Here is a 56674-nt window from a genome sequence, read left to right on the forward strand (position 1 = left end):
GTTATCGACGGCCGACCGGCAGTATGGACCTGTGAGTACCGATATCCCCGCAGGCGAGCCAGGCGAGGTGTTGTTCGCCGAACCGGGCGCGCGGTGGCGAACTCTGCTGTGGGGACCGGTGTTCTGTATCGCCGTCCTCGTCGTGGAACTGTTGACCGGTCCGGTCCTGCACTGGTTCGCGCTCGGGCTGTTCGCGGTGCTCCTGGTCGGGTTCACCTACGTACAGATCTCGGCCGCGCGCAGGCACGTCAGCGTGCAGCTGACTCCGTCCGCGCTGCGGCAAGGTACCGAAGTGCTCGATATCGCGGACATCGGTGCGATCCTGCCGCCCGCGGACTACTCGGACGGGGACTACGAACCGAAGAAGTGGGAGACCGCGCGGGTGCTCGGGGAGCTGCACGGAGTTCCGCGTCGCCGACACCCCATCGGGATCGAGCTGGTCGGCGGCGCCCTCGTACAGGCGTGGGCAAAGGACGACGACGGGCTTCGCGCGGCGCTCGAACATGCGAAAGGGGAGTACTCGTGAGCAAGACAGCCGCTGCCGAAGTTCTCGGCGCTGTGGTCGCGGTGATCCTCGCGGTCGCCTGTTGGAACGCAGGTGTCGAGGTACATCGCTTCGCTGCGGTCGCCGACGGCGCACCGGAGTTCGAGTCCGCCAGTTACTCGGGTTCGTGGATTGCCGGGGCGACGGTGTTGGTCGTGGTTGCGGGCGTGCTCGCCGTCGACGCGGCGCGTAGATCGCTGCTCATACGTTCCCATACCCGGTAGGGGTATTGTGTCGGGTATGAGCAGTTACTCGGCCGAGCAGGACGACTTGCTGAAGAGGTTGCGCCGCATCGAGGGGCAGATAGCCGGTATCTCGCGCATGGTCGCGGAGGATCGCTACTGCATCGACGTCCTCACGCAGGTCTCTGCCGCCACCAAGGCGTTGCAGTCGGTCTCGCTCAAACTGCTCGACGCGCACCTTGCCGGTTGCGTCGTCGAGGCTGCCCGCAAAGGCGGTCCCGATGCCGACGCCAAGGTGAAAGAGGCCTCGGACGCCATTGCTCGTCTCGTCCGATCCTGACGCCACCCGCACACAACCGGAGAGAAGGATTCTCGTGGTCGAAAGCAGCTACACCGTCGAAGGAATGACCTGCCAACATTGCGCCGCGTCGGTGTCCGAGGAGATATCCGAACTCGGGGGAGTGACCGAGGTGAAGGTCGACGTGGCATCGGGCACGGTCGTGGTGTTCAGCGACAACACGATCGAGCACGCGGCCGTGGAAGCAGCCGTCACCGAAGCCGGGTATCGACTCGCGTCGTGAGCAGGCGTCTGACCGGTACCGGGGTCCTCACCGCCGGCATGTGCCTCGTGCTCGGCTGTTCGTCCGGAACGAGCGAGCAGCCGGATGCAGGGTTGGCGGACACAGGGTTGGCGGACCTGCGGGTGACCACGGAGATCGACGGGCTGAACAAGCCGTGGGACGTGGTCGCCGCACCCGACGGAACCGTCCTCACCGGTGAACGCAGCGGCCGATTCGTCGTGCGGCGCCCCGATGGGACCACCTCGGACCTGATTGCCGATCAGACCGACCTCTACGCCGAGGGCGAGACCGGGCTGATGGGAATGGAACTGGCCCAGGATTTCTCGACATCCCGAGCGCTCTACACGTGTCAGGGGGTCACCGGCGGCGAGGGAGAGAACCGCATTGCCGTGTTCCGCTGGACCGTCGACCCGGACTGGACCACCCTGACCCGGACGGCCACCGTGCTCGACGGCATCCCCGTCGCATCGAACGGGCGCCACGGTGGGTGCAGAATTCTGGCGGCGCCCGACGGTTCGCTGTTCGTCGGTACCGGTGACACGGCGTCGCCGACGGTGCCGCAGGATCCGGAGTCGTTGGGCGGCAAAGTGCTTCACATCGAGGCGGACGGCTCGGCCGCGGCCGACGCGCCGGGACGTGTCTACACACTCGGCCATCGCAACGTCCAAGGTCTGGCGTTCGCGCCCGGCACCGATCGGCTGTACGAGGTCGAGCAGGGCACGAGCCGCGACGACGAACTCAATCTGCTGGTCCCGGGTGGCAACTACGGCTACAAGCCGGATCTGTTGCCGGGTGTCTACGACGAATCGGTACCCATGACCGACCCTGAGCGAGTGCCGGGAGCGCTCGGTGCAGTCTGGAGTTCGGGTGAGCCGACCATTGCCACTCCGGGTCTGACATTCGTCGACGGTGCCGCGTGGGGTGAATGGTCCGGTGCCGCAGTCATATCCAGTCAGCAGGGGGAGAAGCTGGTGTTCCTGAAGCTGAGCGAGGACGGCAGCAGCGTGTCGAGGGAGGCTGTCGCGTTGGAGAACGAATACGGTCGACTGCGTTCGCTCACCAGCCTCCCCGACGGGTCGTTCCTGATGACAACCGACAACGGATCGGACGACCGAGTGCTGCGCGTGACGCCGTGACCCGCCCGTGCGCGCGCAGTTACGCCCTACGGTAACTGCGCGCGTACGCGTCAGGCTTTGCTCGGGTGCGCCGCATCCTCCTCGTCGCTACCGGCCTGCGGGTGACCGAGCATCGCGGCACCGAGCAGCTGGTCGGGGACGCCGAATGCTTCGACCAATTCGAGTGCGTGCGGACGAAGTGCCCTGCACCGCTCGTTGATCCCGCGGGTGACGGCCTTCGATCGCTCCGTGGACAGGTAACGGTGCTCGATGAACCACGCCTTGTCCTCCTCGATGACCGACAGGGCGTACAGGTCGCACACCTGCCCGAGCAGTTCTTTCGCCTTCTCGTCCTCGCACGAGGAGATGCCGGCCACGAACGCCTCGAGGACGATCCGATCGATGTGCGCACTCGCAGCGTGCAGCACGTGATCCTGGACCGCGTTGAACGCGTCGAACGCGCCCATCTCCTTCGACTTGCTCTGCAGTCGCCGGGCAACGGTGGAGAGCAGGTAGTCCTCGCGGTCCTCGAACATCGTGAGCTGGGTACCGCGGTTGAACAGCGATCCTTCCTCCTCGTTGTCCTGGCGGGTATCGAGGATGGTCTGGATGATCGTCTGTGCCGCAGTGCGTTTGATGACTCGATCGCCCGCGTACTCGGCGGCGAACCTGACCCATTCGACCGGGCTCATGCTCTTGACGTCGTCGGCGTACGAGGTGAGCAGTTCCTTCGCGACCAACTGTGTCAGTACGTGGTTGTCGCCCTCGAACGTGGTGAACACATCGGTGTCCGCCTTGAGTGATATCAGCCGGTTCTCGGCGAGATATCCTGCGCCGCCGCATGCTTCACGGGCTTCCTGGATCGCACGGGTGGCGTGCCAGGTGTTCGCGGCTTTGAGCCCGGCGGCACGGGATTCGAGTTCGCGCTGCTCCTCGGCGTCCGGGTTGTCCGATGTCTGCAACTCGTGCAGTTTGGCGACCAGTTCGTTCTGCGCGAACTGCAGCGCATACGACCTGGCGATGAGCGGGAACAGGCGACGCTGGTGGACGAGGTAGTCCATGATCAGCACCTCGTCCTCGGACTTCGGGGCCGAGAACTGCCTGCGCTGCAACGCATATCGGGTGGCGATGTCGAGGGCGACCCTGGCCGCAGCTGCTGCGCTGCCCCCGACGGTGACGCGGCCGCGGATGAGCGTGCCGAGCATCGTGAAGAACCGTCGACCGGCGTTCTCGATGGGTGAGGAGTAACTACCGTCGGCTGCGACGTCGGCGTACTTGTTGAGCAGGTTGTCGCGCGGAATGCGTACGTGGTCGAACATGATTCGGCCGTTGTCCACGCCGGGGAGTCCGCCCTTGTACTGGCAGTCCGACGTGGTGACTCCGGGGAGGTCGTCGCCGTTCTCGTCGCGGAGCGGGACGAAGAAACAGTGGACACCGTGGCCTTCCGGCTCTTCACCGGGACCCGCGGTGATCAACTGCGCGAACACTGCAGCGACCGTTGCTGTTTCGGCGGCGCCGCCGATGTAGTCCTTGCGAGAGGACGGCGTCGGCGAATGCACGACGAACTCGCCGGTGGCGGCGTCGTAGGTCGCGGTGGTCTCGAGGGATTGAACATCGCTGCCGTGGCCGGTCTCGGTCATCGCGAAGCAGCCGAGAAGGTCGAGATCGATGATGCGCCGAACGTAGGCCTCGTGGTGGCGTTCGGTGCCGAGATTTTCGATGGCGCCGCCGAACAGGCCCCACTGCACGCCTGCCTTGACCATCAGCGACAGGTCCGACATCGCGAGCATCTCGATCATCGTGACCGCAGCGCCGACGTCACCGGTGCCGCCGTGTTCCTTCTTGAAACCGTCGTCTGCTGCGCCGTGCTGCGCCAGCAGCTTCAACTGTTCGAGCGCCTTGGTACGCGCGATGACGGTGTTGGGGGTGTAGTGCGGACGGAACTCGTCACGGACGAGTTGGGCGCGTGCCTCGTTCTTCGTCTCGCGCCAGCGACCGTCCAACGTGTTGCGTAGATGCTCCGAAGTGGTTGCCATACTCGACGGTAACCTGTCGCGCCCCGAGGCAGGTCAGGTTGGCCAGAGATACTCGCGGCCGATGGACCTGACCCGAGACCAGAACTTGCTGCGTTTGTACGGGCCGTCGTGGAAGAGCGACGCTCCGTTGTCCTCCAGCGCGCGGGTGACGAGTGGGCTGAAGCCGTCGAATTCGCTGATCAGGTGCTCCCGGAAGCCGTCAGGCCAGGAGTACCGCGCTGGTTCGTGTTGTGCCTCCACGACCGCCAGTGTAATCCAGAAGTAACACGGGCGTTACATGATCGGAGGGTGGCAGTCTAGGGTCGGTGGCCATCGACACATCACGGATCTTGCAGATCGACGCCGAGCACGTGTGGCATCCCTACGGCGGCTTTCCGGCGTCGACGCGACCACTCGTCGTCGAGAGTGCCGAGGGCGTCCGGCTACGGCTGTCCGACGGTACGGAGCTCATCGACGGGATGAGCTCGTGGTGGGCGGCCGTGCACGGCTACCGCCATCCGGTTCTCGACGCGGCCGCCCGCGACCAGCTGGGCCGGATGAGCCACGTCATGTTCGGCGGTCTGACGCACGAACCCGCAGCGCGGCTGGCCGAACTGCTCGTCGCGATCACCCCGGACGGTTTGGAGAAGGTGTTCTTCGCGGACTCCGGCTCGGTGTCGGTGGAAGTGGCCGTCAAGATGTGCATCCAGTACTGGCGTGGACGCGGGCGGCCCGGTAGGAACAGGCTGCTGACCTGGCGCGGCGGTTACCACGGTGACACGTTCGCGCCGATGAGCATCTGCGACCCCGACGGCGGCATGCACTCGCTGTGGACGAACGTCATCACGCAGCAGGTCTTCGCACCAGCCCCGCCTGCCGAATTCGACGAGGAGTTTCTCGCGGAGTTCGAACGCATCCTCCGGCAGCACTCCGAGGAGGTTGCTGCGATCGTCGTCGAACCCGTCGTGCAGGGGGCGGGCGGGATGCGGTTCCACGATCCGCGCTACCTCATCGAACTGCGACGTATGGCCGACGAGCACGGCGTTCTGCTCGTGTTCGACGAGATCGCGACGGGATTCGGCCGCACCGGCACATTGTTCGCCGCCGATCATGTCGGTGTGACGCCGGACGTCATGTGTGTGGGCAAGGCGCTGACGGGCGGCTACATGAGCCTGGCAGCGACGCTGTGTACCGCCGAAGTTGCAGGCGTGATCAGCGGCGGCGAGGCGGGCGGGTTGATGCACGGCCCGACGTTCATGGGCAATCCGCTCGCGTGTGCCGTGGCGGTCGCGGCGGTCGAACTTCTGCTGCAGCGTGATTGGCGCTCGGAGGTGACCGGCATCGAGCAGGGATTGCTCGACGGGCTGACGGGATTGCGCGAAGTCCCCGGCGTGGCGGACGTGCGCGTTCTCGGTGCCATCGGCGTCGTCGAGATGAAGGAGCCGGTCGACATGCAGCGAGCTACCGACGCCGCAGTCGGCGAGGGAGTGTGGCTTCGGCCGTTCGGAAAGCTGGTCTACACGATGCCGCCGTACATCGCAGCGCCCGCCGACGTCGACGCCATCACACGGGCCGTGAGAGCGGTCGCCTCCACAACTTGAACACCGTTCAAGTATGGTCGTCTCTCGTGGCGACACTCGACTGGCTGACAGCTGCTGCGCACGACCGAATGGCGCGCGGCCTGCACCGCACGCTCCATGCACGTCCTGCCGCACAGCAGGTCGTGGACCTCGCCTCCAACGACTACCTCGGACTGGTGAACCACCCGGACGTCGTCGATGCAGCCTGCGCGGCGGTCCGAGCATTCGGAACAGGGTCGACGGGATCGCGGCTGGTCACCGGTACCACGACGCTGCACCACCAGCTCGAGACCGAACTTGCCGAGTTCACCGGCGCGGAGTCCGCCTTGGTCTTCTCCTCCGGATACACCGCCAACTTGTCCGCGGTTGCGGCCCTGTCCGGCCGAGGATCCCTCGTGGTGTCGGATTCGAAATCGCACGCATCCCTCGTCGACGCCTGCAGGCTGTCGCGAGGCCGCGTCGAGATCTACCACCGCGACGACCTCGCCCATGTCGAATGGCTCCTTGCCTCCCGGTCCGAGGAACGTGCCCTGCTCGTCACGGACTCGGTCTTCAGCGCGGACGGTGACCTCGCGCCCCTGACCCAGCTGCATGCGCTCTGCAGGAAGTACTCGGCTCTGCTCGTGGTCGACGAGGCGCACGGCATCGGCGTCCGCGGAACGGGCGGGCGTGGTCTGGTGCAGGAACTGGGGCTGGACGGTGCCCCCGACATCGTCGTCACGGCAACACTGTCGAAATCACTGGCGTCGCAGGGAGGCGTCGTCCTCGGTCCCGAGGCGGTACGCGATCATCTGATCGACGTCGCGCGGCCCTTCATCTTCGACACCGGGCTCGCCCCCGCTGCCGTGGCAGCGGCGTCGGCAGCGCTGGCAGTACTGCGAGACGAGCCAGGGCGGGCGCTGGCGGTACGTGAGCGCGCCGATCGACTGGCCGCGATGGTCGGCGTCGACGCATCCGAATCGGCGGTCGTATCGGTGGTGCTCGGCGATGCCGAGACCGCTGTTCGTGCCGCCCGGGCTGCCCGCGAGCAGGGAGTACACGTCGGATGCTTCAGGCCGCCGTCGGTACCCGAGGGCACATCACGGCTCCGGCTGACCGCAAGAGCAACCTTGACCGACGAGGAACTGACGCGGGTCGACGAGGTCCTCGCGTCGATTCTCGCCACCACTGCGTCATGACGGTGCTGCTGGTCACCGGGACCTCGACGGACGTCGGCAAGACGGTGGTGACCGCGGCTCTCGCAGCCACCTACAGGGCGTCGGGCATATCGGTTGCGGTGTGCAAACCCGCTCAGACCGGTGTACTGCCAGGTGAGCCGGGTGACGTGGCCGAGATCGCACGCCTGACCGGGGTCGGTGACCTGCACGAATATGCGCGCTACCCGGATCCGCTTGCCCCGAATGTGGCGGCCCGCCGATCCGGGCTTCCCGAACTCGTGCTCGACGACGTCGTCGCATCGATTCACAGCATCGACGCCGACGTGGTGTTGGTCGAGGGTGCGGGAGGGCTGCTCGTGCGGTTCGGCGACTTCACCCTTGTGGACCTTGCGCAGCGCCTGGACGCACCTGTGCTGCTGGTGTGCAGCGCTGGACTCGGCACGCTGAACCACTCGGAGTTGACGACGTCGGCGCTCGCGGTCGCGGGCGTGCACTGTGCGGGCCTGGTCATCGGATCGTGGCCCGCCGAGCCGGACCTGGCTGCACGCACCAACGTCGACGAGTTGCCCGCTGTCACCGGAGTCCCACTTCTCGGTCGAGTACCCGAGGGTGCCGGAGCGTGGACGCGTGCGGATTTCACCACTGCCGCCGGGTCCTGGTTCGAGGCGAGTTTGCCGGGCGCCGCGCCGGGTACCCGACCCCCAACTACCAAGTTGGGGAGATGAACGAAAATGAGTACTGCAGTATGGATCGTCATCGCAGTCGTCGTCGTGCTGCTCGTCGTCGGGCTCGCGCTCGCGTTGTCGCGTAAACAGCAGGCAGGCAGACGCGCAGAAGCCGGTCGGATCCGCGAGAAGGCAGCGGAGCGAACCAGCGAGGTCGAGGAACGGCAGGCGATCGCGGACGAAAGTGCAGCGAAGGCCAGGCGAGCGCAGGCCGACGCCGAAGCGAAGTCCGCCGAAGCACGTCGGCTCTCGTTGCAGGCAGAAACCCACCAGGGTGACGCCGCGACCTCACGCGACGAGCTGGACAACGAGTTCGCTCGTGCGAACAAGATCGATCCCGACGTGAAAACCGGGCGCGAGCAGGGGACCGTGAATCAGACGAACGCGGATCAGACGAACGCAGATCAGACGAACGCAGCAGACAGGGTCGTGCCGCCGCACACGGACCCGACTCACGCGGACCGCAACCACACCGGCGAGCACCGGGCCCACTGATTCACCGGACCCACTGATTCCGGGCTAGAGGCCGCGGCGTCGTAGTTGATTGCCGACCCGCCGGAGTTCGTTCTCGATGACGAGGACGTTCTCGGCGGGCGCGTCTGTTTGAATAGCTTGTCTACGTTGGCCTTTCAATCGCTCGTACAAACTGCACAAACTCTCCGAGCTCAGCTCTGTAATTGAATGCTGTGTTACCGAATGCTCCGATGTAGTCACTTCGACTACCCTCCCGACATGCTCACGTTCATCCACGCCTGGATCTCGGGCGCCGATAGTCTCAAATTACTCTTCGTGAGCACAGGTAGCCATAGCTGAGCAGGGGGTTCGCATGGGCACATTCGTTCTGATTCCAGGCGCGGGTGGTGACGGGTGGTATTGGCACCTCGTCGAAGCCGAACTACGTAGGCGCGGTAACGACGTTGTGGCCGTGACACTTCCGGCCGGTGCCGATCTGCCTCGGTATGTCGATGTCGTCGTCGATGCGATCGGCGAGCGCACCGATGCCATTCTCGTTGCCCAGTCCTTCGGCGGCTTCACCGCACCGCTGGTCGCGGTACGTACCGATGTCGCGATGATCGTGATGCTCAATGCGATGATTCCGAAGCCGGGGGAGTCCGCGGACCAGTGGTGGGGCGCGACTGGATTCGACGAGGCTCGCACCGAGCAAGCGCGACGCGACGGCCGGGATCTGGAGACGGAGGACCTCGTCGCGGATGCCTTCTTCCACGACGTGCCGCCCGAGGTGACGAGGGAAGCGATGTCCCGTGAGTCTCTCGGTGAGTCCGACGCCGCTTTTGCGCTGCCGTTTCCTCTCGACTCCTGGCCGGAGGTTCCGACGCGTGTGCTGCAGGGCGTCGACGACCGCTTCATCCCCATCGAATTGCAGCGTCGGGTCGCAGAGGAGAGGCTCGGACTCAGGGTGGATGCGATGCCGGGCGGTCATCTGCTGGCCCTGTCTCGACCGGTGGAACTGGTGAACCGGCTCGAGGCGTACAGAGCTGATTATTACGCCCTGTAGTTGGCGAAATCGGCGAACCTGGGACACTGGGGGTCGTGACTGTTTCCACCGGCGACGATGCGCCCATTTCAGCCAAGCTGTTCGAGCGCGCGAGCGCCGTCATCCCGGGCGGTGTCAACTCCCCGGTGCGGGCGTTCCACTCGGTCGGAGGAACGCCTCGGTTCATCACCGAGGCCAGCGGATACACCATGATCGACGCCGACGGGAACAGCTACGTCGATCTCATCTCCTCGTGGGGTCCGATGATCCACGGCCATGCTCATCCGGCAGTCGTCGAGGCCGTCCAGAAGGCGGCGTCGACCGGTCTGTCGTTCGGTGCGCCGACCGAGCGCGAGATCGCTCTCGCCGAAGAAATCGTGCGCCGGGTCGGCCCCGTCGACCAGGTTCGTCTTGTGAATTCCGGCACAGAAGCGACGATGAGCGCGGTCCGCCTCGCTCGCGGATTCACCGGCCGCACCAAGATCGTCAAGTTCTCCGGTTGTTATCACGGGCACGTCGACGCTCTTCTCGCCGACGCCGGATCCGGCCTCGCGACGTTCGGACTTCCGACTTCGCCCGGTGTGACGGGCGCGCAGGCAGCCGACACCATCGTCGTTCCCTACAACGACCTCGCTGCCGTCGAAGCGGTGTTCGCCGAGAATCCGGAACAGATCGCCTGCATCATCACCGAGGCCGCCGCGGGCAACATGGGTGCGATCCCGCCCGTCCCCGGCTTCAACGAGGGGCTTCGGCGCCTCGCCACCGACAACGGGGCGCTGCTCATCATGGACGAGGTGATGACGGGCTTCCGCGTCAGCGCGGCCGGTTGGTACGGCATCGACGGCGTCGCAGGCGACCTCTACACCTTCGGCAAGGTCATGAGCGGTGGCCTTCCCGCGGCCGCGTTCGGTGGCCGTGCAGACATCATGGCCTACCTGGCTCCTGCCGGGCCCGTCTATCAGGCAGGCACACTGTCCGGTAATCCCGTCGCCGTGGCGGCCGGTCTCGCGAGCCTGCAACTGGCCGACGCCGCCGTGTACGAGAAGCTGCAGAGGAACTCCGAACGCCTCGGCGGACTGCTCGGAGATGCTCTCACCGAGGCGGGCGTTCGTCATCACGTGCAGTTCGCAGGCACTATGGTGAGCGTGTTCTTCTCCGACGGCCCGGTCACCGACTATGCGGGTGCCAAAGCGGCCGAGACCTGGCGCTACCCCGCCTTCTTCCACGGTCTGCTCTCCCGCGGGGTGTACCCACCGCCGAGCGCGTTCGAGGCATGGTTCGTCTCGGCAGCCCTCGACGACTCGGCGTTCGAGATCATCGCCGATGCACTTCCAGAAGCCGCGCGCGCAGCGGCCCGAGCAGAAGCAGGTAGCTGAACAGTGACGAGCAATGCAGTGACGGGCCGGGCCGATGTGCACCCGCACCAGACGACCCGGACCATCGTCCACGTACTGCGTCACGGCGAAGTGCACAACCCGAAGGGCATCCTGTACGGGCGACTGCCAGGATTCCGGTTGTCCGTGACCGGCCGATCCCAGGCGACTGCCGTCGCGAATGCTCTTGCCGGGCATGACATCACGCATGTCGTCGCGTCACCGCTTCAGCGTGCGCAGGAGACAGCGGCGCCGATCGCCGACGCACACGGCCTCACGATCGCCGTCGACGACAATCTCATCGAGGCAGGAAACGACTTCGAGGGCCTGCGTGTGGCCGTCGGCGACGGAGCATTGCGCAGGCCACGGCACTGGTGGAAGCTCCGCGATCCGTTCACCCCGTCGTGGGGCGAGCCGTACCTTCAGATCGCGCACCGCATGCTCGCTGCCGTCAACGCGGCCCGCGTTGCAGCCGTCGGGCACGAGGTGGTTCTGGTCAGCCATCAGCTGCCGGTGTGGACGCTGCGCAGATTCCTGCAGGGCGATCGTCTGTGGCACGACCCGCGTCACCGCCAGTGCGGTCTCGCCTCGCTCACCTCGCTGGTCTACGAGGGCGACACACTCGTCGACATCGTCTACTCCGAGCCCGCTGGAGCCAGTGATCCCAGAGTGTCCGGTGCGTAAGCTTCTTCTGTCGCTTTCGGCTGCCGCACTGGTCCTGTCCGGGTGTGCGACGGGTACCGACGCCGTGGCCACCGGAGGAACGTTCGATTTCGTCTCGCCCGGCGGCCAGACCGAGATCTACTACGACCCTCCGTCCGAACGTGGCACGCTCGCCGAGTTGTCCGGGCCGGACCTGATGACGGAGGGCAAGACCACCTCGCTCGACGACTTCGAAGGCAAGGCCGTCGTACTCAACGTGTGGGGCCAGTGGTGTGGCCCGTGCCGCGGTGAGGCCGACGACCTCGAAGAGGTCTACGAGAACACGAAGGATCTCGGCGTCGAATTCCTCGGAATCAATGTTCGTGACAACGCCAAGGACAAGGCGCAGGACTTCGTCATCGACAACAAGGTGAGCTACCCGTCGATCTACGACCCGCCGATGCGCACGCTCGCCGCGCTCGGTGGCATCCCGACGTCGGTCGTCCCGACGACCATCGTGCTGGACAAGCAGCACCGTGTTGCCGCGGTGTTCCTGCGTGAGCTACTCACCGAGGATCTGCAACCCGTCGTCGAGCGGATCGCGGGCGAGGAGTCGGATCAGCAGTGAACACGGTCCACCTCGCAGGCATCGGCGAGACGTTTCAGACGACGGCAGCCACGGGTCCGCTGATTCTGGCGTTCGGTGTCTGCTTGCTCGCCGGGTTGGTCTCGTTCGCGTCGCCGTGCGTGGTTCCGTTGGTTCCCGGCTATCTGTCCTACCTGGCAGGTGTGGTCGGCGCCGACGCACCGGCGGTGACGGCGTCGGAGGCCGCGACGACGAAGGTCCGGGCCTCCGGTCGCCTGCGTGTCGCGGGAGCGGCGGGATTGTTCGTACTCGGTTTCACGGTCGTGTTCGTCCTGGCGACGGCCACGGTCTTCGGCGCGATCTCGGTGCTGTCGGTCAACCGTGAACTGCTGATGCGAATCGGCGGCGTCATCACCATCGCAATGGGGTTGGTCTTCATCGGTCTCGTGCCCGCGCTGCAGCGCGACGTGCGCTTCGAGCCGCGTCGAGTCGGCAGTCTGCTCGGTGCACCGCTGCTCGGTGGTGTGTTCGCGCTCGGCTGGACGCCGTGCCTCGGACCGACTCTGGCGGGCGTCATCTCGCTCGCGGCAGGAACCGAAGGTGCGACGGCGGCACGCGGCGTCACGTTGATCATCGCGTATTGCCTCGGTCTCGGGCTGCCGTTCGTGATCCTCGCGTTCGGTTCGGTAAGCGCTCTACGCGGAGTCGGTTGGCTCCGCACCCATGCACGACAGATACAGGTGTTCGGCGGAATCATGTTGATAGCGGTAGGAATTGCACTCGTCACCGGTGCCTGGGACGTATTCGTCGGCTGGGTTCGCGACGCTTTCGTCTCCGATGTGGTGCTCCCCATATGAGCAATTCGAATCAGAGTAATTCGGTGCCACGACGCGCACTCGCATTGGTGAGAAACACCTGGCGCAGTCTCACCAGCATGCGTACAGCGCTGGTGCTGCTGTTCCTGCTCGCCTTCGCCGCGATCCCCGGCGCATTGGTGCCGCAGCGCAGTCTCAACGCGGGCAAGGTCGACGAATACATTGCAGCCAGGCCCACTCTGGGACCGCTGATGGACAAGCTCGAACTGTTCGACGTCTTCTCCAGTTTCTGGTTCACCGCCATCTACGCGCTGCTGTTCGTCTCGCTCGTCGGATGCATACTCCCGCGCTGTATCGAGCATGCGAAAGCGTTGCGCACCAAGCCCGTTCCTACGCCGCGCAACCTGTCGCGGCTACCGCATCACAGCACGTACACGACCGACGATTCCGCCGAGGACACCGCATCGGCGGTCCAGGCTCGATTGCGGGGGTGGCGGGTCGCCCGCCGAGGACACGGCGACGAGATCACGCTGTCCGCCGAGAAGGGCTACTTCCGCGAGTTCGGCAACCTGGTCTTCCACCTGTCGCTCGTCGGTCTGCTCGCGGCGATCGCACTCGGCAAGCTTCTCGGGTACGAGGGCAATGTGGTCGTCATCGCCAACGACGGTCCAGGATTCTGCAGCACCTCACCCGCCATCTACGACGGTTTCCGCGCCGGGCAGCTGGTCGACGGAACCGGACTCGAACCGCTGTGCATCCGCGTCAAGGACTTCAAGGCCGACTATCTGGAGAACGGCCAGGCCGAGATGTTCACCTCGAACATCGAGTACCAGGCGGGGGAGGACCTGACGAACAACGAGTGGCAGGACGACGTTCTTCAGGTCAACCATCCACTTCGTGTCGCAGGCGACCGCGTCTACCTGCAGGGCCACGGTTACGCGCCGACGTTCACCGTGACATTCCCGAACGGCGAGACGCGCACCGAGACCATCCAGTGGCAGCCGACGGACGCGACGACGTTCCTCTCCAGCGGAGTACTCCGCATCGACCCGCCCGGCGGGCTGTATCCGGATCCCACCGAGCGCCGCAAGAATCAGATCGCGATCGAGGGACTGTTCGCGCCGACGGCGTTCTTCCACGGCAATCTGCTGTCGTCGAGCTACCCGGCCATGACCGACCCGGCCGTTGCCGTCGACATCTATCGCGGCGACACCGGCCTCGATACCGGCTATCCGCAGTCGCTGTTCTCTCTCAACAAGGAAATGATCAATCAGGGCAGGCTCGTCAAGCAGGACCGGGTCAACCTGAAGCCAGGTGAGAGCTCGACGCTGTCCGACGGCACCACGGTCACCTTCGACGGCGCGGAAGAGTTCGTCAACCTGCAGGTCTCGCACGACCCGACGCAGACGTGGGTGCTGGTGTTCGCGCTGACGATGATGGGCGGTCTGCTGGTCTCGCTCGTCGTCAAACGGCGTCGAGTGTGGGTCCGACTCGACACCGATCCCGATACCCGACGTACTGTAGTAGAGCTCGGCGGACTGGCCCGAACCGATCAGGCAGGCTGGGGAGACGAGTTCGACAGACTGTGCCAGAGATTGATCGGCGAGAAGCCGATCGGCGATGTCAAGACAGTGAACACGAACAAGCAGGAGAACTGACCGATGCCGATCAACGAGACGCTCTCGCGCTACAGCGACTGGTCCTTCGAATCCGCGTTCACCATCTACGTACTCGCCTTCATCCTGCTGATCTGGCAGTACGCGTCGGTGAAGGCGACTGCGGTGCAGGCACGCGAGCTGGTCGGTAGCGGAGCGCCCGTGGCAAGCGCAGGCACGCCGGGACGCGTCGTCGACACGCCGAAGCGCCCGCTGGCGGAGCGTCTGTCCGGGATGGGCTACGCGCTGCTGATTCTCGCGCTCGTGCTCCATGTATCGGCCGTCGTACTTCGTGGTTTCGCCACGCATCGCTTCCCGCTCGGCAACATGTACGAGTTCGTCACGATGGCCACCGCGGCCGCTGCACTGACGTCGATCGTGCTTCTTCGCAAGCGCACCATGCGACCGATGCTCGTCTTCGTCCTCGCGCCGATCATCGTGCTGATGTTCCTCGCGGCAACCAAGCTGTACGCCGACGCGGCACCCGTCGTACCTGCGCTGCGTTCGTACTGGCTGCCGATCCACGTCACGATCGTCAGCGTGGGCAGCGGCATCCTGCTGGTCTCCGGCGTCGCAAGTCTGCTGTTCCTGCTGCGCATCCGGCAGCCTGCGGGAGAGGAAACCGGCAGCTTCTGGGGTCGGTTCGCATCGAGGCTTCCCGATGCGCAGTCTTTGGACCGGTTGGCGTACAAGACGACGATCATCGCGTTCCCGCTCTTCGGGGCAGGCGTCATCCTCGGTGCCATCTGGGCCGAAGCCGCCTGGGGTCGTTTCTGGGGTTGGGACCCCAAGGAGACGATGTCGTTCATCGCCTGGATCATCTACGCGGCCTACCTGCACGCTCGCGCGACGTCGGGATGGCGGAACACTCGCGCTGCCTGGATCAACATCGCCGGCTTCACCGCAATGCTGTTCAACCTCTTCATCATCAACATGGTCGTGTCGGGGCTGCATTCGTACGCCGGTCTGAACTGAGGTAACGTCCGGGCAGTTCGAAGCTCGGGGGAGCATGAGCGGTGGGGGGATCGGTCGTGGCCGAATGGCAGATGAGTCCGTGGCAAAGGGTGGAGCCAGACGAACCGAGCACGGATTCGGAGCCGCCACCCTGGACCAAGAGGGCATCGGAACCGCAGGCGTTCCGCTCGGTGCCGGTCTCTGAGCCCACTGTCACACCGGCACCCACACCCACACCGACGCCCACACCCACACCGGCACCCACCGCCGAGCCTGCACCGCTTCCGCCTGTCGTCGCGGCGTCGGCGCTGGATTTGACCAATGCGTTGTTGATCAAGCAGATGAGCCCGCCGCCGCTCTCGGGATGGCGAAAGTGGGTGTACGACGCCAGCGGCCGTCGCATGAATCTCGGCAACAGCAGACGCGACGAGCGGCGCGAGCGGCTGACCAAGCAGGTCGACCGGCATCTGGTGGGGTGCTATCGCGTATCGGTGCTCAGTCTCAAGGGTGGGGTCGGCAAGACGACGACCACTGCGACGCTCGGATCGACGTTTGCCGACATTCGCGGCGACCGGGTCATCGCGGTCGACGCCAATCCCGATCGCGGCACACTGAGTCAGAAAGTTCCGATCGAAACCCCGGCGACAGTGCGAAACATGTTGCGGGACATAGACAGTCTCGAACGCTACAGCGACGTACGCGGTTATACGTCACAGAACGCGTTCCGTCTGGAAGTGCTGGCCTCCGATGCCGATCCTGCGGTATCGGAAGCCTTCAGCGGCGAGGATTACGACCGAGCCATCACTCTGTTGGAGCGGTTCTACAGCATCGTGCTGACAGATTGTGGCACCGGACTGATGCACTCGGCGATGGACAGCATTCTCCGAGGATCCGATGCGCTCGTCGTCGTGAGCTCCAGCTCGGTCGACGGTGCACGCAGTGCGTCTGCGACTCTGGACTGGCTCGACGCGCACGGCCATCGAGATCTGGTCCGGTCGTCGGTGGCGGTGGTCAACGCGGTGCGGCCGCGTGCAGGAAAGGTGGATCTGGCGAAGGTCGTCGAACACTTCGAGCAACGATGCAGGCAGGTAGTGCTCGTGCCGTTCGATCCGCACCTGGAGGAAGGGGCGGAGATCGACCTCGATCGGCTGCGAAGCAAGACACGGACAGCGTTGCTGGAACTCGCTGCTGCCGTCGCCGCTGGATTTCCGAGTAATCGGCCCGAGGACCTCGAAAAAACGGCAGCTCGTCCCTGAGGAACGAGCTGCCGACTGTTTCACACTGGACTACTGGACTACTCCGTCGGTTCGGACTTCCCTGTGTCCTGACCGTCGGTGCCCGAACGCCTGGAATCTCGGTTCATCCGCCACAAGAACTCGGGGTCGTCGTCAGGGCCGACGACCTTGCCTGCAGGCGCCTGTGTTGTCGGACCGAACGCCTTCCAGAACAACACGATCACAGCAATCAAACCGATCAACGCCAAAAGATAGATCACGACGCACCTCCTCATACGAGGGTAGCCGCGCGGGGTAGCCGTTGGCACCCCGCGCGGCTCGCAGTTTCCTGAGAATCCGGTGTCCGCAGCGTTCGGAAAAGCTGTTGCGCGGAAACCTAGCGGTGGCCCGCCTCGGTGGTAAGTGAGGTGAGCAGCTGCATTACCTCTGCCTCACGGAAGCGGCGATGCCCCCCTGGTGTTCGAAGCGATCCGAGTCGTCCCGCATGCGCCCACCGGGTCACGGTCTTGGGGTCGACATGAAAGAGCGCCGCTACCTGCCCCGGGGTGAGCAGTGAATCCTGAGCCTTGTGCAGTGCTGGTGCGCTCATCTGGTCGTGTCCTCCTGCATGCTGGATAAAGCAAAAACTGATTTCGGCTCCCATGGTGGCACTCGGACCCCTAGGTACTCGACTGATCTAAGGTTGGTAAAGGGGAGGTAATAGACAAATCGGATAAGTCAGGCGGTCCGAATCCAGTGTCGGCGGGGCGGTAACCTGGGGTTCGTGAACGCACGCAACGCCGAGCCCGTACCCACCGCAACGAAGGGGCAGCTGCTGCGCGACGTTGCTCTGTACACCGGCGCCCGGCTGTTGCTCGTCATCGTGATCGGCGCCGTCATCATCGGCGCCGGACTTCTTTTCGACGTCGACGTCCCCATCCTCGTCGCCGCTGTGTTCGCAGTGCTCATCTCGCTGCCGCTGTCGCTGCTGCTGTTCAAATCGCTCCGCATCCGAGTCAACGAATCCATCGCGGGAGTCGACGAAGGCCGCCGCCGAGCCCGCGCGGACCTGCAGTCGAAGCTGCGCGGCGAGGACGGGAAGTAGTGCGCGTCGTCGATCACTCGGCGTCGCGTGAGTGGGTCGACAATGCGGTTCGGCTGATCGATGCCGACGCTCAGCGCAGCGCTGACACGCACCTGCTGCGCTACCCGCTGCCTCAGGCCCGGAACGTCCAGCTGTATCTGAAGGACGAGTCGACCCACATCACCGGCAGCTTGAAGCACCGGTTGGCGCGATCGCTTTTTCTCTATGCCATCTGCAACGGCTGGGTCACCGAGAACACCACCGTCATCGAGGCGTCATCCGGATCGACGGCCGTCAGCGAGGCCTACTTCGCGGGACTGCTCGGTCTGCGTTTCGTGGCGGTCATGCCGCGCAGCACCAGCCCCGCGAAGATTGCGCTGATCGAGTCCCACGGTGGGCGATGTCACTTCGTCGACGATCCTGCGGCGATGTACACCGAGGCACATCGGCTCGCAGCGGATCCCGATTCGCACTACATGGATCAGTTCACCCACGCCGAGCGTGCGACGGACTGGCGCGGAAACAACAATATCGCCGAGTCGATCTTCGACCAGCTCGGCAAGGAAGAGTCCCCCGTGCCCACCTGGGTGGTCGTCGGTGCGGGGACAGGTGGCACCAGCGCCACGATCGGCCGCTACATCCGCTACCGACGTCACCCGACGCGATTGGCCGTCGTCGATCCGGAGAACTCGGCCTTCATCGGAGGATACGAATCCGGTGATGCAGGTTTTGCCACCGGCAAACCGTCCCGCATCGAGGGGATCGGTCGACCCATCATCGAGCCCTCGTTCGTCGGGCAGGTCATCGACCGGATGATCTCGGTACCCGACGAGGCTTCCGTCGCTGCGGCCCGGCACGCGTCCACAGTTCTCGGGCGGCGGGTCGGTGGCTCGACCGGCACCAACATCTGGGGTGCGTTCGGGCTCATCGCCGACATGATCGCCGCCGGGCGCAGCGGTAGCGTCGTCACTCTCCTGTGCGACGGCGGCGAGCGCTACGCGGGAACCTATTTCGACGACGACTGGGTTGCGAGTCAGGGCATGGACTTGGCGGGCCCCACCAGGGTCCTCGAGCATTTCGTCCGGACAGGCGAGTTTCGGGGTTGATGTGCTTGCGCTACCCCTGACGTGTGAGCACGAGTGACGCCGCCGCTGTTGCGGCTGCGACTGTGCTGACTGCAGGCCAAGCGCCGATCTTCTTCGCCAGCGGGTGGGACGCACCGAAACCGACGAGGTAGGTGCCGAGCAGAACGCCTGCGACCTTCGGTCCTGCGGCTTTGTTCCACGACGCTGTCGCGGCGACGCCCGCCGCTGCCAGCACCGCACCACCGAGCTGCCTGTTCTGTGTTTTCCGCGCGACGGCGAATCCACCCAGGAGTCCACCCGCTGCGAGTGCTGATGTTGCAATGTTGTTCGTAGCCATGGGGTTCAGACTAGTCAGAACGGTGGTTTCTCGTTGCGGGCGCGGTGCCAGCGGGCGAGGTTGTGTTCCCGGAACCGGCGCCGGATGATCCGCACCTTCGTGCGGGCAGCCTCGGATTCGGCGGCATGCATATCCGCCAGTGTCGGGGATTCGGCCTCGGTGGGCATGTTCTTCTCCCACCACGTCGGCGCTTCCCACCACTCAGGTGTCTCGGGGGCTGGTGTGTCCGACGCTGTCGTATCCGAGGCAGGTACGTCCGACGCAGTCGTATCCGAGGCAGTCGTATCCGAGGCAGGTACGTCCGACGCAGTTGCCTCCGGGTCGGTCGTGTCCGACGCAGCAGTCTCCGACGCAGTCCCGTCCGACGCAGTTGTATCCGGCCCTGGTGCGTCCGGAACAGTCGCGTCAGAGGCGGCTGTATCCGCGGCAGCCGTGCCAGAAGCAGTCGTTCCCGAGACAGTCCTGTCCGATGTATCCGGGGCAGTCCTGTCCGACGTGTCCGGGGTAGCAGTGTCCTGCGCAGCCGTGTCCGGGGTCGATGCCGTTTCTCGGGTACGGCGTCCGCGTCTACGTTTACGCGGTGGTCTCGGGCACCCCAGATCGGGAAGCGTGATCGTCCGCAACCCGGACCGACTCGTCCACACGATCGCACCACCAGCCAACATCGCCACCGCCCACGCCTGCGCCGTCTTGAACCGATGATGACTCGTGCACGAGGGCTGCAGATTCGACTCGATACTCCACCCACCCCGCACGGGATCCTGGTGATCGAACGGAACAATATGATCGAGTTCGCACTGCGTCGAGGGCACACTGCAATCGTGATGCGTGCACGTGGAATACGTCATCCGCACCCGCGCCGCCACCTCAGCAGACGGACGATACGTCAACGCGCCCGGCGGCGGCACCCGATACCCACCATGACCATCAGGAAACACCCCCAACGCCAGAGCCGGATCAGCAGCAATCGCAGCCAACAACTCAGAGACCACCTGCGCCCGCAACGCCTCATCGGTAGCCCCCAACCCACCCGAAAAACACCCAGACCCCGACCCTGACCCTGTGGGTGCCGATCCTGTGGGCGCCGGAGCCGTGGGTGCCGGAACCGCCCCGCCCGGCCGAATCCGGCCCCGCGCAATCAACCGCGGCACCAACACAGCCCCATACCCAGACCCAGTCGCAGATGCAGAACCGGCCGGAGCATCCGAGTCGGACACAGCTGCAACACAATCGGAATCGGACTCGGACCCGGAATCGGACTCCGGATCCTCTGCGACCCCACCCGATCCCTCGAGATCGTCGGTACCCTCAGTCTTGCTCGACTCCTCGGGCGTGCTGGACTTTTCGGATGTACTGGCGTCTGCGGGCGTACTGGGCACCGAAGAATCACTGGCCGCGTCGGGCTCGTCGGACTCGCCGGTGGAGGTGGAGGCGGCGGCCCTGCCTGCATGAACGGTCATCATCTCCGTCAACATCGCCTGCCACACCGCATCACCCGCAATCACCCGCGCCACATCCGCATCCAACGCCGACCCATCCGGCAACACCGCAGGCTCGGACGTCAACCCCAACAACGTCTGCACATCGAACAGAATCTGCACCAACGGACCCCGCCGACCATCCGGCAGATCCGCCACCCCGAACTGCGCACACTCCTGCCCCGCATCACACGCACACACCAACGCATGCTCACCATGAAGCAACGCCATCAACCCATCCGCACGCAACTCCCGACCCGACCGCGGATCCCTCCCACACACCGACCCACAGATCTCGACGATCAACGCCTCCGCCTCCGCACCCTCGAGATCCGACAACGCCGCCGTCAACCGCGTCGTCCCATCCCGATGCCCACGAACATCAACCCCCCGCACCCCGATCGACGCCGCCGCCTTCGCCGCCGACGCCTCCGCCGCATCGAACCCCATCCACATCCGCCACAACCGACTCCGCAACGACAACGGCGCCAACCGCCCCGCCGCAGCCACCGCCTCGAACTCGAGCGCCGCAATCGTCGCATCCCCCGCCCGACCCAACACCGACACCAACTCCACCACCTTCGCCCAATCCAACACCCCACACACGAACCGCACCGCCGTCAACGGCAACCGCTCCAACCCCAACCCCACCTCCACCAACGGCCGCGCCACCCTCTGCGACAACCCCAACCCCGCCGCCACCTCCGAACCCGACTCCCACAACGCCTCCGCCGCATCACCACCCGAACACAACGCCTCCTCCAACCGCACATCAGCGACCTCACACACCGCCTCCACCACCCTCGCCCGCGCCACATTCTCCACCACCCGCCACCGCGCCGACACCCCCACCAACCCCGCCACACACCCATCCCAGTCATACACACCACCACCAGCAGCCACACCGCAGTCCAACGCGCCAGACAAGGCTGCAGCCGAACCCACAGTCGAATCGCTCATCGAAACCCCCGTATCGAACATACGTTCTACACTACCCGACCGCACACCCACCGGCAAGAATTGAATCTTGAATCACCAAGCAGCGCAACAGTACTCACAATAAATGCCATGCGTTTGAAACTTTCGAGGTGCCATTTCTGTCCGCGGTGCAACTGCCCGTTCGATAGGATTCGAGTCGATCCACCGCATAACGATCTGTCACAGATATTTTCGGGGGGAGTGTCGATGGTTTTCGAGGCGGGCCGCCCAACGCTGGTGGCCCTCGACGTAGACGGCACCCTACATGCATCCGAGGATTCGAATCCGCTTGCGCATGAAACGATCAGCGTCGCTGTGAGGGCTTCGGTGCGCAATGTTGTTCGATCAGGTGCCCATGTGGTGCTGTGTACGGGGAGGTTGGCGCCGGCGACTCGGCCATTCCTGTGTGAGCTCGGAATCTTCACCGGGTTCGCGATCTGTTCGAACGGAGCCGTGATGGTCGACATAGAGACTGGAGAAGTGGTGGAACAAGTCTCTTTCGATCTCAGTAGGCCGATTGCCGTTCTGCGCGAGCAACTTCCGGGCGCAATCTTCGTGGCAGAGAATCCAGGCATCGGAGTTCGGGCCACAGGGCGCGTCGCCGACGCGGATACGCATCACGGCAAGGTCGAGTTGGTCGATATCGATGACTTGTCGACCATCTCGACCACACGATTGGCTGTCCACTGGCCAGGACACAGTGGGCGAGAATTAGCCGAAAGATTGACTGCCATTGACCTTCCCGATGTCCGAAGTCTCTGTTACGGAGACGAACCGGTGGCCGATCTGACTGCCGTGGGGGTACACAAGGCGGCCATGCTCGAGAAACTGCGAGTCGATCTGGAGGACCGTATTTGCCCATCGGGCGTGGAGGATGGTCTGGCTACCGCATTGTCGGAGTGGTTCGGATAGCACGCTCGGCAGATGATGTTTTCGCAAGGAGATGAGATGTTCACTCGGCCCACATTGTTGGCCTCGCCGGCGGCGGTGATCGACGCTGTCGAGCAACTCCTCGGTGCGTCAGTTGTGCGAGAGGTGCCGGCACGTATGGGTTTCACACTCGCGATCGCGTCGTGGGTGGAAGATGCCGGTGGTCGGCAGGCATTCGTCAAGGCGGCCGCTCTGGGCAGTGGGGGCGGTGAGGGAGTACGCATCGGTGCCGAACTTGCCGATGTGGTCGGTGATCTGGCGCCGCCGCTGATCGCGTATTGCACCGTGGACGGGTGGGCCATTGCGCTGTACGACGTGATCGATGGCAGTGCGTTGCGAGAATGGGATGACGAGACTGTGGACGCCATGGCCGATATGTCCAGGACCCTGCGCGAGCGCCTGGATCCGAGTCCGATCGGCGAACTGGAGTCTTACGCTGCGGCGTTTGCTCCGCTGCTGGGAACATGGAATGCGCTGATTTCACCCGATCACCCGTCGTTCGAGACTGTCGCGCACCTATCCGACAAGCAACTTCCCTATGGCCTCGACGCCGTGGAACTGGCAATACTGGAAAGTAGATGGTTCGACGCTCCTGCGGTGAATTCGACTTCACTGCAGCATGGCGACATCCGCCGCGACAACGTGATTCGTGATCCATCCGGGCGTTTGTGGCTCGTCGACTGGACTCATCGCTGGTCATCCCCAGGATGGGTCGACATGGTGCGGGTAGCACCCGATATCGCCGCGAGTGGGTACGACCCCGAACGGTTCTTCCAGACGTCCGCGTGGCGCGACGCGCCACCCGACGGCGTCGATGTCGTGTTGGCCGGGCTCGCAGGTAGGGCCTGGCGCGACGGGTTTCTGCCTGCGGTCCCAGACATTCCGCACCTGCGCTCGATGCAACGAGACCAAGCAGATGCGACGCTGCGGTGGCTGGCCTCGCGGCTCGAACGTTGACGCTGGCTCCTCAGGACTTGAAGGCGCGCCTCACTCGCAGGGCGCGGGCGAGGTGGTCGCGCTGCTCGACGACGAGTCGGCGCAGTGCGGCGGGAGCCCATTCGTGCGCCGCGAGCCAGGAGTCGGCGTCGTCGGTGGAATCCTGGAAGGGAAACAATCCGACGACGAGGCGGCGAGCGATCTCGATGCTGCGCGAATTCCAGAGATCGGCGATTCTGTCGAAGTACAGGCCGTCGTACGGGGCGAGGAGTTCGCGCCGTCCGCCTGCCCGGAATCCGGTGACGGTGGCGTCGATCGCGTCGTTGGAGAGATCGTCGGAGTCGATCAGAGCAGTCCACGCCGCTGCCTTCGCCTCCGCGTTCGGCTGCGCCGCAATCGCCGCTCTGTACGAGATTCGGCTGGAAGAGGCTGTGTCCAAGGCAAGTTCGGCCTCGATGATCTCCACTGATAGATGGCCGCTGGCGCTGAGTGCGCGCACCAGAAGCCAGCGCTGCTCGGGGTCGAGGTCGAGACCTTCGAGGGGCAGGGTCCCGTCGAGCAGTCGGTTGATGTCGGCCGCATGTGAGTTCTGGGTCTGCGCGGCCGCCGCGACCGCACGCAGCCACGCCAACTGTGCATCACTTCCCGGATCTGCCGCTACGAGCTGTTCCCAGCATGTATCGAGCCACATCGCCGCGACCGCACCGGGCTCGGTGAGATACCTGTCGATTGCGTACTGCGCGTTGGCGACGACCGCAGCCAGGACTCCGACCTTGCTCTCGGAAGGGGCGAACCTGGCGGCAATCTCGACGTATCGGCTCGGCGCCAGTTCACCGTCGCGCGTCGCGTTCCACAACGCGGACCACACGAGTCCACGAGCCAGCGGATCGACGATGCGATCGAGAGAGGCCTCGACGGTCGCCTGCGACCGGTCGTCGAACCGGATCTTGGCGTACGTGAGGTCGTCGTCGTTGAGCAAAGTCAATGCAGCACCGGGTAGTTCGACGGGTGTGCTGGCATCGGCGATGTCGATCTCGTGGCGCGAGGTGCGGACGAGGTTGCCGTCGGCATCGGCGTCGTACAGCCCGATCGCGAGCCTGTGTGGCCGCGGATCCGACTGCTCGACGGTATTGCCGGTGTAGGTGAGCGTCGAGACTCCCGTCGTCTGCAGCCACGCGGATGCCCATTCGTCGAGATTTCGTCCCGATGCTGCCGACGCGTGAACGAGAAGATCCGCGAGAGTGGTGTTCCCGTAGGCGAATTCGGTGAAGTATCGGCGAGAGGCCTCGAAGAACGCGTCCTCGCCGACGTACGCGGCGAGCTGTTTGAGGACACTTGCACCCTTGGCGTAGGTGATGCCGTCGAAGTTCAGTTTCGCGGCTTCGAGGTCGGTGATGTCGGCGACGACGGGATGCGTCGTCGGCAGTTGATCCTGCAGGTACGCCCATGCTTTGCGACGGTTCGCGAAACTCACCCACGCATCGGTGAAGCGCGTGGCGTTCGCCGATGCGTAGGCACCCATGAAGTCCGCGACGGACTCCTTGAGCCACAGGTCGTCCCACCATTCCATCGTGACGAGGTCGCCGAACCACATATGGGCCATCTCGTGCAGGATGGTGTTCGCACGCGCCTCGTACTGTGAATCGGTTGCCGCAGAGCGGAACACGTACGATTCGGTGAACGTGACCAAGCCGGGGTTCTCCATCGCGCCGAGGTTGTACTCGGGCAGAAAAATCTGGTCGTACTTGCCGAACGGATACGGAAACGCGAATTTTTCGTGATAGAAGTCGAGCCCGCGCCGGGTGATGTCGAAGATGTCGTCCGGGTCGAAGTGCTCGGCCAGCGATGCGCGGCACAGCGCCGCGAGGGGGACCGTGAGATCGCCTCGACTCCAGGTTGATTCGGCGCGGTGGTAGGGGCCGGCGGCGATCGCCGTGATGTAGGTGGAGATCGGGAGCGTCGGGGCGAACGTCACGGCTCCCGCATCGGACACCCCGGTCGTGTTCGACAGTACTTCCCAGCCTTCGGGCGCGGAGACGACGAAGGTGAACGGCGCCTTGATGTCCGGCTGCTCGAAGTTCGCGAACACTCGTCGGGCATCGGCCGGTTCGTACTGCGTGTAGAGGTACACGGCATCGTCGACGGGGTCGACGAATCGGTGCAGGCCTTCGCCGGAACGGCTGTACCGGCCGAGTGCGTCGACGACGACGGTGTTGGACGCCCCGAGCCCCACGAGTTGGATGCGGGCGCCGTCGTACTCGGTCGGTATGTGCTTGCCGTCGAGAGTGACCGACAGGACCTCGGATCCGATGAAGTCGAGCCACGTCGCCGGGGTCGTCGCAGCGAACGTGATGGTCGTCCGTGTGCTGAACGTCTGTACGCCCGGGTCCGTCGCGGTGCGCAGATCCAGCTCGACGCGATAGGTGACATCGCTGATGTGCCGTGATCGACGACGCGTTTCGGTCCGGGTGAGGTTCGCGGTGTTCACGGACCCGACTCTAGGCGCTGTCAACTGGGGTTGACAACAGCCGAGCGTCAACCTAGGTTGACAGTCATGACCGAAGCTACGACACTCGCCGCAGCCGCCGGGAGCCCCGACCCGAAGGAAGGGCTCAGAGCCGTACTGGCTCTGCGCAGGCTGCTGGAACGGCTGGAGGCAATTCAGGTGGCGAACGCGCGCAGGCACGGGTGGTCGTGGCAGGCCATCGCCGACTCGCTCGACGTCAGCAAGCAAGCCGTGCACAAGAAGCACAACGGGACTGGGAGGTAGGAGATGTTCGAGAGATTCACCACGGAAGCACGCGTCGCCGTCATCGGTGCCCAGGAATTCGCGCGTGAGAGCACAGCGTCGCGCATCGAGCCGCAGCACGTGTTTCTGGGAGTGCTCGACGCAGCCGACGACTCGTTGAAGGCGCTTCTCGCGGACGAGGGATACACCGTCGACACCGTGAAAGCCGAGATCTCGAAGAAGAATGCATTGGGCGACGCCGACGCACAGGCTCTCGAAACCATCGGCATCGACCTGAGCGCCGTCCGCGCCAGCCTCGACGCGTCGTTCGGGGAAGGCGCGCTCGACCGAAGCACCGCGGACAAGAGGAGCTGGTTCGGCAAGAAGACAGGACACATCGCCTTCGCCCCGGCGTCGAAGAAGGCTCTCGAGTTGTCGCTGCGCGAAGCGATAGCGCGGAAGGACTCGGAGATTCGCTGCCAACACCTACTGCTGGGATTGATTCGAGGCGCGGACGACGGATTCACCGCACTCGTGGTGAACCCCGACCATCTGCGCGCACGAATCATCGAAGCACTGAGTGACGCCGCCTAGCCGTTCGAATGTCTAGTCTGACCCTCATGACATTTCTCGTACGGCTCGTCATCAATGCAGTCGCGATCTGGCTCGCAGCTCAGTGGGTGTCCGGTATCGCCATCGCGAGCTCGGATCGGGGAACCGCCTGGGACCTGATCGTGCTGGCAGGCATCGCGGCGGTGTTCACCATCGTCAATGCCTTCATCAAGCCGCTGGTGAAGCTGCTGTCGCTTCCGTTGCTGATACTCACGCTCGGGCTGTTCACCCTCGTCATCAATGCGCTCATGCTTCTTCTGACGGCGTGGATATCGTCCGCAACCGAATTCGGCCTGACGATCGACGGTTTCGGCGCCGCATTCTGGGGCGCCCTCATCATCTCGATCGTCAACTTCCTGCTGGGCGCGTTCGTCCCCGACAACCGCTAGGCGAACGCCAGCGCGACCCCGGTCGTCAGGCCCCACACGAGCATGGCCAGACCGGAGTCGCGCAACGCGGGAATGAGAGCGAACCCCGTCTGCCCCGTCCGCACCGGCTTGTTGGCGCGAGCCGCGAGAGGCAGCGCGATCAACGCGACGAGTGCCCACGGCGTCCGGGCCACCAGCGCGACCGTCACCGCGAACGGCACCACCATCAACGCCAGATGCAGCAGCCGGGTACGAGTGTCGCCCAACCGAACTGCCAGCGTCAGCTTCCCCGACTCGGGATCGGTGTCGATGTCGCGCAGATTGTTGGCCACCAGTACGGCGCTCGAGAACGAGCCGACGGCCACCGCTGCCACCAGTCCTACCCAGTCGACACGGTCTGCCTGGACGAACTGCGTGCCCAGGACAGCGACGAGACCGAAGAACACGAAGACCGCGATCTCACCGAGGCCGCTGTAGCCGTACGGCTTCTTGCCGCCGGTGTAGAACCACGCGCCTGCGATGCACACTGCGCCGACGGCGACGAGCCACCATGCCGTCGTCGCTGCGAGAACCAACCCGGCGACGCCGCCCACCAGGAAGCATCCGATTGCGGCCGCCTTCACCGAACCCGGCGATGCGAGCTTCGATCCGACGAGGCGCAGTGGCCCGACACGCTCGTCGTCGGTGCCGCGGATGCCGTCGGAGTAGTCGTTGGCGTAATTGACGCCGATGATGAGCGCCAGGCTCACCAGCAGTGCCAGGAGGGCCTTCCACCAGACGGCTGCGTCGAGCGACGCGGCCGCGCCCGTGCCGACCAGGACGGGTGCTATCGCGTTGGGCAACGTGCGGGGACGGGCGCCTTCGATCCATTGAGCAGTGGTGGCCATAACTCGATCCTTGCCTATCCCGCAGCGCCCTGTCTCGCGAGGTCCGGACTTCAGGGAAACGGACTTCAGGGAAACGGACTTCAGGGAAACGGCAGTGGTGGCAACGTCGGGAGCTGAATACGAGGCCATTCGATGCGTGGCAGCTGGAACGCTGGTGCTGGCGGCGGATTCGGAGGTTCGACGTACCCGCCGGTCTCGTGGTGTGGCACCTGCGTCTCGGGTGCGGCGGTGACGGGGGCTGGGGTTGGGGTTGGGGTTGGAGACACCGTCGGGGCCGGAGGCGCGACCGTCGACGTCGGGGCAGCCGCAGGCTCGTCCTCGATCGTGAGAATCGGCACTCCCGTCAGCGTCGACTCGGCGTCGGCGTCCGGCCATACCGTCGCCGAGAACAACCCGAGCGCAACAACCGTCGGTAGGCCGAATCGAAGCAACGGGGTGAGCAACGACTTCGCGCTGCGTTTCGCCGGCGGTGCTGCTGCACTGCGTGCGCTGTCGATCCGCGTCGCGTACAGCGCCGCGCCTCTGGCTGCGATCATTTCCGGGTCCTCGGGAACGACGACGGGAAGGCGAAGGTACCGTCCGAGGACGTCGGCGATCAGCGGTATGTGAGCGCCGCCGCCGATGGCCACTATTGCCTCGGGAGCGATCTCGGACATCTCGGCGAGGTCGTGCAGCGCGATGGCCGAGCGTTCGGCAGGACGCATGACCTGAATCTCGAACATCCGCCGATCCATCAACCGGATCGCGCCGTCCGAGGTCCGGCTGTCCTCGTGTGTGGACAGTGCCTCCTTGATCTCGCGGCTGAACCGAAGCAACGCCGTCTGCTCGTCCGGCGTGCGGGGGACGGCGAGGATGTCCAGGCTCAGCAGATGATCACGCACTGCACGGTCCACGATCTCGCCACCGAAATCGGTCGACCGCGTGGCTGCGTAGACGGTTCCGCTCTCGATGTCGGCGATGGTCAGGTCGAGCCCGGTGGCGCCGAGGTCGTAGACAGCCACCGTCCGGTACGGAAACGCTGGATCGGCACGGAGCTGTTCCAGCGTGCCTGCGATCTCGGAGATGATGTGGACCTCGGAGACGTACTCCTCGACGAGCGCGGACTTCAGAGCGGCGCTGTAACTGGGATCCGGAAACGCAACTCCCAGCGACTGAGGTGCATCGGGTCGGTCGACGATGGCGCGGATGGCATGGGCCACGTCGTCGGCGTCCGGCGTGGGATCGGTCGAAGGAAACCACTCGGCGGTGAAGGACCGGCCGTCCGAGGTACGCACTGCACGGATTCCACACGCGCCCATCGACATGCCGACTGACGAAACCATCGTCTCCCGCGCACCTCCAGCATTCAATGGTGACCCTTCGCACACACTGTACCGCCATTTGGTCTGTTTTCCGACCGATAACCGACCGAACGGCTAATTCCGCGGGTCCCGGGTCCTCCGGAGGGGTGGGTGCGCTGACCTACGATGTTCAACGGTGCCTCTCGATACACGCGATCCCGCCGTGAACGCCCCAGTCGACAGCATCGACGTGGGCGTACTCGGTGCTGTCTGCACCCGGGTGGACGGGGTGCTCGTGCCGATTCCTGGTACGCGAGCCCGTGCGCTGCTCGTGGCGCTCGCGTGCAGCCCCGGCGTCAGCCGGAGCGTCACCGCGCTCGTCGACGACGTATGGCCCGACGCCCCGCCGAGGGCGCCGAAGAATGCACTGCAGACCCAGGTGTCGCGGCTTCGTGCCGCCCTGCCGCCCGGCACCGTCGTCAGCGGACCCGCGGGCTACCGCTTGGCGCTGGCACCCGAGCAGCTCGACCTGACATCGGCCGAACTGCGCGTCGTCGAAGCTCGGGACAACCTCGCGCGCGGGATGTTCGACGCGGCCCTCGGGCTCGTCGGGGCTGCCCGCGCGCTGTGGCGTGGTGAGCCGGGCTCCGACCTCGTCGACGGCGTCGTCGCCGACGAAGTGCGCTCTCGCGCCGCGGCTGCGGCCGATGCGCTCGACGCCGTCGAGGTCGGCGCCTTTCTCGGATTGCAGGACTTCGAGCGCGCTCTACCGCCGGCGAGGCGAGCCGCGATACGAGACGAACTCGACGAGCGTGCCGCCGCCGATCTGATGCGATGCCTGCACGGGCTCGGCCGGTCCAACGAGGCGCTGACGGTGTTCGCGGCAGTGCGCCGAGGGCTTGCCGAGCGGCTCGGTACCGATCCGTCGGACGAACTCGTCGATCTCAACGCCGAGATCCTGAAGCCGAATGCGCCACGTGCGCCGATGGCGGTCGGGCTTCGGGCAGCGCCGAACGAACTGATCGGCCGCGACCGCGACATCGCTGCCATCGAAGCACTCATGACCCGCGCACGCGTCACCACGATCATGGGGCCCGGAGGAAGCGGGAAGACCCGGCTCGCACACGAGATCGGTTCTCGCGCTTCGTCGTCGATGCCCGTGGCTCTCGTCGAACTGGCGTCGCTACGACGGGGGATCGACGTCTCGGCCGCGATCAGTGGAACCCTCGGCCTGAGCGAAGCCGAACCGAAGATCGGCGGCATCGGAATCGGGCGCGTCCGGACTGCAGGCGAGCGCCTACGAGAAGCGTTGTCCGGCAGAGCTGTTCTGTTGATTCTCGACAACTGTGAACACGTGATCGACGACGTCGCCGAGATAGTCGACGAATTGGTCGGCGCCAGTGAGCACCTGAGGGTACTGGCGACCTCGCGTGCGCCGATGTCGATCACGAGCGAGTCCGTGTATCCGCTACCGCCTCTGGTTGCCGGCGGAATCGATTCTCCTGCAGCGCAACTCTTCGTGTCCAGAGCTCGCGCAGTGCGGCCAGGTGCGTCGTACGACCCCGTCGAGGTGGATCGGTTGTGCCGGACGCTCGACGGTCTGCCGCTCGCGATCGAACTCGCCGCAGCCCGAGTCCGCACACTGACCGTCGCCGACATCAACAGCAGGCTCGAGCACCGCTTCGCGCTGTTGCGCAGCACCGACCGCACCCGCCCCGAACGGCACCGCACGCTGCATGCCGTCATCGAGTGGAGCTGGAACCTCCTGGAGCCCTCGCAACAACGTGCACTTGCTCGATTGTGCGGCTTCCCAGCAGGATTCACCGTAGGGGCAGCCGAACAGGTGGCCGGTTTCGACGGCGTGGACGACGTCGCCGACGCACTGGACGGACTCGCCAACCAGTCGCTGTTGACCGTCGTCGACGAGCACGATCACGTTCGGTATCACATGCTGGAGACCGTACGCGAGTTCGGCGAGGAGCAGCGGCGCGACAACGAGATCACCGAGGTTCGACGGCGGATGCTGGAGTGGGGGACCGGCGTCGCGCGAACAGCGGGAACGGGGTATCGAGCGGCCGACCAGATCGAGATGATTCGGATGCTGGAAGCCGATCACGACAATCTGCTGGACGTCCTGCGTCACTCGATCGACGACGAGAAGTGGCCGCAGGCGTACACCCTGTTCGCGACGTTGGCGTTCTTCTGGTCGCTGCGTGGCGCCCACACCGAGGTGCTCAACTGGGCGCCTCGGATGGTGCACGCTCCGTCGGACGGTCCGGCCACCCTCGGCGTCGACGACGATCATCTGGTCCTCGCGCACGTGGTGCTCCTCGCGCACATCGGATACACCGGTGGTGTGCGCGATGCGGCGCGAGTGCGAACCCGCCTGCGGCACAGCCTACGTACGCGCCCCTATGTGGAGTCGGGGTTGCGCTTCGTCGCCGAGGTTCTGGTCGGCAGGATCGACGGGCGCGGGCTTGCGCGGCGGTTGGCCGAGAACACGAGATCCTCCGATCCTTCGCTTCGCAACGTCGCGTTCATGATTCGTGCTGCACTCGCCGAGAACTTCGGATACCTCTACCAAGCGGCGCGAGACGCCGAGAACGCGGCCGCCATCGCTGCCGAGCGTGGCGACATGTGGAGCACGGCGTCGGCATTGCAGAGTCTCGGGAGTATCCACGGTCAATCAGGACGGCCCGAGCTCGCGGTGTCGACGTATTCGCGGGCAGCAGATCTGCTGTGGGAACTCCATTCCTACGACGAGAGCGTGCAGACGCGAGGGTTCGCTGCAGCCGCGATGATCGCATCGGGCCGAATTGCGCAGGGCCGAGCGATGATCGACGACATCTCCGCGATGAGTGTCGAAGGTGAATCCTCCGTCGCAGCCGACAGTCAGCAGCGCGATCAACGATTGGCGTCGATCACCGCCACCCGGGCCGAGGCCGACCTCGCCGAGGGCAAGATCGAATCCGGCCTCGCGTTGTACCGTCGTTCCATCGAGATCGCGGGATTCTCGGTCGACAGCCACAACGATCCGTACCTGACGTTGCTGGCCAGCGCTTCGATTGCCGCGCACGCACTGTACGGGGCTGTCGAGGAGGTCGCCGACGCTGTCGACGTGCTGAGATCGGTTGCTCTCGTCAGGCTGGGCGGCAGCGAATTCAGAGACCTGCCGCAGCTGGGAGCGGTGGCATGCGCACTGGGTTCGTTCGAGGTCCACTCGGGCCGCGACCCTGAACGGGGCGTCGCGCTCGTCGTACTGTCGGTCAAAGCCAGAGCGAGACAAGATTATCCGTCGACACGCCCGGACCGGCACCTCGACGCGGCCAGACGAATCGTGGGAGCGGACGTCGTCGACCTCGAGATCGCACGAAGAGAACACACGACGAGGGCCGGAGCACTCGCGGGAATCCTCGAGTTGCTCCGGCCCTGACCGATCCTGGTCTCAGGCCTTGCGCATGTACGCCTTGACTGTCAGCGGTGCGACAACGGCGACGACGATCACCGCGCCGAGGATCGACCACAGCACGTGAATGCCGACGTGCCCGTTGTTGGCGAGTTCGCGTACGGCCGTCACCAGGTGCGACACCGGATTGACGTTGACGAAGGACTGCAGCCAGCCCGGCATGGTGTCCACCGGTACGAACGCATTCGACAGGAACGTCAGAGGGAACAGGATCATCATCGAAATGCCCTGCACCGATGATGCTTTGTTCATCAGCACGCCCATCAGAGCGAAGATCCAGCTGATGGCCCACGCGGTGAAGATCACCAGCGCACCGGCGCCCAGGATGCCGAGGACGCCGCCCTCGGGTCGGTAGCCCATCGCGAAGCCGGTTGCGAACGTGATCACGGTGGCGATGAAGTATCGCACGACGTCGGCGAGAAGAGCGCCGGCAAGAGGTGAGATGCGCGCAATGGGAAGGGATTTGAACCTGTCGAACACGCCCTTGTCCATGTCCTCGCGCAGCTGGGTGCCGGTGACGATCGAGGTGGTGATGACCGTCTGCGCGAGGATGCCCGGAATGATCAGGGGGAGATAGGAATCGACGTCTCCGCTGACGGCCCCGCCGAAGATGTAGGCGAACATCAGTGTGAAGATGACGGGCTGGAACACGACGTCGAACAGCTGTTCCGGGTTGTGCTTGAACTTGAGCAGTCCGCGGTACGCCATCGTGAGCGAATTGGCGACGGACTGTTGAATCGAGATGTGGCGCTGAGGCGTCAGCGTCCGGCCTGCAGGTGCGGGCTTGGTGAGAGTAGTTGTCATGCTGCCTCGATGGTGTCGTGCCCGGTGATGGTCATGAAGACCTCGTCCAGGCTGGGCTTGGAGACGGTGATTTCTTCGACGGCGATTCCGTGATCGCGTAGTCGAATCAGGATTTCGGGAGTGTGCGACGGGTCCGCGAGCGGCGCGGTCAGTCGACCCGACTCCGGTGACGCGACGACCTCGACTCCGAGTTGAGTCGCGACTATGGAACGCGCAGCGTCGAATTGTGCACTGTCGCTGAGTTTCAGCTGCAGAGACGAGATGCCGACCGACGCCTTCAACTCGTCGGCGGTGCCGTCGGCGATGACCTTACCGCGGTCGATGACGGCGATCCGGTCGCACAGTTGATCGGCCTCGTCGAGATACTGGGTGGTCAGCAGAACCGTCGAGCCCTGCGCGACGAGTCGCCGGATCGTGTCCCACATCTGCGCGCGAGTGCGCGGGTCGAGACCCGTCGTCGGCTCGTCGAGAAACAGCAGGGGAGGGGACGAGATCAAGCTGGCGGCGAGGTCGAGACGACGCCGCATGCCGCCGGAGAAGTTCTTCAGTGGCCGGGTCGCGGCCTCGGCCAAGCCGAACTCGTCGAGCAGCTCGGTTGCCTTGCGGCGGCTGTCCTTACGGCTCAGTCCGAGCAACCTCGAGAAGATGATCAGGTTCTCGGTGGCGGACAGGTCCTCGTCGACGGAGGCGTATTGACCGGTGACGCCGACGAGCGAGCGGACGGCGGTGGAATCGGAGACGACGTCGTGGCCGAAGATCCGTGCCGATCCGGCGTGGGGGCGGAGAAGGGTGGCGAGCATGCGGACGGTGGTGGTCTTGCCCGCACCGTTGGGGCCGAGGACGCCGTAGACAGCGCCCGTGGGAACCGTCAGCGAGACGCCGTCCACGGCGCGGTGCGAGCCGAACATCTTGACGAGGTCTACTGCCTCGATAGCTGGTGTCATGTCGGCAACAGTGCACCGGCCCGCTTGCATGGCGCTTGCACGCGCCATGCACGCACTGCGCTACAGCGGCAGCGCAGTCTCCGTCAGGCCTGGAGCTGCGCCGACGCGTCGGAACCACTCCCGACCGAAGGCGTGCTCGAGCATGTCGAGAGGCATCTGCAGGAACGGCCCGAAATCGCCGACCTGGGTTTCGTGAGCCAACATCGCTGCGCGCTTGGCGTCCATCACCGAGCTCACGTCGACGACGGTGGTGATCTCTGATTCGGGCAGGCCGAAGGTGTCGAGATCGAGGGAATTGTCTTCCTCGGCCCAGTTCGGGTTGGCCTTCACGAGCTCTTTCATATGATCGCGGTTGGCGGTCGTCTCGTAGACGTTCTTCGTGCCCGCCAACTCGGCGGCGCGCAATCCGACGTGGTGCACCTGGATGTGGTCGGGGTGCCCGTAACCGCCGTTGGGGTCGTAGATCGTCAGCACGTCGGCGTTCTCCTCGTCGAGGACGTCGGCCAGCTTCCTGGCTGCCGCGTCGACATCGACGTTGCAGAATGCGCCGGGAACCTCGTTCTCGGGCGTGCCCGCCATCCCGGAGTCGGCGTAGTGCAGCATGACGATCCGGCTCGCGCCCAGCGCGTCCGCCGACCGCTGCAATTCCGTACGCCGACGCGTCGCAAGCGATTCACCGTCCGCCAGAATGCCGTCGGGGAATTCACCGAGAGCACCGTCGGTCGCGGTGACCAGCACGACGCGATGCCCGGCATCCGCCGCGAGGCGCATCACTCCGCCGGTGTTGAAAACCTCGTCGTCGGGATGGGCGTGAAAGCAGACAAGAGTGCTCATGATCGGAAATGCTTGCACAACTGGGCCGAGTGCACTCACTCGGAGTCGTGTCGCAGGAGCCTGAAGTCCCGGATACTCAGCGACAACGCCACTGCTCCGGCGATGGCCGCCCCGCCGAGCGGAAAGACCAGCCACGGGTGCTCGACGACGGGGTCGAAGGCGGACTCGTCGTCCCACTGGCTCGTCAGGGGCGTGTAACCCGTCGTATCGATACCGCCCACGGCCATGTACAGACCGTTGGCAGGCACGAGCGCCGCGACGTCAGCTCCTGGATCACCGGGGTTCGGGGGCCAGTATTCCCACGCGAGCGCAGCGCCGAAGCCCAGAGCGCCGCCGACCACGACAAGCAGCGCGAACAACCCTGTACGGGATCGATGCGCGGCACTTCGGATGCGCAGCCCCGAGTCGGCGAGGAACGACGCAAGAATCGACGCGATCAGTACCCCGGCACCGACGAGGTAGAGCGACGTCGGGAACCAGGCCGGTCGGATCGGGGTGTACGAGTACCAGCCGAACTCGCGATCGGGGTTCATGTTCGACGGAGTCGCCACGTGCCAGACGATCGCCGCACCGAGCCCGACGAGAGCACCGGTGCCGACGACAACGGCGACAAGAGCTTTTGCGTCCGTGGGCTTCACTCGTCGAACAGTAGCGGACTACGTGCATCCTTACTGGGCCAGGCCATGGCAACGTCGCAGGCTTGTGAAAGTGCGCCCATTCTCGTAAATCATTGCGCTGCACTGATTCAACGCGATCCTCGTATCTCGGATGTGTCAGTGCGGAAGATCGCCGATCAGTCGTTTCCGTAGAGCGGCGCGGTCGAGCTTGCCCGGCCCGCGCACGGGCAATGCGTCGACCAGATACAACTCCCGGGGCGCCGCGGAGGTGTCCAGCGTCTGCGCGGCATGCGCACGAAGCTCGGCGAGCGTCACCGCACCCGACGCGACGACCGCGACCACGACGCGCTCACCGAGACGGTCGTCGGGCAGACCGAGAACCGCGCACTCGCGCACCGACGGATGCGTCGCGAGCGCGGCTTCGACGACCTGAGGGACCACCGTCAACCCACCGGTCGAGATGGCCTCGTCGAGACGCCCCTGGATCGACAGGACGCCGTCGGACACGGCGCCGGCGTCATCGGTACGGAACCAGCCCTTCTCGGCGAAGGCTGGGTGCTCCGGCATTCCTCGGTAGCCGATGGCCACCGTCGGCCCGCCCAGAATCACGCGTCGGTCGTCGAGACGAATGTCCACCCCGTCCAACGGCACGCCGTCGTAGACGCATCCACCGGCGGTCTCGCTCATGCCGTACGTGCGTACCAGCCGAATGCCAGCGGCCTCGGCTCGTTCCCGCAGCGGGACCGGCGTCGCAGCGCCGCCGAGCAGGACCGCGTCGAACTCGGCGAGCGCCTCGGTGGCAGCGGGATCACCGAGAGCTTTGACGAGCTGTATCGGTACGAGCGAGGTGTACTTGCGGCCCGACATCGATCCGACCGCCGCCGGCAGTGAACGCGGATCGAATCCTGCGGAGACGTCGAGAACGATCGGCTCGGTACCGGCGAGAACGCTGCGCAGCAGCACTTGCATACCGGCGATGTGATGGGCGGGCAGTGCGAGCAGCCAGGAGCCGTCGCCGCCGAGCCTGGCGTGTGTCGCGGTTCCACTTGCGCGTAGCGCCGCCGCGGACAGCATCGCGCCCTTGGGTGTTCCCGTCGTCCCCGACGTCGCGACGACGAGGGCTGCCTCGTCGTCGATCGGCGAACCGGGCGCCAGAGCGTCGCGCAAGCGTTGGGTCTCGCGCTGATCATCAGCGGGGACGGGGAGGACTGCGGGGCTGTTTCCGTCCAACACACGACGCAGCCGCGGCAGAATCTCTGCCGCGGCCGGTCCGCTGGGAACTGTCAGTTCTTCGAGCTCGAGCACACGACGAGCTTAATCCGCCGGTTCGATCGTGAACGGATCGGCGAGCGGCCATCCGCCCGACGCGAGGTGCGAGCGGACGCGAGCTATGTCCTCCTCGCGAGGCATCTCGTTGGTGACCTTGGTGATCGTCACTGCAATGCCCGCCTTGTCGACGGGGATCTGTCCCTCGGCGATGAGCGCGTCCATGACCGCCTGCACCTCGTCGTCGGAGAGTCGACGGGTCAGGAGCGCGAGCAAGGGAACGTAGTCGGAGTCCGGAACCCCTTCCGGGTAACCGACCCGCAGCCACTCGAGGATCGACGAGAGGAAGTGGGGGACTGCCATCTACGTCAGGGTCGTCGGATCTGCGAGTGGCCAACCACCGGCCGCGAGCCGAGCCGAGACGCGTGCGATGTCTTCGGCGGTCGGTTCGTGGTCGACGAGTTCACGGACGTACTCGGTGATTTCGTCGTTGGTGATGGCGCCGTCCTCGAGCGCGCCACCGATGGGGGACACGAGAGTGAGCACGACCTCGTGGACCTGAGCGTCGGTCAGTTCCGCCTTACGGAGCAGCGCGACGAGCGGGAAGCGGTCCTTGGGTGGTACGCCTTCGGGGTAGCCGGCGCGGAGCCACTGCAGTACGGATGCGGGAAAGGTGGTCTCTGTCATTACAAGGCCCTCTGTTGGGAGAAGTACGACGGTCAGAAGACGGAGATGCCGAAGGTGCTGTCGAGGAAGTCCTTCATGATGAAGAGGATTCCGGCGACGATCGCAACGACGACGACGGCGAAGCACAGGACAGCAGCCGCAGTGGCGGCCACAGGACGTGCTGTTGCGACGGTCGACCCGTCGTCGCGGGCTTCACCGACGGACAGTGCCTTCAGGCCGAACGCGAAGATGGCGGGCAGACCTGCGCCGAGCAGAAGTCCGACGAGGACGACCTGCCACAACGAGTCGAGCGTGTGCTTGAGGGTTTCCATGTCTGTTCTCTCTTAAACCGTGGTGGGGGACTTCTCGTCGGCCGGAACCAGGCCGCCGTCCCACTCGTCGTTGACGTTGTCGATGTCGATCGGCTGGCGGCGCGAGCGGATGTACATCGCTACGGCCAGGGCCACGAGGATTGCGAAGACGACCAGAATGCCCGGAAGTCCGCCGATGATGTCCGCGAGGTACCAGCAGACCGCTCCGACCACACCGGCGGACGGGAGCGTGATCAGCCATGCGACCGCCATGCGGCCCGCGACACCCCAGCGCACCGTTGCGCCTGGCTTGCCGAGTCCCGAACCGAGGATCGAGCCGGTGGCGACCTGAGTGGTCGACAACGGCAGCCCGAGGTGGCTGGAGGTGAGGATGATCGCTGCCGAGGAGGACTCGGCTGCCATGCCCTGCGGAGATGCGATCTCCACGAGCCCCTTGCCGAGTGTGCGGATGACGCGCCAGCCGCCGAGGTAGGTGCCGAGTGCGATGGCGAGTGCGCAGGTGACCTTCACCCAGAGCGGCATCTCGGCATCGGGGGAGACAGTGCCGTAGGCGACGAGGGCGAGGAAGATGACGCCCATCGTCTTCTGTGCGTCGTTGGTGCCGTGGGCGAGGGAGACGAGCGACGCGGAACCGATCTGACCCCAGCGGAATCCGCGTTCCTTGCTCTTCTCGGGAACGGCGTTGGTGATGCGGTAGATGACCCAGGTGCCGACGGTGGCGACGAGGCCTGCGACGACGGGTGCGAGAACTGCGGGGAGCACGATCTTGCTCCACACGCCGTCCCAGACGACGCCCGAGGTACCGAGGCCTGCGATGGTGGCGCCGATCAGGCCGCCGAACAGAGCGTGCGACGAGCTGGACGGGATACCGAGGAGCCACGTCGCGAGATTCCAGAGAATGCCGCCGACGAGTCCTGCGAAGATGATGGTCAGGAGCGCCTGACCGCCTGTGTCACCGAGGTTCACGATGCCCTTGGCGACAGTGGCGGCTACCTCCACCGAAAGGAATGCGCCGACCAGATTCAGTACGGCGGACAGGGTGACCGCAACTTTGGGCTTCAGTGCCCCCGTTGCGATCGACGTCGCCATGGCGTTGGCGGTGTCATGGAAACCGTTGGTGAAGTCGAAGGCCAATGCCGTCACGACGACAACCAGAAGGACGAGGAATTCTGCGCTCACGAGAAAATTGTGAGGCCTGGATACGGCGTTCCCATAATTTTGCTCGAAGTGTTCTCTTTCGGTTCCTGTCCGATCCCTCTCGTTCACCTTCCGTTCAACTAATTGCCGTAAATGTCCGAATTGCGAGAGGCCTGCGTCACGTGCTCGATCGGCGTTCGTGTCGGCGCATTGTGGGACAGTGGAAGTGTGAACTTCGACGAGGCCCAGGGCGGTGAACAACACCGCCGCGGTGAGCGGCGTGCATTGGACGATGCCGTCGCGGCCGCTCTGTCCTACCTCGACTCGGTGGATCCGGCGACGGCGGCCGATGCACAGACGGGATGGGAAGGGCTACGCCGGGTTTCGCCGGTGGCAGGACCGACACAGACGTCCGTCCAGAAGTTTCTGTGGCTGCATCTGCGGGTGCTGCCGGAGGACGTCGATCGCGCGTGGGACATCGCCCAAGCCCTCGCGGATCTGCTCGATCGACTCGGTCTTGCGCGGTACGCCGACATCGCGCGCGGGTCGCGCACCTTCGAGCTGCTGCACGCCGAGAACGACGCCACGTGGCAGCAGCACTACCTCGATGCTCTCGCGGACTCGGGTATCGGCCCCGAGGACACCGACCTGATCTCGTGGCAGGACGCACCGGAAGGGCCCGAGAGCGTCGTCGCGGATCTGATCGGTGAGACTCTGGAAGTCGCGACTGTCGCAGGAGAATTCGCGCCGACGCGCGTGGACGGCCGCCCGCTCAGGGCCGCGGCGGTCGCGACGAAGCGTCGCGCGATCACCAACTCGGTGCTGCGGTCCGAACGCGCAGGAGGCGTTCTACTCGAGCAGTTGCTCGACCATCGAATCGAGTTGTGGTCGAGGTACAGTCCGCCGCGGGTCGAGTTGTACCGCGACCTGGCCGCACCGCTGCACGACGCCGTCGAGCCTGCCTATTCCTGCGTGCGTCGTCTCGAAGGAATGCTCGCGCTGGTCGGAGACGGCATCACTCTGACCGAGTCCGGCTACCTTCCCGACTCTGCCGTCGCACAGGCCATCGGCACGCTGTGGACTTCTCGGGAATGGCCGTTCCCTGCGGGCGCCGAGCTGGACACGGTTCCGGTGCTGACCATCAGGCGATTGCTGCTCGAGCTCGGCCTCGTGCGCAAGCATCACGGACGGTTGTTGCCGACCGTGCGTTCGCGCGGCATGAGTGCAGACCGGATGTGGCAGATGTTGATCAGTCGGACGATCGGCACCGAGTACCACCCGAATACCATCGCGGCGGAGGTCGTTCTGGCGGACGTCGCGCGTGGACGCCGCCCGCAGGACACGTCTCGGACGGTCGCGGGGTTACTCGCGGCGGAGGGGTGGATGCACGGCGGCGAGCCGGTGGCACTCGAATCCGTCGAACCACTCGCCGACGGTGTCCTCGCCAAGTTGACCGCGCTCGGCGCGTTCTCGTACGACGACGACAACCGTGGCCTGTCGACCTCGGTTCCGTCACCGGACGGGATGCGCCTGGCAGCTGCTCTGCTTCGCCACCGTTTGCTTCACACTCGACTTCCTGCTCTCTGACGCGAGCTCCGCGGTTAAGCTGAGTAGCGGCTCGTCTCGATCGGGACGGTCACCACGACCGGGAGGCGCAGGTGAAACACGACGCCGTCCAACCCAATCGGCGATCCATGGCTCGGCGTCAGAGCGATTCGGCCCGCCGATATCTCGATCTCGAAGCGACTACCCCCGCACTCCGCTCCACCGTGGAACTCGCAGCCCGCACAGTCGGTTTCGCGATCGCACAGCTCAACGTCCTCGACGAGGACACGCAGTACACACTCGTCAACATCGGCGGACCGCCGGTGTCGACGATCGAGCGGTCCTCGACCCTGTGCGACGACGTCGTACGCAGCGAGAAGCCTGCAGTGGTGGCCAGGAACCGAGTCGACGCCACGGTGCGTCAACGCAACATCCTCGATCAGGTCGGGGTGTCCGCATACGCGTCGGTGCCGCTGCGCGGTCGTGAAGGGCTGGTGATCGGCACGCTCTGCCTGCTCGATCGCATGCCGCGTGACTTCAGCACCGGGCAGTTCCAGGAGCTGGAACAGTTCGCCTCGATCCTGGAAGAACAGCTGGATCTACATCGACGAGTCGGATCGACGCCGACCAAACTCGACAGCGACCACGACCTCGCGGGCGCTCTCTATGCCGGCCAGATCGTGCCGTGGTTTCAGTCGATCGTCGATCTGCGCACCAAGGAGATCATCGGGTTCGAGGCACTCGCGCGATGGCATCACCCGACCCGCGGACTGGTCTCGCCTGCAGATTTCGTGCCGTTCGCGGAGTCGAGCGAGCTGATCATCGACGTCGACCTCGAAGTGTTGCGGCAGTCGGTGAAAGAAGCCGACGCATGGCACGAAGTGCGGCCCGAACTGAGGTTGAGTGTCAATCTGTCCGGTCGGCACCTGGCGCACCCCGACGCCGTCACTCAGCTGCAGAGCGCCGTCGCCGCGTCCGGTGTGCCCGCGAGACTGATCTCGTTGGAGCTGACCGAAACCACGTCGGTGAACGACGGCCCGTTGATCCGCAGGCACATCGAGGACGTCCACGCACTCGGGTTCAGAGTGCTGCTCGACGACTTCGGCTCCGGCTGGTCGTCGCTGGAAAGGCTGGTCACCCTCGAGCCCGACGGGATCAAGATCGACAGCCACCTGACCCGGTTCGTCGACACGGTTCGTGGCCGCGCGCTGCTGCGGGCGCTGGCAGGCGTCGCGCAGGATCTGAAGATGTCGCTGATCATCGAGGGAATCGAGACGCGCGAGCAGGCCGACATCGCAGTCGATCTCGGGTGCACGATGGCGCAGGGATTTCTGTGGTCGAGGCCGCAGTCGGCGGGCGCGGTGCGGCGGATGTTGGGCGTTCCCAGGTAGTCAGGTGTTCCGGGGTAATCAGTCTCCGCGTACGTCGCGCCGCAGGGGATGACCGGGCGGTATCTCGACGAGCACGATCGGGACGCCGTCGGGATCACGTAACCACATCTCGATCAGGCCCCAGGATTCCTGTTTCGCATCGCGCTCGATCGCGACGCCGCGTTCACGGAGTTCTGCGGTGACCGACTCGATATCGCGGACCTGAAGCCACAGGGCGCCGTGGAAGGATCCCGGCTCCGCCGATCCACCGTGCGCGGCGATCTCGATGAGACTCTGGCCTGCGAAGAAGACCGTGCCTGCGCCGTATTCGCGTGCGATCGCGAGGCCGAGCGCGTCGCGGTAGAACGCGAGCGTGCGGTCGTAGTCGGCTGGACGCAGAATCGTTCGGCCGCTCAGTATCTCCACAGCACATCGATACCACACATATCGGACCTCAGGGGGTCGCCTCGTGTCCGGGCTTGCCGTGGGTGCGTCGTGCTTCTTTCATCTCGGCTTCGAAGACATGTCGCTTGCCGTCCTGCAACTCGTCGCGGACCTGCTTCTCGTGGCGGCGAAATTCCGACCAGTACAGGTCGTCGAAGTTCTCCACGATCTGGAACGACCACCGCCCGTCGATGGCGTTTCGGCCGACCATCTCCGTGTCGAGTCGGTCTGCCTGCTCGCTGTGGCCTGCTTCGCGTAGTGCGTCGACGGCCTCGCCGAGTTGCAGGTCGGCGTGTCCCATCAGCTGATGGAAGGAATACAGGTGCCCTCGTGCACGTTCGATGGTCTCGAGAGCTTCGGAGACCTTGCCGACGGCGGCAACGGTGTCGTCGTCGGAATCGGCGGGGCGTCGATGCTGCGGGGTGGGCTGCTGTCTGTCGGCACTCATGGTCGGCGAATGCCCGCGCGCACCCGATTCAAATCAGGGTGGTGACGACGCGGTTGCCGCCTGCGGCTTTGGCCTCGTACATCATCGAGTCCGCCACCCGCGAGGCCGTGCCGACGGTATCGGAATTGTGGGTCCACAGTTGCGAATCGGCGTAGAGAATGGCGGCGCCGACACTGACCGTCACCGGAATCGCATCGTTCTCGTCGTGCAGAGCCCGTCGTATCCCGTGCACGAGGGCATCGACGTGCAGGCGTGAGGTGACGACGGCCGCGAGGTACTCCTCGCCGCCCGTGCGACCCAGGATGCCGTATCCGGCGACGTGGGATGTCAAACGCTCTGCGACGCGGCAGATCACGGCGTCGCCCTCGTCGTGCCCGTATATGTCGTTGACGGACTTGAAGTTGTCGATGTCGACGACGATGACGGCCGCGCACTGTCCGACGCGCCTGCCCTGCTCCCACAGTTCCTCGAGCGCGCTGGAGAGACCTCTGCGGTTGAGCAGACCGGTCAGCGGGTCCAGGACGGAGCTGCGGGCGTCGGCGGACAGCGTCGTGAGGAACACGTGGGAGGTGACGGGAACGCTCATGACGCCGAGCAGGACGACGTTGGTCTGCACGAGCAACGTGATCGGATCGACGTCGCCGCGCATGAGGAGCGCGAAGGCGAAAGCCAGCGTCGTCGCGGCCGCGAACAGTAGATGGACGATGACCCAGCGGGGACTGAGAAAGAACGTGACGAAGGCGCCGATGACTGCGAACAGCACGCATCCCAGCAGTGCATTGGTCAGATCGAGAACCGACAGTGCCGCGGCGACACCGATGTCCGAGTAGATCGCGAACGATACGACACCGATTCTGCCCGGGAACGGCCTAAGGACCCACAGCGCGGCGATGATCAGGTTCGACGTGCACAGCGTCAAGGTCAGGGCGGTGGGCCCGGCACCGGCCGGACCGCCCTCGGCGTACAGCGACAGAAACGACATGATGCTGATGTTGATCATCGACGCGGCCAGAATGGTCCGGATGATGCGGCCCGACGGGTGCGAGTTCTGGAACTCCGTCATCCACTCGTAGTCGTGTGGCTGCATGAACCACAGGACGACAGCACCCCACACGCCGGCGGGTTGTTGCTTCCGACGGCGTGTGAGGGGATCGCGGGCGAGGGACATGCAGCGGTCAGAAGTAGCGGGGGTACGGCGACCAGTCGGGGTCGCGCTTCTGCAGGAACGAGTCGCGCCCTTCGACGGCCTCGTCGGTCATGTACGCCATCCGGGTCGCCTCACCGGCGAACAGTTGTTGCCCGACGAGTCCGTCGTCCTGAAGATTGAACGCGTACTTGAGCATTCGCTGTGCCTGCGGGGATTTCGCGTTGATCTTCGCGGCCCATTCGATGGCCACGTTCTCGAGTTCGTCGTGATCGACGACGCGGTTGACGGCGCCCATCGCGTGCATCTCCTCGGCCGTGTAAGTCTCGCCGAGGAAGAATATCTCGCGAGCGAACTTCTGTCCCACCATCTTCGCCAGGTAGGCGCTGCCGTATCCACCGTCGAAACTGCCGACGTCGGCGTCGGTTTGCTTGAACCGCGCATGCTCGCGGCTCGCGAGCGTCAGATCGCACACCACGTGCAGACTGTGCCCACCGCCTGCAGCCCATCCGTTGACGAGGCAGATCACGACCTTCGGCATGAACCTGATCAGGCGCTGCACCTCCAGAATGTGCAGACGGCCCGCGCGGGCCTTGTCGACCGTATCCGCCGTCTCACCAGCCCGGCCCGTGGTCGCATCCTGCTCGGTGTACTGGTAGCCGCTGCGACCTCGAATGCGCTGATCACCGCCGGAGCAGAATGCCCAACCGCCGTCTTTCGAGCTCGGCCCGTTGCCGGTCAGCAGGACCGTCCCGACATCGGAGCTGACGCGCGCATGCTCGAGTGCACGGTAGAGCTCGTCGACGGTGTGCGGGCGGAATGCGTTCCTGATGTCGGGGCGATCGAACGCGACGCGGACCGTGTCGTCGGTGATGTGACGGTGGTACGTGATGTCGGTGAGGTCCTCGAAGCCGGGAACGGGTTGCCACAGTGAAGGAGTGAAGGTCACCTCCGCCACGATAGAGCCACCGGTCACCCTCGCGAGGGGGGACGTCCGACATTCTCGTCTGCAGGTGCAACGGTTACGGTGCAGAGATGACCGACATCGCAGGCCAGGACGAGTACAGCCGTCACGGCGGGTTTCCCAAGTACACACCGGCCGACGTCGGTCCCGAGTACGCCAGGCTGCTCGAAGGGTTCCGCACGCTGCAGGACTTGGCCGTCTCGACCGCGCCGACCCCCGAGGCGACCGTCGAAGCAGCCGAGAGGGTCGAAGCGCTCATCGAGTTGCTGCGGCCGTTCCAGGTGCGCGAGGGTGAGGCGCCCGCAGGCCGCGTGCTGTCACTGCCCGGACGCGGCTCGCTGCTGATGCTGCCGTGGACCATCGAGAAATTCGACGCCGACGGAGTCAGGAGCCGAGGGGTGTTCCGGCGGTTCCATCTGGGTGGCAACGGCGCAGCTCACGGGGGCACCCTGCCGCTCCTGTTCGACGACACCTTCGGCCTGATCCAGCACGCATACGGGCGCCCCATCAGCCGGACCGCGTATCTGCACATCAACTATCGCAAGGTCACACCGCTGGACACCGAGCTCGTCATCGAGGGCAGGGTGGACAAGGTGGAGGGTCGCAAGACCTACATCAGCGCGGAACTGAAGGACACCGAGGGCAACGTGCTCGCCGACTGCGACTCACTCATGGTCGAGCTACTGCCGGGCCAGCAGTGAATCCGGGACAAGCAGTGAACCCGGGAACCGGCGAACTGCTCGACGGTTCACACGTTCTCTCGATCCCGATGCGGACCAAGTTTCGCGGTATCACCACCCGCGAAGTAATGCTGCTGCGCGGCCCATCGGGGTGGGGCGAGTTCTCGCCGTTCGTCGAATACGACGATCAGGAATCCGCCGCGTGGCTGCGATCGGCCATCGAAGCGGCATGGCAGGGTCCACCCGAACCGTATCGAGCTCGGGTGCGCGTCAACGCGACGGTCCCGGCCGTCACCGCCGCGGAGGTGCCCGCGATTCTCGCGCGGTACCCCGGCGTCGACACGGCCAAAGTGAAGGTCGCCGAGAGGGGCCAGTCGCTCGCCGAGGACATCGCACGTGTCCGCGCGGTCCGCGCGGAGGTGCCGAGGGTCAGAGTGGACGCCAACGGCGGCTGGACCGTCGATCAGGCGGTCGAGGCACTGACCGCGCTGCGGGAGGACGGCGAGCTCGAATACGCCGAACAGCCGTGTGCGACGGTCCCCGAACTCGTCGAGGTCCGGCGTAGACTTCCCGGTGTCCGTATCGCCGCCGACGAGAGTATCCGCCGCGCCGACGACCCGATGCGGGTCGTCCGGGCCGGGGGAGCCGATGTGGCCGTACTCAAGGTCGCGCCGCTCGGGGGCATGCGTGCGTTGTTGGAACTCGCCGGTGAACTCGGTGAGTACGGCGTGCCCGTCGTGGTCTCGAGCGCACTCGACTCCGCAGTGGGTATGTCGGCGGGGCTTGCCGCTGCGGCCGCCATCGACAAGCTCGAGTTCGCGTGCGGTCTCGGCACCGGCAGTCTGTTCGTCACCGATGTCTGCGACACCGAGGGCCTCGTCGACGGCACGTTGCCCGCGGGCCGGGCCGAGCCCGATCCCGAACGCCTCGCGGCACTCGCGGCCCCAGCCGATCGCGTCGCGTGGTGGCACGAGCGAGTTCGGCGGGTCGGCACCCACCTGGGGTAGTCTTCCTCGGTCTCACGCCGAATGTGAAAGATCTGGGAGGAAATTCGAAGTGGTTGCTGCACTGAAGGAATCGTTGCTCGACGAGTCGAAGCGCGATGTTCTGCTTTCCGACGTCCTGGCTTTGATCGACGCCGAGGTCTCGGACAAGAAGGGCGCAAGCGGCCTGGCGGTCAAGGGAGCGTACGGCGCGGTCAAGAAGGTCGGACCGTCGTACATCGAGAAGGCCGTCGAAACGTTGTGGCCGGAGTTCGTGGATCAGCTGGAGCCGTTCTGGCAGTCGTACAACGCCGCGCCCGCTGGATCGTTCGCCGACTACCTCGTCGCCGATTCCGACCGGGTGTCGAACGCGCTGCTCTCCGTCACGGACTCCCGCATCGAGGAGACCGACAAGGGCGTCGTGAAGAAGTTCTACGGCAGTCTGCGTGGGTCGGCGCAGAAGAATGTGGCCGAGGCGCTGCCGCGTCTGGGTGCACTGGTCACCAAGTACGCAGGATAACGAGTACGCCGGAGAACGTTTCCCGGCCGGGTGGGACGTGCTCTCACCCGGCCGCGAATCGGCCGCGGCGAACCGCGTCGACCAACAGTGCGTGGTCGGCTTCGGTCTGGTCTGCGTACAACCGAGCGAACCGGCTCAGCGCGATGTCCACCGCGTCGGACTTGCCCGCGTATCCCGCGATCATCGACGCCCCGCTCGTGCGAGCATGGCCCTTGGCGAGCAGCCTGCCGACGACGCCCGCGTAGTCCACCAGTGCCGGGGCATCGATCGAGCCGAGATCGATGGTCCCCTTCATGTTGCGGAACTGACGCACGTAGTACTGACGACCGTCGATGGTCGTCCATCCCAGTAGTGGGTCGCTCACCGTCTGCAGGTCCTGCTGATACTCCACGACACGCTGCCCCTGATGCGCGTGCCATGCCGATTCACCGTGAACGTACGGCGCCAGCACCGAGCGCCTGGCCTGCTTGAGCTGCAGGAACACGACGTCGTCCGGGCTGCTGCCCTCCAGCAACGCCACGTACGCGCGCAGGCCGACACTGCCGACACCGACGACCCGATGTGCGACGTCGATCAACGTGTATCCGCCGAGCACCCGGCGCCAGTGCGGTGACAGCGTCGTCAGGTACTCGTCGAGGCCCTGGGCGAGCAGTTCCTCGTCGCGAGCCGGGATACGCGTGGTGATGGGCGGCTCTTCGACGAGTCTGCGCGTGCCCTCGTGTTCTTCGGTGAACCGCGGCAGGACACGGTCGCTCGTGCGGCGCCTGGCCTTCTTCGTCGCGCGTTTGATCTCCTTCTGCAGCGACCCCTCGGTGGCGTCGGCCTGCAGTCTCTCGGCCGTCAACCGCTGGAACGAACGCGACATCAGCGGCTCGTCGGCCAGCCGCGAGACCTCGATGCGGTATGCCCGGACGCATGCGGTGACGGCGTCCTCGCACTGGGCCTCGCTACGCCCGTTCTGACGGCCTGCCACCCAGATGCTCGCTGCGAGCCGTCGTAGATCCCATTCCCAGGCGCCGGGGTGAGCTTCGTCGAAATCGTTGAGATCGATCACCAGATCCCGTTCGGGTGAGGCGTAGAACCCGAAGTTGCCGAGGTGGGAGTCGCCGCTGACGACAGGTGTGATCCCCGTCGACGGCAGCTGGGCGACGTCACGGGCCATGACGATGGCGGTGCCGCGCAGGAAGCCGTACGGGGATTCGGCCATCCGCTCGACGCGGACCGGGATCAGCCAGTCGATGCGGCCGTCGTGGGAGCGTTCGATCTGACGAATCGGATCCGGTCGATCCGCCGGGGGAGTCCAATCGCCCATCGATTCGCGTGACACCTTCTCACGCAGGCTCTTGCCAAGCCGATAACGCTCGGCACGGGGCACCGACCGAGCTCGAAGGGTGGCGAAGGATCTGCTGTCCACGTCGGCGATGTCCGGGACGACGGTGTGACCTCGTCGAGCTTCACTCATGGGTGAACTGTAAAACCCGCCGTCAAGGCTTTCGGTAGTGCCTCACCAGTTTTGCTCCGACCGGCACGGCGAAGAGCATCATGAACACCCGAATGACCTGGGCCGCCACGACGAAGGTGACGTTGGCGCCGGTGGACGCGGCGACGGCCAGCACGGCGTACACCCCGCCGGGGGTGGTGGCCAGATAGCCCTCGTATCCGGTGAGATCGGTCGATGCAGCGAGCCACAGCCCGAGTACTGCGCAGCCTGCGGTGATGCCGATGATCAGCAGCAACGCGGTGGGCAGTATCCGCGAAATCGAGCGGAGGCTGTCCATCGTGAACCTCAGCCCGGCCTGCCATCCGATTCCGATGTACGCGGCCGCGAGCAGCAGCGGCGGCACCCCGGCGCCCATCGACACCCCGAGCAGGTCCAGGATCGTCGCCGCGATCAACGGCCCGAGCAATCCCGGCGCGGGCAGTCGGACCAACCGGGCCACGGTGATTCCGACTCCCGCGCAGACGGCGACGAACAGAAGATCCATGTACCAGGGCGCACCATCCGCCTCGACCACGACCGGCTCGGATCCGTGCGCCGAGAACACGACGGTCGCGATCAGCGGCATCGTCGTCGTCACCAGTACCACCCGCAGGTACTGCACGACTGCGACGACGCGTTCGTCACCGCCGAGTTCCTGCGCGATCGCCACCAGTCCCGAGGCGCCTCCGGCGACGAGCGCCAACGCACCCGTCAGCGCATCGACATCTCGGCGAAGACCGAGCAGTGCACCCGCACCGATGGACAACGCGAGTGTCCCGACGCAGGCGAGTACGACGGGCAGCCAGTCGTCACCGAGAGTGGAGAGGGTGTCGCCCTGGACGAGTGTTCCGATCTCGACGCCGAGGACTGCCTGGGCTGCGACACCGAGCCGGCGAGGCATGCCCGCGCCGGGTGCCCACCCGGCCAGAGCGAAGACGACTCCGACGAACAATGCGACGAACAAGCCGGCCGACGGAATCCCCAGCCGTGATGCTCCGAGAGTCAGTACGACCGTCGTCAGTGCAAGAGGAAGCCAGCGCGTCAAGAAGGCGAGCCGGGACGCTCGATCGAGCGCACCTGCGGCGGAAGACCCCACTCGGCCCGGCCGAGCCTGCTCAGTGGCGCGATCGCCTCGAACGAGGGCAGACCGTCCTCGGCGAGGAACTCGGGCCGTACCGCGACGGCGACGACGGTGCCCATCACGACGAACGAGTTGCCCACCTCGACGATGCGGTGCAGCGTCGCCTCGATGGCGATCGGCGACTCGGCGACGCGGGGAGGTGCCACCTTCTCGCTCGGCTCGCTCGCGATGCCCAGTTCCTCGAGCTCGCTGACGCCGTGCTCGTACCCGGCCGAGGATGCGTTGACCTGGTCGATGAGCGTCGCGGTCGCGAGGTTGATCACGAACTCACCGGTGGCCTCGATGTTCTTCAGGCTGTCCTTGCGCCCGACGGACGTGAATTGCACTACAGCAGGGCTCGCCGAGGACACCGAGAAGAAGCTGTACGGCGCGAGATTGGCCACACCGGTGGCCGACACGGTGGACACCCATGCGATCGGGCGGGGCACCACCGACGCGGTGAGCAGGGGATAGAGGCCGCCCGGCGGCATCTCTGACGGATCGAAGACTGTGCGCACACTTCTATCGTGTCAAACCACACGTGAACAGGCCGACTAGGGCGCCGGGCGCCGAATCTGACAATCTGAAGGAGTGAATCCGTCCAGTGCACAGGCCGCAGCCGTCGTCGACGAATTGGTTCGTGGTGGTGTACGCGACGTCGTGCTGTGCCCGGGCTCGCGGAACGCGCCGCTCGCGTTCGCGCTGCAGGAAGCCGATGCCGCCGGCCGGGTGCGCCTGCACATGCGCATCGACGAGCGGACGGCAGGCTTTCTCGCCATCGGCCTGATCCTGGGCAGCGGCAGGCCGGTTCCCGTCGTCATGACCTCGGGCACCGCCGTCGCGAATCTGGGTCCCGCCGTGCTCGAGGCGAACTACGCCAGGAAGCCGTTGATCGTGCTCAGCGCGAACCGGCCGTACGAGATGCTCGGTACCGGGGCCAACCAGACCGTCGAACAGCTGGGTCTGTTCGGCAGCCAGGTACGCGGCACCGTCAGCCTCGGCTTGGCCGAGGACGACGCCCGTCAGAACAGCCAATGGCGCAGCGCGGTGTGCCGGGTGCTCGCGGCCGCGCGGGGCACCAGGTCGGGCAATGCCGGTCCCGTGCATTTCGACATCCCACTGCGTGAGCCGCTGGTTCCCGACCTGGGTGATCCGACACCCGCCCCGGCAGGTCGTCCCGACGGCGCCGCCTGGACGACGACGCAACAGGCAACCCTCGACGTTCCCGTCGACCTCGACCTGTCGGTGGACACGATCGTCGTCTCCGGCCACGGCGCGGCGCTGCGACCCGAATTGGCAGGCTTGCCGACGGTCGCCGAGCCGACGGCCCCGCTGCACGGTGTGCCGCTGCATCCGATGGCCCTATCGCAGCTCAAGCCCCGCCAGGTCGTCATCACCGGCAGGCCGACGCTGCATCGTCCGGTCTCGAATCTGTTGGCCGATCCGGCCGTCGATGTCATCGCCCTCACCACGGGCCCGCGTTGGCCCGATGTCTCGGGCAACGTGCTCGCCACCGGCACTCGCGCGATCGTCTCGGGGACACCGCGCGCCGCGTGGCTCGAGCGGTGTGCGGCGTTGTCCGCCAAGGCCGACGTCGCTGTCCGCGATCAGCTGGATGCACACCCGAAGCCGACGGGACTGCACGTCGCGGCTGCCGTCATGTCCGCACTGCGCGACGGCGACCAGTTGCTGCTCGGGGCCTCGAACCCGGTCCGCGACGCGGCGCTGGTCAGCTACCCGGCGCCCGGCGTCAGCGTGCTGTCCAACCGCGGAGTCGCAGGCATCGACGGGACCGTGTCGACGGCGGTCGGCGCGGCCCTCGTCCACGAGGGGCGCACCATCGCGTTGCTGGGCGACCTGACGTTCCTGCACGACGCGTCGGGCCTGCTCATCGGCACGGGAGAACCGCGGCCGCTCGACCTGACGATCGTCGTCGCCAACGACGACGGCGGCGGCATCTTCGAACTGCTCGAACAGGGAGATCCGCAGTACGCAGGTGCATTCGAGCGGGTCTTCGGTACACCGCACGGTATGGATCTCGCGGCACTGTGCGCGGCATATCGCATCGAGCACCACAGCGTCGACACCGCCGAACTCGCCGTGGCCCTCGGTCCTTCTGCAGGCTTTACTTCTGGTGGCATCCGCGTGCTGGAAGTGACGACCGAACGGTCCGGCCTACGCGAGCTGCATGCCGCGATCCGGGCCAGGCTCTAACCGGGGTCCTGCAGCTCGGCCCACTCGTTGGTCTCCTGCGTTTCCTGCTCGACCATGTTCTTGATCATGTCGTTGATGAGCGCTTCGATCTTGCCGCCGATCAACGGGATCTTGACGGTCGAACTACCCGTGACCGTCAACACCGAGCCGGTGCCTTCCGGCCGAAGCGCCAACTTCCCCGTCACCGATGCCGGGATGGCCGTCGTTCCCCCCGCGAGCGTCCCGTCGGCGTGGTCGCCGTCGAGCGGACCCCAGGCGTCGGTGCGGCTGATCAGCAACTTGCCCTTGACGACCTTCTTCACGAAACCCGGCAACTCCGACGTACCGACCTCGTCGGTGATGTCGACGGTGAGGCCGCCGTGCTCGTGCCTGGTCAGGGTGTAACCGTCGGACTTCTGTGCCTTGGCGAACCGGGCGAGCCACTGCTCCTCGCTGTTCAATGCCTCGTACACCTCTGCGGGAGCGTGCTCGGAAAGGATCGTGAACTCGAAGTCGCGAGACATAGCAGCAGACGCTACCGGAGCAGAACGGTCGCGGCGCCCCGCAGTAACGTCTAGCTACGTGGCAACCGAAGACAGCGGCGTCGGACCGTCCAGGGCATGGCGTCGAGCACGGATCTCCGTCCTCGTGGTTGCCACCGCGATCTCGGTGCTCGCGTTTCTTCTCGTCGTCGCGGCCTGGCAGAACGACCGAACCATCACCTCCGACGAAGGTACCGCGACGGCCGAGGTGCTCTCGGCCGGCCGACTCCGCTCTGCGGTCAGCTTCGTCACCCCCGACGGCATCACTCACAACCCGCAACTGGGCGTGCTGTACCCGACCAACCTGATCGCCGGCCAGCGCATCGACGTCGAGTACGCCAAGTCCGACCCCGACCTCGTTCGGGTCTCGGGACGCAATGCCACCGTGGCGATCATTCCCGCTGCCTCGGTCGTCGTCGTGACCTGGATCGTCGCGGGTCCGGCGTGGTTCCTCATCCGGCGGCGCGAGCGGCAGCCGCAGACCGTCTGAACGGCGGCTACACGAGCACCGAGACGAAGGCTGCCTCGAGTGAGGCGGCGACCGATTCGGATTGCCCGAGATAGCCGTTCACCATTGCCCCGTCCCGCAGGATCATCAGTTGCCGCGAGACGGAATCGACGTCCGTTGCGCCTGCCTCCTCGGCGATGTCGGCGAAGTTCCCCAGCACCCACCCGCGATGCGAGTCCACTGTGCTCCGTACCGGGTCGACGGGGTCGGCGAACTCGGCGGCAGCGTTGATGAACGCGCAGCCACGAAACCCGGGACTGCAGCTCGCCTGCCCTATCCCGGCGGCGAGCGCTCCGAGGGATCCGGCCGGGTCGCCCTCGCGGCGAGTGCTGGTGATCCACTCGCGCTCCGCTGCGGCCTGCTGCTCGAGGTACGCCACGACGAGATCGCTCTTGGTGCGGAAGTGGCGGTAGAAGGTGACCTTCGTGATCCCGACCTGCTCGATGATGCGGTCGGCGCTCGTGGCGCGAATGCCGCGCGCGTAGAACTGCTCGCTCGCCGCGGCGAGAATGCGCCCGCGTGTGGTGGGGGCCGACGACGCGTGGGTGACGGTGTCGGTGGTGTCGGCGTGCATCTTCTTGCTCCGGTTCGGGTTCGGCGGGTTGCACCATCTCTGCTGGGAGTCTACGGTTCCTTCATGTAGACGTACTAGTAACTCTACATCTTGTGTTCGGCCTTCCCCGAGTGAAAGAGAGACATCATGACCACGCTGGAGACGACCTCGACGCCGACCGCCGAGACCGCACTGCGCACCTTGTACTTCGTCCGGTCCGCCTTCGCGATCGTGTGGGCGGCGGCGCTGCTGCTGACCGCGTCGACGGCCGGGCCCCTGCTGACGGTCGTGCTGGTCGTCTACCCGCTGTTCGACGCGGCCGCCGTGTTCTGGCAGCTGCGATCCCGCGGCGATGCGCGCGTTCCGGAACTGGTGAACATCGTCGTCAGCGTCGCCGTTGCCGTCGCGCTCGGATGGGCGTCGACGGTGTCGATGTCGGCCGCGCTCGTCGTCTGGGGACTGTGGGCGATCGGCGCGGGCATTCCTCAGCTGATCACCGCCGTCCGTCGCAGGAGCGCTGGGGGACAGGTCGCCCAGATGTTCAGCGGGGGAATCTCCGTAGTGGCCGGCGCGGCCTTCCTGGCTCAGGGGCTCGGCGGGGCCGACAGCATCACCGGTGTCGGCGGCTATGCCGTACTGGGTGCGGTCTTCTTCCTGATCTCCGCGTTCCGTCTTCGTACTCGCTGACGTTCGTATTCGTGTGAACTTCGCCCGCTCGTAACTCCGGCGCTGCCGAGTGGCCGGAGACGGTACTCACACTGAGGATCGTGCGAGTAGCCATCGTTGCGGAATCGTTCCTACCCAACATGAACGGCGTCACGAACTCGGTGCTTCGCGTTCTGGAGCACCTCGACAGAACAGGTCACGACGCCATCGTCGTGGCACCGGACAACCCGTCGGGCCCGCGTGCCGCGGTCGAGCACGGTCGGACTCCGATCCATCGGGTTCCCGCGGTCATGGTTCCGAAAGTCAGCTCACTTCCCGTCGGGGTGCCGGGACCCGGCCTGACGGCGACACTGCGCGGATTCGCCCCCGACGTCGTGCATCTGGCGTCGCCCTTTCTACTCGGCGCGGGCGGGCTTGCGGCTGCCAATCGCCTCGGCGTTCCGGCCGTCGCCGTGTATCAGACCGACGTCGCCGGTTTCGCCGAGAGCTACGGACTCGGGTTGACGTCGAAGGCGGCGTGGCGGTGGACCCGCCGAATTCACCGAGGTGCAGCGCGCACGCTCGCTCCGTCGAGTTCGGCGGTGGAGGCGTTGGAGCTGCACGGAATTCCTCGCGTCCACCGATGGGCGCGCGGCGTCGACGCCACCAGGTTCGCTCCGTCGTCGCGTCGGGAATCGCTGCGGGCGCAGTGGTCACCGGAAGGAAAGCTGATCGTCGGATTCGTCGGGCGGCTGGCACCGGAGAAGCACGTCGAGCGGCTGGCGGCGTTGTCGGACGACGTGCAGCTCGTCGTCGTCGGTGACGGGCCCGAGCGGCCCGCGCTGGCGAAGCTACTGCCGTCGGCGATCTTCACCGGCCAGCTCGGCGGCGACGAACTCGCGCAGGCATACGCGAGCTTCGACGTCTTCGTGCATCCCGGTGAGCACGAGACGTTCTGCCAGGCAGTGCAGGAAGCGCTCGCCAGTGGCATCCCGGTCGTCGGGCCGGACGCGGGTGGTCCACGTGATCTGATCTCGCATTGCCGCAACGGATATCTGCTACCGGTCGATCGGTTCGCCGAACTGCTGCCCAGTGCTGTATCAGCGTTGGCGTCGCCCTCGATGCGCGCGCGGTTCGGCGAGGCGGCGCGACGCTCGGTTCTGCATCGCACGTGGCCCGCCATCTGCGACGAACTGCTCGGGCACTACCGCGACGTAGCCGGCCTGGAACAGCCACGAACGCTCCGAACTGCGTGACGGCTAAGCTCGAGGCCGTGCCAACAAGTTCGCGTGCAACGCTGGAAAAGGACCCACACGAGGTCGCCTCGATGTTCGACGGCGTCGCCCGCCGCTACGACATCACCAACACGGTCCTGTCCTTCGGTCAGGACCGGAGCTGGCGGAAACTGACGCGGGCCGCGCTCAACCTGAAAGCAGGGGAGAAGGTCCTCGACCTCGCCGCAGGCACCGGTGTGTCGACCGTCGAACTGACCCGAAGCGGCGCGTGGTGCGTGGCCACCGATTTCTCCAAGGGCATGCTGCACGCGGGTGCGGGACGTCCGGTTCCGATGGTCGCGGGTGATGCGATGGCGCTGCCGTACGCCGACGCGAGCTTCGACGCTGCCACCATCTCCTTCGGGCTGCGCAACGTCTCCGACTTCCAAGCGGGGCTGCGCGAGATCGCCCGCGTCACCAAGCCCGGCGGACGGCTGGTCGTCTGCGAGTTCTCGACTCCCGTGTTCGCGCCGTTCCGCACGGTGTACATGGAGTACCTGATGAAGGCGCTTCCGGCCGTCGCGCGTGCGGTGTCGAGCAATCCCGACGCGTACGTCTATCTCGCCGAATCCATCCGCGCATGGCCGACGCAGGAGGAACTGGCGACGACGATCGCCGACAGCGGATGGTCGAATGTCAAGTGGCGCAACCTCACCGGGGGAGTTGTCGCGCTGCACCGCGCGGTGCGCTGACCAGTCGTATCATGTGAACGGCTGGCGCGAATCGACCTTCAGCGACGCACTTCCCGACGCACGCCAGGCCCGCGCGACCACATCGGAATCGGCCTCGGTGACGAGGTTGCCCATCACCCGCACCGCCACGGTCATCAAGGCCCGCGATCGCATCCCGATCGGGCCCG

At 65.6% G+C, this 56674-nt stretch carries 63 protein-coding genes (1 of these 63 running past the window's edge); 35 read left to right on the plus strand and 28 right to left on the minus strand.

The features are described 5' to 3' along the window. Positions 1–31: 31 nt before the first annotated feature. The 5 genes from mce1N to RY1_RS15030 are packed head-to-tail and all read left to right on the plus strand — an operon-like array spanning position 32 to position 2443. Positions 32–526, plus strand: a complete 495-nt coding sequence (mce1N, locus tag RY1_RS15010; RefSeq protein ID WP_072804432.1) for a transport-regulating membrane protein Mce1N — start codon at positions 32–34, stop codon at positions 524–526. Further along, positions 523–768: a hypothetical protein gene (locus tag RY1_RS15015; protein WP_072804434.1), complete on the plus strand. Its 246-nt coding sequence runs from the start codon at positions 523–525 to the stop codon at positions 766–768. The genes mce1N and RY1_RS15015 overlap by 4 nt, the downstream gene beginning before the upstream one ends. Positions 769–784: 16 nt before the next feature. Continuing rightward, the gene (locus RY1_RS15020) at positions 785–1066 is read left to right on the plus strand and encodes a metal-sensitive transcriptional regulator (RefSeq protein ID WP_072804436.1); all 282 of its coding nucleotides are present in this window, start codon (positions 785–787) and stop codon (positions 1064–1066) included. Positions 1067–1094: 28 nt separating this feature from the next. Continuing rightward, the gene (locus RY1_RS15025; RefSeq protein ID WP_139279869.1) at positions 1095–1307 is read left to right on the plus strand and encodes a heavy-metal-associated domain-containing protein; all 213 of its coding nucleotides are present in this window, start codon (positions 1095–1097) and stop codon (positions 1305–1307) included. Further along, complete coding sequence (locus RY1_RS15030; protein WP_072804439.1) at positions 1304–2443, plus strand: PQQ-dependent sugar dehydrogenase; 1140 nt, start codon at positions 1304–1306, stop codon at positions 2441–2443. The genes RY1_RS15025 and RY1_RS15030 overlap by 4 nt, the downstream gene beginning before the upstream one ends. A 50-nt stretch (positions 2444–2493) precedes the next feature. Here the strand turns inward: RY1_RS15030 and RY1_RS15035 are convergent, their stop codons facing one another. Together RY1_RS15035 and RY1_RS15040 are read right to left on the minus strand one after the other, a co-directional pair. Then, on the minus strand, positions 2494–4458 hold the full coding sequence (locus RY1_RS15035; RefSeq protein WP_072804441.1) for an acyl-CoA dehydrogenase family protein: 1965 nt from the start codon (positions 4456–4458) through the stop codon (positions 2494–2496). A 33-nt stretch (positions 4459–4491) separates the two neighbouring features. Next, on the minus strand, positions 4492–4698 hold the full coding sequence (locus tag RY1_RS15040; RefSeq protein WP_072804443.1) for an inositol 2-dehydrogenase: 207 nt from the start codon (positions 4696–4698) through the stop codon (positions 4492–4494). A 65-nt stretch (positions 4699–4763) separates the two neighbouring features. Here RY1_RS15040 and RY1_RS15045 point away from each other — a divergent pair, with 65 nt between their 5' ends. The 12 genes from RY1_RS15045 (at position 4764) to RY1_RS15100 (ending at position 16675) form a co-directional block, all read left to right on the plus strand. Beyond that, positions 4764–6038 carry an adenosylmethionine--8-amino-7-oxononanoate transaminase gene (locus tag RY1_RS15045; RefSeq protein WP_371829476.1) on the plus strand — a complete coding sequence of 425 codons (1275 nt, stop codon included), beginning with the start codon at positions 4764–4766 and terminating at the stop codon, positions 6036–6038. A 68-nt stretch (positions 6039–6106) separates the two neighbouring features. Continuing rightward, positions 6107–7195 carry an 8-amino-7-oxononanoate synthase gene (locus RY1_RS15050; RefSeq protein ID WP_084727456.1) on the plus strand — a complete coding sequence of 363 codons (1089 nt, stop codon included), beginning with the start codon at positions 6107–6109 and terminating at the stop codon, positions 7193–7195. Next, positions 7192–7899, plus strand: a complete 708-nt coding sequence (bioD, locus tag RY1_RS15055; protein WP_072804447.1) for a dethiobiotin synthase — start codon at positions 7192–7194, stop codon at positions 7897–7899. Before RY1_RS15050 ends, bioD begins: the two co-directional genes overlap by 4 nt. A 6-nt stretch (positions 7900–7905) precedes the next feature. Further along, positions 7906–8394 carry a hypothetical protein gene (locus tag RY1_RS15060; RefSeq protein WP_072804448.1) on the plus strand — a complete coding sequence of 163 codons (489 nt, stop codon included), beginning with the start codon at positions 7906–7908 and terminating at the stop codon, positions 8392–8394. 331 nt (positions 8395–8725) lie between these two features. Beyond that, on the plus strand, positions 8726–9415 hold the full coding sequence (locus RY1_RS15065) for an alpha/beta fold hydrolase (RefSeq protein ID WP_072804450.1): 690 nt from the start codon (positions 8726–8728) through the stop codon (positions 9413–9415). Between the two features lie 35 nt (positions 9416–9450). Further along, a complete protein-coding gene (hemL, locus tag RY1_RS15070) occupies positions 9451–10770 on the plus strand; it encodes a glutamate-1-semialdehyde 2,1-aminomutase (protein ID WP_072804451.1) in 1320 nt (439 codons plus the stop codon). A gap of 3 nt (positions 10771–10773) precedes the next feature. Continuing rightward, complete coding sequence (locus tag RY1_RS15075; RefSeq protein ID WP_245819676.1) at positions 10774–11451, plus strand: histidine phosphatase family protein; 678 nt, start codon at positions 10774–10776, stop codon at positions 11449–11451. Then, positions 11444–12037: a TlpA disulfide reductase family protein gene (locus RY1_RS15080; protein ID WP_072804452.1), complete on the plus strand. Its 594-nt coding sequence runs from the start codon at positions 11444–11446 to the stop codon at positions 12035–12037. Before RY1_RS15075 ends, RY1_RS15080 begins: the two co-directional genes overlap by 8 nt. Next, complete coding sequence (locus RY1_RS15085; protein WP_072804454.1) at positions 12034–12852, plus strand: cytochrome c biogenesis CcdA family protein; 819 nt, start codon at positions 12034–12036, stop codon at positions 12850–12852. The genes RY1_RS15080 and RY1_RS15085 overlap by 4 nt, the downstream gene beginning before the upstream one ends. Then, positions 12849–14468, plus strand: coding sequence for a cytochrome c biogenesis protein ResB (resB, locus tag RY1_RS15090; RefSeq protein ID WP_072804455.1), 1620 nt, complete (start codon positions 12849–12851; stop codon positions 14466–14468). Before RY1_RS15085 ends, resB begins: the two co-directional genes overlap by 4 nt. Before the next feature lie 3 nt (positions 14469–14471). Next, the gene (ccsB, locus tag RY1_RS15095; protein WP_072804457.1) at positions 14472–15440 is read left to right on the plus strand and encodes a c-type cytochrome biogenesis protein CcsB; all 969 of its coding nucleotides are present in this window, start codon (positions 14472–14474) and stop codon (positions 15438–15440) included. A 170-nt stretch (positions 15441–15610) separates the two neighbouring features. Beyond that, positions 15611–16675, plus strand: coding sequence for a MinD/ParA family ATP-binding protein (locus tag RY1_RS15100; protein WP_245819677.1), 1065 nt, complete (start codon positions 15611–15613; stop codon positions 16673–16675). A 38-nt stretch (positions 16676–16713) separates the two neighbouring features. Here RY1_RS15100 and RY1_RS15105 read toward each other — a convergent pair whose 3' ends face one another. Both RY1_RS15105 and RY1_RS15110 read right to left on the minus strand, forming a co-directional pair. Then, positions 16714–16914, minus strand: coding sequence for a hypothetical protein (locus RY1_RS15105; protein WP_072804458.1), 201 nt, complete (start codon positions 16912–16914; stop codon positions 16714–16716). Positions 16915–17030: 116 nt separating this feature from the next. Continuing rightward, entirely contained in the window at positions 17031–17243 is a 213-nt protein-coding gene (locus RY1_RS15110) for a BldC family transcriptional regulator (protein WP_072804601.1), read from the minus strand. Positions 17244–17417: 174 nt separating this feature from the next. On the opposite strand from RY1_RS15110, the gene RY1_RS15115 reads away from it, so the two are divergent. Together RY1_RS15115 and cds1 are read left to right on the plus strand one after the other, a co-directional pair. Further along, positions 17418–17738, plus strand: coding sequence for a DUF4229 domain-containing protein (locus tag RY1_RS15115; RefSeq protein WP_072804460.1), 321 nt, complete (start codon positions 17418–17420; stop codon positions 17736–17738). Then, complete coding sequence (gene cds1 / locus RY1_RS15120; RefSeq protein ID WP_072804461.1) at positions 17738–18823, plus strand: L-cysteine desulfhydrase Cds1; 1086 nt, start codon at positions 17738–17740, stop codon at positions 18821–18823. Before RY1_RS15115 ends, cds1 begins: the two co-directional genes overlap by 1 nt. Before the next feature lie 10 nt (positions 18824–18833). Here cds1 and RY1_RS15125 read toward each other — a convergent pair whose 3' ends face one another. Further along, entirely contained in the window at positions 18834–19139 is a 306-nt protein-coding gene (locus RY1_RS15125; protein WP_072804463.1) for a hypothetical protein, read from the minus strand. A 14-nt stretch (positions 19140–19153) separates the two neighbouring features. After that, positions 19154–21481, minus strand: a complete 2328-nt coding sequence (locus RY1_RS15130) for an HNH endonuclease (protein ID WP_156376396.1) — start codon at positions 21479–21481, stop codon at positions 19154–19156. 321 nt (positions 21482–21802) lie between these two features. On the opposite strand from RY1_RS15130, the gene RY1_RS30860 reads away from it, so the two are divergent. Both RY1_RS30860 and RY1_RS15140 read left to right on the plus strand, forming a co-directional pair. Next, positions 21803–22507 carry an HAD hydrolase family protein gene (locus tag RY1_RS30860; protein ID WP_169914718.1) on the plus strand — a complete coding sequence of 235 codons (705 nt, stop codon included), beginning with the start codon at positions 21803–21805 and terminating at the stop codon, positions 22505–22507. Positions 22508–22543: 36 nt separating this feature from the next. Further along, positions 22544–23482, plus strand: coding sequence for a phosphotransferase family protein (locus RY1_RS15140; protein WP_218019804.1), 939 nt, complete (start codon positions 22544–22546; stop codon positions 23480–23482). Between the two features lie 10 nt (positions 23483–23492). On the opposite strand, the gene pepN is transcribed toward RY1_RS15140, so the two are convergent. Continuing rightward, on the minus strand, positions 23493–25949 hold the full coding sequence (gene pepN, locus RY1_RS15145; RefSeq protein ID WP_072804468.1) for an aminopeptidase N: 2457 nt from the start codon (positions 25947–25949) through the stop codon (positions 23493–23495). A gap of 66 nt (positions 25950–26015) precedes the next feature. Between pepN and RY1_RS15150 the strand changes: the two genes are divergently transcribed. From RY1_RS15150 to RY1_RS15160, 3 genes are read left to right on the plus strand one after another with little or no spacing between them, the layout of a single operon-like run. Beyond that, positions 26016–26231: a helix-turn-helix domain-containing protein gene (locus tag RY1_RS15150; protein ID WP_072804469.1), complete on the plus strand. Its 216-nt coding sequence runs from the start codon at positions 26016–26018 to the stop codon at positions 26229–26231. Between the two features lie 3 nt (positions 26232–26234). Continuing rightward, the gene (locus tag RY1_RS15155) at positions 26235–26783 is read left to right on the plus strand and encodes a Clp protease N-terminal domain-containing protein (RefSeq protein ID WP_072804471.1); all 549 of its coding nucleotides are present in this window, start codon (positions 26235–26237) and stop codon (positions 26781–26783) included. A 26-nt stretch (positions 26784–26809) separates the two neighbouring features. Continuing rightward, on the plus strand, positions 26810–27190 hold the full coding sequence (locus RY1_RS15160; RefSeq protein ID WP_072804473.1) for a phage holin family protein: 381 nt from the start codon (positions 26810–26812) through the stop codon (positions 27188–27190). Here RY1_RS15160 and RY1_RS15165 read toward each other — a convergent pair. Further along, entirely contained in the window at positions 27187–28056 is an 870-nt protein-coding gene (locus RY1_RS15165; protein ID WP_072804474.1) for a 1,4-dihydroxy-2-naphthoate polyprenyltransferase, read from the minus strand. The two genes, RY1_RS15160 and RY1_RS15165, sit on opposite strands and share 4 nt — an antisense overlap. Positions 28057–28136: 80 nt before the next feature. After that, the gene (locus RY1_RS15170) at positions 28137–29378 is read right to left on the minus strand and encodes a DUF7159 family protein (protein ID WP_072804475.1); all 1242 of its coding nucleotides are present in this window, start codon (positions 29376–29378) and stop codon (positions 28137–28139) included. 154 nt (positions 29379–29532) lie between these two features. Between RY1_RS15170 and RY1_RS15175 the strand changes: the two genes are divergently transcribed. Beyond that, positions 29533–32769 (plus strand): ATP-binding protein, encoded by a 3237-nt coding sequence (locus tag RY1_RS15175; RefSeq protein WP_072804476.1) that lies wholly within the window; start codon positions 29533–29535, stop codon positions 32767–32769. Between the two features lie 12 nt (positions 32770–32781). Here the strand turns inward: RY1_RS15175 and RY1_RS15180 are convergent, their stop codons facing one another. The 9 genes from RY1_RS15180 to RY1_RS15220 form a co-directional block, all read right to left on the minus strand. After that, entirely contained in the window at positions 32782–33606 is an 825-nt protein-coding gene (locus tag RY1_RS15180; RefSeq protein WP_072804477.1) for an ABC transporter permease, read from the minus strand. After that, positions 33603–34550, minus strand: coding sequence for an ATP-binding cassette domain-containing protein (locus tag RY1_RS15185; RefSeq protein WP_072804478.1), 948 nt, complete (start codon positions 34548–34550; stop codon positions 33603–33605). Before RY1_RS15185 ends, RY1_RS15180 begins: the two co-directional genes overlap by 4 nt. Positions 34551–34610: 60 nt before the next feature. Next, positions 34611–35384, minus strand: a complete 774-nt coding sequence (locus RY1_RS15190; RefSeq protein WP_072804479.1) for a PIG-L family deacetylase — start codon at positions 35382–35384, stop codon at positions 34611–34613. 35 nt (positions 35385–35419) lie between these two features. Further along, positions 35420–36022 (minus strand): hypothetical protein, encoded by a 603-nt coding sequence (locus RY1_RS15195; protein ID WP_072804481.1) that lies wholly within the window; start codon positions 36020–36022, stop codon positions 35420–35422. A 135-nt stretch (positions 36023–36157) separates the two neighbouring features. Further along, positions 36158–37306, minus strand: a complete 1149-nt coding sequence (gene menE / locus RY1_RS15200; RefSeq protein ID WP_072804482.1) for an o-succinylbenzoate--CoA ligase — start codon at positions 37304–37306, stop codon at positions 36158–36160. 9 nt (positions 37307–37315) lie between these two features. Further along, positions 37316–37630 (minus strand): DUF3349 domain-containing protein, encoded by a 315-nt coding sequence (locus RY1_RS15205; RefSeq protein WP_072804484.1) that lies wholly within the window; start codon positions 37628–37630, stop codon positions 37316–37318. Further along, entirely contained in the window at positions 37631–37954 is a 324-nt protein-coding gene (locus RY1_RS15210) for a DUF3349 domain-containing protein (RefSeq protein ID WP_072804485.1), read from the minus strand. A gap of 32 nt (positions 37955–37986) precedes the next feature. Further along, entirely contained in the window at positions 37987–38265 is a 279-nt protein-coding gene (locus tag RY1_RS15215; RefSeq protein WP_072804487.1) for a hypothetical protein, read from the minus strand. Between the two features lie 12 nt (positions 38266–38277). Continuing rightward, positions 38278–39444 carry an inorganic phosphate transporter gene (locus tag RY1_RS15220; RefSeq protein WP_072804489.1) on the minus strand — a complete coding sequence of 389 codons (1167 nt, stop codon included), beginning with the start codon at positions 39442–39444 and terminating at the stop codon, positions 38278–38280. A 111-nt stretch (positions 39445–39555) separates the two neighbouring features. On the opposite strand from RY1_RS15220, the gene RY1_RS15225 reads away from it, so the two are divergent. Together RY1_RS15225 and RY1_RS15230 are read left to right on the plus strand one after the other, a co-directional pair. Beyond that, a complete protein-coding gene (locus tag RY1_RS15225; protein WP_245819679.1) occupies positions 39556–40989 on the plus strand; it encodes a hypothetical protein in 1434 nt (477 codons plus the stop codon). 71 nt (positions 40990–41060) lie between these two features. Beyond that, positions 41061–42338, plus strand: a complete 1278-nt coding sequence (locus tag RY1_RS15230) for a sensor domain-containing phosphodiesterase (RefSeq protein ID WP_072804490.1) — start codon at positions 41061–41063, stop codon at positions 42336–42338. A gap of 18 nt (positions 42339–42356) precedes the next feature. Here the strand turns inward: RY1_RS15230 and RY1_RS15235 are convergent, their stop codons facing one another. From RY1_RS15235 to RY1_RS15250, 4 genes are read right to left on the minus strand one after another with little or no spacing between them, the layout of a single operon-like run. Then, positions 42357–42743, minus strand: coding sequence for a VOC family protein (locus RY1_RS15235; RefSeq protein ID WP_072804492.1), 387 nt, complete (start codon positions 42741–42743; stop codon positions 42357–42359). Between the two features lie 28 nt (positions 42744–42771). Next, on the minus strand, positions 42772–43209 hold the full coding sequence (locus tag RY1_RS15240) for a hypothetical protein (RefSeq protein WP_072804494.1): 438 nt from the start codon (positions 43207–43209) through the stop codon (positions 42772–42774). A gap of 28 nt (positions 43210–43237) precedes the next feature. After that, a complete protein-coding gene (locus tag RY1_RS15245) occupies positions 43238–44377 on the minus strand; it encodes a GGDEF domain-containing protein (RefSeq protein WP_084727444.1) in 1140 nt (379 codons plus the stop codon). 7 nt (positions 44378–44384) lie between these two features. Next, a complete protein-coding gene (locus RY1_RS15250) occupies positions 44385–45302 on the minus strand; it encodes a 1,4-dihydroxy-2-naphthoyl-CoA synthase (RefSeq protein WP_072804607.1) in 918 nt (305 codons plus the stop codon). A gap of 86 nt (positions 45303–45388) precedes the next feature. On the opposite strand from RY1_RS15250, the gene RY1_RS15255 reads away from it, so the two are divergent. The 3 genes from RY1_RS15255 to RY1_RS15265 are packed head-to-tail and all read left to right on the plus strand — an operon-like array spanning position 45389 to position 47500. Beyond that, positions 45389–46018: a PaaI family thioesterase gene (locus RY1_RS15255; RefSeq protein WP_072804495.1), complete on the plus strand. Its 630-nt coding sequence runs from the start codon at positions 45389–45391 to the stop codon at positions 46016–46018. A gap of 14 nt (positions 46019–46032) precedes the next feature. Further along, a complete protein-coding gene (locus tag RY1_RS15260) occupies positions 46033–47004 on the plus strand; it encodes an o-succinylbenzoate synthase (protein WP_072804608.1) in 972 nt (323 codons plus the stop codon). Between the two features lie 49 nt (positions 47005–47053). Next, positions 47054–47500 (plus strand): DUF6918 family protein, encoded by a 447-nt coding sequence (locus tag RY1_RS15265; protein ID WP_072804497.1) that lies wholly within the window; start codon positions 47054–47056, stop codon positions 47498–47500. Between the two features lie 43 nt (positions 47501–47543). Here RY1_RS15265 and RY1_RS15270 read toward each other — a convergent pair whose 3' ends face one another. Genes RY1_RS15270 through RY1_RS15280 form a run of 3 tightly spaced genes read right to left on the minus strand, consistent with a single transcriptional unit; the run spans position 47544 to position 50618 of the window. Then, complete coding sequence (locus RY1_RS15270; RefSeq protein ID WP_072804499.1) at positions 47544–48962, minus strand: DUF2252 domain-containing protein; 1419 nt, start codon at positions 48960–48962, stop codon at positions 47544–47546. Between the two features lie 22 nt (positions 48963–48984). Further along, positions 48985–50076 carry an AbrB family transcriptional regulator gene (locus RY1_RS15275; protein WP_245819680.1) on the minus strand — a complete coding sequence of 364 codons (1092 nt, stop codon included), beginning with the start codon at positions 50074–50076 and terminating at the stop codon, positions 48985–48987. Further along, a complete protein-coding gene (locus RY1_RS15280; RefSeq protein ID WP_072804502.1) occupies positions 50022–50618 on the minus strand; it encodes a flavin reductase family protein in 597 nt (198 codons plus the stop codon). The genes RY1_RS15275 and RY1_RS15280 overlap by 55 nt, the downstream gene beginning before the upstream one ends. A gap of 73 nt (positions 50619–50691) precedes the next feature. Here RY1_RS15280 and menD point away from each other — a divergent pair, with 73 nt between their 5' ends. Beyond that, entirely contained in the window at positions 50692–52314 is a 1623-nt protein-coding gene (menD, locus tag RY1_RS15285) for a 2-succinyl-5-enolpyruvyl-6-hydroxy-3-cyclohexene-1-carboxylic-acid synthase (RefSeq protein ID WP_072804504.1), read from the plus strand. Here the strand turns inward: menD and RY1_RS15290 are convergent. Then, positions 52311–52817, minus strand: a complete 507-nt coding sequence (locus tag RY1_RS15290; RefSeq protein WP_072804506.1) for a DUF2505 domain-containing protein — start codon at positions 52815–52817, stop codon at positions 52311–52313. The two genes, menD and RY1_RS15290, sit on opposite strands and share 4 nt — an antisense overlap. Positions 52818–52875: 58 nt before the next feature. On the opposite strand from RY1_RS15290, the gene RY1_RS15295 reads away from it, so the two are divergent. Then, positions 52876–53325 (plus strand): DUF3592 domain-containing protein, encoded by a 450-nt coding sequence (locus RY1_RS15295; RefSeq protein WP_072804508.1) that lies wholly within the window; start codon positions 52876–52878, stop codon positions 53323–53325. 7 nt (positions 53326–53332) lie between these two features. Here RY1_RS15295 and RY1_RS15300 read toward each other — a convergent pair whose 3' ends face one another. After that, a complete protein-coding gene (locus tag RY1_RS15300; RefSeq protein WP_072804510.1) occupies positions 53333–53917 on the minus strand; it encodes a TetR/AcrR family transcriptional regulator in 585 nt (194 codons plus the stop codon). Between the two features lie 126 nt (positions 53918–54043). On the opposite strand from RY1_RS15300, the gene RY1_RS15305 reads away from it, so the two are divergent. From RY1_RS15305 to RY1_RS15315, 3 genes are all read left to right on the plus strand, one after another. Then, on the plus strand, positions 54044–54583 hold the full coding sequence (locus RY1_RS15305) for a hypothetical protein (protein WP_072804512.1): 540 nt from the start codon (positions 54044–54046) through the stop codon (positions 54581–54583). Positions 54584–54663: 80 nt separating this feature from the next. Then, on the plus strand, positions 54664–55797 hold the full coding sequence (locus RY1_RS15310) for a glycosyltransferase family 4 protein (protein WP_174565385.1): 1134 nt from the start codon (positions 54664–54666) through the stop codon (positions 55795–55797). A 17-nt stretch (positions 55798–55814) separates the two neighbouring features. Beyond that, complete coding sequence (locus tag RY1_RS15315; RefSeq protein WP_174565386.1) at positions 55815–56507, plus strand: demethylmenaquinone methyltransferase; 693 nt, start codon at positions 55815–55817, stop codon at positions 56505–56507. Between the two features lie 9 nt (positions 56508–56516). Here the strand turns inward: RY1_RS15315 and RY1_RS15320 are convergent, their stop codons facing one another. Next, positions 56517–56674, minus strand: partial view of a geranylgeranyl reductase family protein gene (locus RY1_RS15320; RefSeq protein ID WP_072804518.1) — the final stretch only. It continues 1129 nt past the right edge of the window; only the last 158 of its 1287 coding nucleotides appear in the window; its start codon lies beyond the right edge, outside the window; it ends in the stop codon at positions 56517–56519.

The organism is Rhodococcus yunnanensis NBRC 103083, from assembly GCF_001895005.1.
Classification (GTDB): Bacteria; Actinomycetota; Actinomycetes; order Mycobacteriales; family Mycobacteriaceae; genus Rhodococcoides; species Rhodococcoides yunnanense.

What these genes read in the sequence shown, in the direction of transcription:
- RY1_RS15305 (WP_072804512.1), top strand. Translation starts at nt 54,044, where the DNA reads ATGACCACGCTGGAGACGACCTCGACGCCGACCGCCGAGACCGCACTG.
- bioD (WP_072804447.1), top strand. Translation starts at nt 7,192, where the DNA reads ATGACGGTGCTGCTGGTCACCGGGACCTCGACGGACGTCGGCAAGACG.
- RY1_RS15180 (WP_072804477.1), bottom strand. Translation starts at nt 33,606, where the DNA reads ATGACAACTACTCTCACCAAGCCCGCACCTGCAGGCCGGACGCTGACG.
- RY1_RS15205 (WP_072804484.1), bottom strand. Translation starts at nt 37,630, where the DNA reads ATGGCAGTCCCCCACTTCCTCTCGTCGATCCTCGAGTGGCTGCGGGTC.
- RY1_RS15020 (WP_072804436.1), top strand. Translation starts at nt 785, where the DNA reads ATGAGCAGTTACTCGGCCGAGCAGGACGACTTGCTGAAGAGGTTGCGC.
- RY1_RS15035 (WP_072804441.1), bottom strand. Translation starts at nt 4,458, where the DNA reads ATGGCAACCACTTCGGAGCATCTACGCAACACGTTGGACGGTCGCTGG.
- RY1_RS15165 (WP_072804474.1), bottom strand. Translation starts at nt 28,056, where the DNA reads ATGGCCACCACTGCTCAATGGATCGAAGGCGCCCGTCCCCGCACGTTG.
- RY1_RS15170 (WP_072804475.1), bottom strand. Translation starts at nt 29,378, where the DNA reads ATGGTTTCGTCAGTCGGCATGTCGATGGGCGCGTGTGGAATCCGTGCA.
- RY1_RS30860 (WP_169914718.1), top strand. Translation starts at nt 21,803, where the DNA reads ATGGTTTTCGAGGCGGGCCGCCCAACGCTGGTGGCCCTCGACGTAGAC.
- RY1_RS15245 (WP_084727444.1), bottom strand. Translation starts at nt 44,377, where the DNA reads ATGTCCCTCGCCCGCGATCCCCTCACACGCCGTCGGAAGCAACAACCC.
- RY1_RS15160 (WP_072804473.1), top strand. Translation starts at nt 26,810, where the DNA reads ATGACATTTCTCGTACGGCTCGTCATCAATGCAGTCGCGATCTGGCTC.
- RY1_RS15215 (WP_072804487.1), bottom strand. Translation starts at nt 38,265, where the DNA reads ATGGAAACCCTCAAGCACACGCTCGACTCGTTGTGGCAGGTCGTCCTC.
- RY1_RS15300 (WP_072804510.1), bottom strand. Translation starts at nt 53,917, where the DNA reads ATGCACGCCGACACCACCGACACCGTCACCCACGCGTCGTCGGCCCCC.
- RY1_RS15125 (WP_072804463.1), bottom strand. Translation starts at nt 19,139, where the DNA reads ATGGCTACGAACAACATTGCAACATCAGCACTCGCAGCGGGTGGACTC.
- RY1_RS15270 (WP_072804499.1), bottom strand. Translation starts at nt 48,962, where the DNA reads ATGAGTGAAGCTCGACGAGGTCACACCGTCGTCCCGGACATCGCCGAC.
- RY1_RS15155 (WP_072804471.1), top strand. Translation starts at nt 26,235, where the DNA reads ATGTTCGAGAGATTCACCACGGAAGCACGCGTCGCCGTCATCGGTGCC.
- RY1_RS15225 (WP_245819679.1), top strand. Translation starts at nt 39,556, where the DNA reads ATGTCCGAATTGCGAGAGGCCTGCGTCACGTGCTCGATCGGCGTTCGT.
- ccsB (WP_072804457.1), top strand. Translation starts at nt 14,472, where the DNA reads ATGCCGATCAACGAGACGCTCTCGCGCTACAGCGACTGGTCCTTCGAA.
- RY1_RS15290 (WP_072804506.1), bottom strand. Translation starts at nt 52,817, where the DNA reads ATGTCTCGCGACTTCGAGTTCACGATCCTTTCCGAGCACGCTCCCGCA.
- RY1_RS15140 (WP_218019804.1), top strand. Translation starts at nt 22,544, where the DNA reads ATGTTCACTCGGCCCACATTGTTGGCCTCGCCGGCGGCGGTGATCGAC.
- RY1_RS15240 (WP_072804494.1), bottom strand. Translation starts at nt 43,209, where the DNA reads ATGAGTGCCGACAGACAGCAGCCCACCCCGCAGCATCGACGCCCCGCC.
- resB (WP_072804455.1), top strand. Translation starts at nt 12,849, where the DNA reads ATGAGCAATTCGAATCAGAGTAATTCGGTGCCACGACGCGCACTCGCA.
- RY1_RS15050 (WP_084727456.1), top strand. Translation starts at nt 6,107, where the DNA reads ATGGCGCGCGGCCTGCACCGCACGCTCCATGCACGTCCTGCCGCACAG.
- RY1_RS15190 (WP_072804479.1), bottom strand. Translation starts at nt 35,384, where the DNA reads ATGAGCACTCTTGTCTGCTTTCACGCCCATCCCGACGACGAGGTTTTC.
- RY1_RS15110 (WP_072804601.1), bottom strand. Translation starts at nt 17,243, where the DNA reads ATGAGCGCACCAGCACTGCACAAGGCTCAGGATTCACTGCTCACCCCG.
- RY1_RS15255 (WP_072804495.1), top strand. Translation starts at nt 45,389, where the DNA reads ATGACCGACATCGCAGGCCAGGACGAGTACAGCCGTCACGGCGGGTTT.
- RY1_RS15210 (WP_072804485.1), bottom strand. Translation starts at nt 37,954, where the DNA reads ATGACAGAGACCACCTTTCCCGCATCCGTACTGCAGTGGCTCCGCGCC.
- RY1_RS15150 (WP_072804469.1), top strand. Translation starts at nt 26,016, where the DNA reads ATGACCGAAGCTACGACACTCGCCGCAGCCGCCGGGAGCCCCGACCCG.
- RY1_RS15065 (WP_072804450.1), top strand. Translation starts at nt 8,726, where the DNA reads ATGGGCACATTCGTTCTGATTCCAGGCGCGGGTGGTGACGGGTGGTAT.
- RY1_RS15185 (WP_072804478.1), bottom strand. Translation starts at nt 34,550, where the DNA reads ATGACACCAGCTATCGAGGCAGTAGACCTCGTCAAGATGTTCGGCTCG.
- RY1_RS15060 (WP_072804448.1), top strand. Translation starts at nt 7,906, where the DNA reads ATGAGTACTGCAGTATGGATCGTCATCGCAGTCGTCGTCGTGCTGCTC.